The sequence below is a fragment of the Stenotrophomonas sp. CASM114 genome, assembly GCF_049384325.1.
Classification (GTDB): Bacteria; Pseudomonadota; Gammaproteobacteria; order Xanthomonadales; family Xanthomonadaceae; genus Stenotrophomonas; species Stenotrophomonas muris.
The window spans coordinates 1-57329 of record NZ_JBMRGJ010000026.1 but is presented as its reverse complement, the minus strand read 5'-3'; the positions used below and the strand labels follow the sequence as shown (position 1 = coordinate 57329).

48 protein-coding genes (1 of these 48 running past the window's edge) are annotated in these 57329 nt (G+C 67.0%); 22 read left to right on the top strand and 26 right to left on the bottom strand.

The features are described from left to right. The 7 genes from VG566_RS18435 to cmk form a co-directional block, all read right to left on the bottom strand. A protein-coding gene (locus VG566_RS18435) for a polysaccharide biosynthesis protein (RefSeq protein ID WP_014646852.1) crosses the window boundary here: on the bottom strand, window positions 1-928 show its start. It extends 986 nt beyond the left edge of the window; 928 of the gene's 1914 nt are visible here — the first part of the coding sequence; the start codon lies at window positions 926-928; its stop codon lies off the left edge, out of view. Between the two features lie 3 nt (window positions 929-931). Then, window positions 932-1921 (bottom strand): MraY family glycosyltransferase, encoded by a 990-nt coding sequence (locus VG566_RS18430; protein ID WP_046430191.1) that lies wholly within the window; start codon window positions 1919-1921, stop codon window positions 932-934. A 3-nt stretch (window positions 1922-1924) separates the two neighbouring features. Beyond that, window positions 1925-3103: a lipopolysaccharide assembly protein LapB gene (gene lapB, locus VG566_RS18425; RefSeq protein ID WP_014646850.1), complete on the bottom strand. Its 1179-nt coding sequence runs from the start codon at window positions 3101-3103 to the stop codon at window positions 1925-1927. 6 nt (window positions 3104-3109) lie between these two features. Continuing rightward, on the bottom strand, window positions 3110-3394 hold the full coding sequence (locus tag VG566_RS18420; protein WP_014646849.1) for a LapA family protein: 285 nt from the start codon (window positions 3392-3394) through the stop codon (window positions 3110-3112). A gap of 77 nt (window positions 3395-3471) precedes the next feature. Further along, window positions 3472-3777 (bottom strand): integration host factor subunit beta, encoded by a 306-nt coding sequence (locus tag VG566_RS18415; protein ID WP_005409286.1) that lies wholly within the window; start codon window positions 3775-3777, stop codon window positions 3472-3474. Window positions 3778-3864: 87 nt separating this feature from the next. Continuing rightward, window positions 3865-5550 (bottom strand): 30S ribosomal protein S1, encoded by a 1686-nt coding sequence (gene rpsA / locus VG566_RS18410; RefSeq protein ID WP_005416230.1) that lies wholly within the window; start codon window positions 5548-5550, stop codon window positions 3865-3867. A 198-nt stretch (window positions 5551-5748) separates the two neighbouring features. After that, window positions 5749-6426 (bottom strand): (d)CMP kinase, encoded by a 678-nt coding sequence (cmk, locus tag VG566_RS18405; RefSeq protein WP_014036894.1) that lies wholly within the window; start codon window positions 6424-6426, stop codon window positions 5749-5751. A gap of 197 nt (window positions 6427-6623) precedes the next feature. Between cmk and ykgO the strand changes: the two genes are divergently transcribed. The 6 genes from ykgO (at window position 6624) to VG566_RS18375 (ending at window position 11119) form a co-directional block, all read left to right on the top strand. Then, entirely contained in the window at window positions 6624-6749 is a 126-nt protein-coding gene (gene ykgO, locus VG566_RS18400; protein WP_005409283.1) for a type B 50S ribosomal protein L36, read from the top strand. A gap of 175 nt (window positions 6750-6924) precedes the next feature. Continuing rightward, complete coding sequence (locus tag VG566_RS18395; protein WP_227837998.1) at window positions 6925-7224, top strand: hypothetical protein; 300 nt, start codon at window positions 6925-6927, stop codon at window positions 7222-7224. 39 nt (window positions 7225-7263) lie between these two features. Continuing rightward, the gene (locus VG566_RS18390) at window positions 7264-8301 is read left to right on the top strand and encodes an agmatine deiminase family protein (protein ID WP_032960746.1); all 1038 of its coding nucleotides are present in this window, start codon (window positions 7264-7266) and stop codon (window positions 8299-8301) included. A 160-nt stretch (window positions 8302-8461) separates the two neighbouring features. Next, a complete protein-coding gene (locus VG566_RS18385) occupies window positions 8462-9349 on the top strand; it encodes a carbon-nitrogen hydrolase (protein WP_049419256.1) in 888 nt (295 codons plus the stop codon). Window positions 9350-9363: 14 nt separating this feature from the next. Next, entirely contained in the window at window positions 9364-9894 is a 531-nt protein-coding gene (locus tag VG566_RS18380; protein WP_049404550.1) for a GNAT family N-acetyltransferase, read from the top strand. Between the two features lie 4 nt (window positions 9895-9898). Next, on the top strand, window positions 9899-11119 hold the full coding sequence (locus VG566_RS18375) for a TraB/GumN family protein (protein WP_014646845.1): 1221 nt from the start codon (window positions 9899-9901) through the stop codon (window positions 11117-11119). Window positions 11120-11254: 135 nt separating this feature from the next. Here the strand turns inward: VG566_RS18375 and VG566_RS18370 are convergent, their stop codons facing one another. Genes VG566_RS18370 through VG566_RS18360 form a run of 3 tightly spaced genes read right to left on the bottom strand, consistent with a single transcriptional unit; the run spans window position 11255 to window position 19001 of the window. Beyond that, a complete protein-coding gene (locus tag VG566_RS18370; protein WP_241884831.1) occupies window positions 11255-14341 on the bottom strand; it encodes an efflux RND transporter permease subunit in 3087 nt (1028 codons plus the stop codon). Beyond that, a complete protein-coding gene (locus VG566_RS18365) occupies window positions 14338-17859 on the bottom strand; it encodes an efflux RND transporter permease subunit (RefSeq protein WP_423172678.1) in 3522 nt (1173 codons plus the stop codon). The genes VG566_RS18370 and VG566_RS18365 overlap by 4 nt, the downstream gene beginning before the upstream one ends. Continuing rightward, window positions 17856-19001 (bottom strand): efflux RND transporter periplasmic adaptor subunit, encoded by a 1146-nt coding sequence (locus tag VG566_RS18360; protein ID WP_014036886.1) that lies wholly within the window; start codon window positions 18999-19001, stop codon window positions 17856-17858. The genes VG566_RS18365 and VG566_RS18360 overlap by 4 nt, the downstream gene beginning before the upstream one ends. A 205-nt stretch (window positions 19002-19206) precedes the next feature. Between VG566_RS18360 and VG566_RS18355 the strand changes: the two genes are divergently transcribed. Together VG566_RS18355 and VG566_RS18350 are read left to right on the top strand one after the other, a co-directional pair. Continuing rightward, window positions 19207-19596, top strand: coding sequence for a c-type cytochrome (locus VG566_RS18355; RefSeq protein ID WP_014646842.1), 390 nt, complete (start codon window positions 19207-19209; stop codon window positions 19594-19596). 9 nt (window positions 19597-19605) lie between these two features. Then, complete coding sequence (locus VG566_RS18350) at window positions 19606-20067, top strand: c-type cytochrome (RefSeq protein ID WP_005416218.1); 462 nt, start codon at window positions 19606-19608, stop codon at window positions 20065-20067. 157 nt (window positions 20068-20224) lie between these two features. On the opposite strand, the gene VG566_RS18345 is transcribed toward VG566_RS18350, so the two are convergent. Both VG566_RS18345 and VG566_RS18340 read right to left on the bottom strand, forming a co-directional pair. Next, the gene (locus VG566_RS18345) at window positions 20225-22108 is read right to left on the bottom strand and encodes an ATP-binding cassette domain-containing protein (RefSeq protein WP_241884833.1); all 1884 of its coding nucleotides are present in this window, start codon (window positions 22106-22108) and stop codon (window positions 20225-20227) included. 356 nt (window positions 22109-22464) lie between these two features. After that, window positions 22465-23340 carry a LysR substrate-binding domain-containing protein gene (locus VG566_RS18340; protein WP_014646840.1) on the bottom strand — a complete coding sequence of 292 codons (876 nt, stop codon included), beginning with the start codon at window positions 23338-23340 and terminating at the stop codon, window positions 22465-22467. Between the two features lie 101 nt (window positions 23341-23441). Between VG566_RS18340 and VG566_RS18335 the strand changes: the two genes are divergently transcribed. Both VG566_RS18335 and dbpA read left to right on the top strand, forming a co-directional pair. Then, entirely contained in the window at window positions 23442-24521 is a 1080-nt protein-coding gene (locus VG566_RS18335; protein ID WP_241884834.1) for a YeiH family protein, read from the top strand. A 183-nt stretch (window positions 24522-24704) separates the two neighbouring features. After that, the gene (gene dbpA, locus VG566_RS18330) at window positions 24705-26081 is read left to right on the top strand and encodes an ATP-dependent RNA helicase DbpA (RefSeq protein ID WP_049405270.1); all 1377 of its coding nucleotides are present in this window, start codon (window positions 24705-24707) and stop codon (window positions 26079-26081) included. Between the two features lie 174 nt (window positions 26082-26255). On the opposite strand, the gene VG566_RS18325 is transcribed toward dbpA, so the two are convergent. The 4 genes from VG566_RS18325 to VG566_RS18310 all read right to left on the bottom strand — a co-directional run bounded on the left by VG566_RS18325 (window position 26256) and on the right by VG566_RS18310 (window position 30074). Continuing rightward, window positions 26256-26792: an adenine phosphoribosyltransferase gene (locus tag VG566_RS18325; protein ID WP_049405272.1), complete on the bottom strand. Its 537-nt coding sequence runs from the start codon at window positions 26790-26792 to the stop codon at window positions 26256-26258. Between the two features lie 596 nt (window positions 26793-27388). After that, a complete protein-coding gene (locus tag VG566_RS18320; protein WP_100449889.1) occupies window positions 27389-28954 on the bottom strand; it encodes a protein adenylyltransferase SelO in 1566 nt (521 codons plus the stop codon). Window positions 28955-28986: 32 nt separating this feature from the next. Next, window positions 28987-29676, bottom strand: coding sequence for a glutathione S-transferase family protein (locus VG566_RS18315; protein WP_014646835.1), 690 nt, complete (start codon window positions 29674-29676; stop codon window positions 28987-28989). A gap of 188 nt (window positions 29677-29864) precedes the next feature. After that, window positions 29865-30074: a cold-shock protein gene (locus VG566_RS18310; protein WP_005416210.1), complete on the bottom strand. Its 210-nt coding sequence runs from the start codon at window positions 30072-30074 to the stop codon at window positions 29865-29867. Between the two features lie 303 nt (window positions 30075-30377). Between VG566_RS18310 and VG566_RS18305 the strand changes: the two genes are divergently transcribed. Next, a complete protein-coding gene (locus VG566_RS18305; protein WP_049404194.1) occupies window positions 30378-30866 on the top strand; it encodes a YaiI/YqxD family protein in 489 nt (162 codons plus the stop codon). Between the two features lie 13 nt (window positions 30867-30879). Here the strand turns inward: VG566_RS18305 and VG566_RS18300 are convergent, their stop codons facing one another. Beyond that, a complete protein-coding gene (locus VG566_RS18300) occupies window positions 30880-31749 on the bottom strand; it encodes a pseudouridine synthase (protein WP_241884838.1) in 870 nt (289 codons plus the stop codon). 133 nt (window positions 31750-31882) lie between these two features. Here VG566_RS18300 and VG566_RS18295 point away from each other — a divergent pair, with 133 nt between their 5' ends. From VG566_RS18295 to VG566_RS18285, 3 genes are all read left to right on the top strand, one after another. Further along, on the top strand, window positions 31883-32431 hold the full coding sequence (locus tag VG566_RS18295) for a YaeQ family protein (protein WP_014646832.1): 549 nt from the start codon (window positions 31883-31885) through the stop codon (window positions 32429-32431). Beyond that, window positions 32428-33612 (top strand): NAD(P)/FAD-dependent oxidoreductase, encoded by a 1185-nt coding sequence (locus VG566_RS18290; protein ID WP_032960467.1) that lies wholly within the window; start codon window positions 32428-32430, stop codon window positions 33610-33612. Before VG566_RS18295 ends, VG566_RS18290 begins: the two co-directional genes overlap by 4 nt. A gap of 91 nt (window positions 33613-33703) precedes the next feature. Beyond that, window positions 33704-35773, top strand: coding sequence for an EAL domain-containing protein (locus tag VG566_RS18285; protein ID WP_164077976.1), 2070 nt, complete (start codon window positions 33704-33706; stop codon window positions 35771-35773). Between the two features lie 114 nt (window positions 35774-35887). Here VG566_RS18285 and fabV read toward each other — a convergent pair whose 3' ends face one another. Further along, window positions 35888-37147, bottom strand: coding sequence for an enoyl-ACP reductase FabV (gene fabV, locus VG566_RS18280; protein WP_041863324.1), 1260 nt, complete (start codon window positions 37145-37147; stop codon window positions 35888-35890). Between the two features lie 747 nt (window positions 37148-37894). On the opposite strand from fabV, the gene VG566_RS18275 reads away from it, so the two are divergent. Next, window positions 37895-38809, top strand: a complete 915-nt coding sequence (locus VG566_RS18275; protein ID WP_241884835.1) for an IS110 family transposase — start codon at window positions 37895-37897, stop codon at window positions 38807-38809. A gap of 279 nt (window positions 38810-39088) precedes the next feature. Here VG566_RS18275 and secF read toward each other — a convergent pair whose 3' ends face one another. The 5 genes from secF to queA all read right to left on the bottom strand — a co-directional run bounded on the left by secF (window position 39089) and on the right by queA (window position 44778). Next, window positions 39089-40069: a protein translocase subunit SecF gene (gene secF / locus VG566_RS18270; protein WP_014646828.1), complete on the bottom strand. Its 981-nt coding sequence runs from the start codon at window positions 40067-40069 to the stop codon at window positions 39089-39091. Window positions 40070-40085: 16 nt separating this feature from the next. Then, a complete protein-coding gene (gene secD, locus VG566_RS18265) occupies window positions 40086-41942 on the bottom strand; it encodes a protein translocase subunit SecD (protein ID WP_162292850.1) in 1857 nt (618 codons plus the stop codon). Window positions 41943-42003: 61 nt separating this feature from the next. Continuing rightward, a complete protein-coding gene (gene yajC / locus VG566_RS18260) occupies window positions 42004-42348 on the bottom strand; it encodes a preprotein translocase subunit YajC (RefSeq protein ID WP_014036867.1) in 345 nt (114 codons plus the stop codon). A gap of 133 nt (window positions 42349-42481) precedes the next feature. Then, window positions 42482-43612: a tRNA guanosine(34) transglycosylase Tgt gene (tgt, locus tag VG566_RS18255; protein WP_014646826.1), complete on the bottom strand. Its 1131-nt coding sequence runs from the start codon at window positions 43610-43612 to the stop codon at window positions 42482-42484. Between the two features lie 98 nt (window positions 43613-43710). Next, window positions 43711-44778, bottom strand: coding sequence for a tRNA preQ1(34) S-adenosylmethionine ribosyltransferase-isomerase QueA (gene queA, locus VG566_RS18250; protein WP_014646825.1), 1068 nt, complete (start codon window positions 44776-44778; stop codon window positions 43711-43713). A gap of 209 nt (window positions 44779-44987) precedes the next feature. On the opposite strand from queA, the gene VG566_RS18245 reads away from it, so the two are divergent. Beyond that, a complete protein-coding gene (locus tag VG566_RS18245; RefSeq protein ID WP_014646824.1) occupies window positions 44988-46484 on the top strand; it encodes an aminotransferase class III-fold pyridoxal phosphate-dependent enzyme in 1497 nt (498 codons plus the stop codon). A 193-nt stretch (window positions 46485-46677) separates the two neighbouring features. Further along, window positions 46678-47271, top strand: coding sequence for a TIGR00730 family Rossman fold protein (locus tag VG566_RS18240; RefSeq protein WP_014036864.1), 594 nt, complete (start codon window positions 46678-46680; stop codon window positions 47269-47271). Window positions 47272-47290: 19 nt separating this feature from the next. Here VG566_RS18240 and VG566_RS18235 read toward each other — a convergent pair whose 3' ends face one another. After that, on the bottom strand, window positions 47291-50131 hold the full coding sequence (locus VG566_RS18235; protein ID WP_100449884.1) for a bifunctional diguanylate cyclase/phosphodiesterase: 2841 nt from the start codon (window positions 50129-50131) through the stop codon (window positions 47291-47293). Window positions 50132-50378: 247 nt separating this feature from the next. On the opposite strand from VG566_RS18235, the gene VG566_RS18230 reads away from it, so the two are divergent. The 5 genes from VG566_RS18230 to VG566_RS18210 all read left to right on the top strand — a co-directional run bounded on the left by VG566_RS18230 (window position 50379) and on the right by VG566_RS18210 (window position 54559). After that, window positions 50379-50897: an RNA polymerase sigma factor gene (locus VG566_RS18230; protein ID WP_229653773.1), complete on the top strand. Its 519-nt coding sequence runs from the start codon at window positions 50379-50381 to the stop codon at window positions 50895-50897. Further along, entirely contained in the window at window positions 50894-51892 is a 999-nt protein-coding gene (locus VG566_RS18225) for a hypothetical protein (protein ID WP_241884836.1), read from the top strand. Before VG566_RS18230 ends, VG566_RS18225 begins: the two co-directional genes overlap by 4 nt. A 40-nt stretch (window positions 51893-51932) precedes the next feature. Then, on the top strand, window positions 51933-52529 hold the full coding sequence (locus tag VG566_RS18220) for an IMPACT family protein (RefSeq protein ID WP_032960562.1): 597 nt from the start codon (window positions 51933-51935) through the stop codon (window positions 52527-52529). After that, a complete protein-coding gene (locus VG566_RS18215; RefSeq protein WP_032960563.1) occupies window positions 52522-54294 on the top strand; it encodes an ABC transporter transmembrane domain-containing protein in 1773 nt (590 codons plus the stop codon). The genes VG566_RS18220 and VG566_RS18215 overlap by 8 nt, the downstream gene beginning before the upstream one ends. Window positions 54295-54364: 70 nt before the next feature. Further along, on the top strand, window positions 54365-54559 hold the full coding sequence (locus VG566_RS18210; RefSeq protein ID WP_014646818.1) for a hypothetical protein: 195 nt from the start codon (window positions 54365-54367) through the stop codon (window positions 54557-54559). Window positions 54560-54778: 219 nt separating this feature from the next. On the opposite strand, the gene VG566_RS18205 is transcribed toward VG566_RS18210, so the two are convergent. Together VG566_RS18205 and pdxY are read right to left on the bottom strand one after the other, a co-directional pair. Further along, window positions 54779-55903, bottom strand: a complete 1125-nt coding sequence (locus VG566_RS18205) for a prephenate dehydrogenase (protein WP_032960565.1) — start codon at window positions 55901-55903, stop codon at window positions 54779-54781. Next, window positions 55900-56808 (bottom strand): pyridoxal kinase, encoded by a 909-nt coding sequence (gene pdxY, locus VG566_RS18200; protein ID WP_014646816.1) that lies wholly within the window; start codon window positions 56806-56808, stop codon window positions 55900-55902. The genes VG566_RS18205 and pdxY overlap by 4 nt, the downstream gene beginning before the upstream one ends. Between the last annotated feature and the right edge of the window lie 521 nt (window positions 56809-57329).

Genomic DNA, 57329 nt, shown 5'->3' with positions numbered 1-57329 from the left:
CACCATGCCGCGCGCACTGGCGGCACAGCTCCGAGCCGATCGAACCACCGGCGCCGGTAACCATCACGGTGCGCCCACCCAACCAGCCGCGGATCAGGTTCCAGTCCGGCATGATCGGCTTGCGCCCCAGCAGGTCCTCGATCGCCACTTCCTTCAGCTGGCCCGGCAGCGACTGGCCCTGCAGGATGTCACTGAGCTTGGGCACGGTACGGAACGGCACGCCGGTGCTTTCGCAGATCGCGACGACGCGCTGCATGCCTGCGGCGTCCAGCGACGGCATGGCAATGACCAGCAGCTTGGCAGCGGTCTCGCGGACCACCGTCGGCGCGTCATCCAGCGTGCCCAGGATCGGCAGGCCCTGCAGCTTGGCGCCACGCAGGTGCGGTGCATCGTCGAGCAGGCCGACCGGCTCGAAGTTGCCGGAGCGGCGCAGGTCGCGCACCAGGGTCTCGGCCGCCTGGCCGGCGCCGAGGATCAGCACGCGGCGGGCGCTGGAATCGGACTGCAGTGCCTGGTAGTCCTTCCAGGCGCGGTACAGCAGGCGCGGCGCGCCGAGCAGTGCCGACAGCGCGAACGGGTAGATCACCAGCACCGACATGGGTACGCCGTCGAAGCGCTTCCACATCAGCACCAGGATGATGGCCACCATGCCGATGAAGCTGGCCTTGAAGATGTTCAGCAGGTCGCTGACGCTGGCAAACCGCCACAGGCCGCGGTACAGGCCCACGCGCCAGAACACCAGGCCCTGCAGCAGCAGGACCAGGGTGGTATCGACGTTCCACAGGGGCAGCGCCGGGGCGTTGGGCAGGATCGAGTAACGCCCTGCATGGAGCAGCTGCCAGCATGCCCAGACCATGAAGAGGTCGTGGCAGACGATGGCCGAACGCGGCATCAGGCCGAGGATTCTGTCCCGCCAGGGTGAAGCCATAATTCAGGTAATTCCTTGTCGGTGGCGCATTCCATTGCGCAGGAGGAGCCAGAGGACGCTCAGCGCGATGAACCACGCGATCGCCACGACAGCCTCCCACCTCGGCTGCAAATTGGAGCAGACATTGAACACTGTAATACTGAACAGACCCAAAGCAAAGTACATCCCTGTCACCTGCGGGTGACTGGCTCCTGCCTGCACCGCGCGCTGGTAGACATGCTGGGTATGGGGTTCCATCCAGCGTTGTCCGGAAATGATGCGCGCCAGCAGTGTGAAGCCCGCGTCCACGAGGAACGGCGAAACCGGTACCAGCAGCAGGATCCAGTTGATATCGGTACGCACGCTGGCGATCGCCAGCACCACTGCGACCGCATACCCCAGCGCGCCGCTTCCAACATCGCCCATGAAGATCCGGGCGCGAGGGAAGTTGAACGGCAGGAATCCAAGGCAGGCCAGGCCCAGCGCCACGGCGGCCAGTGAATAGGGCCACGGCAGTACCGGCGCCAGCCCCAGCATCGCCACAACGGCCTGGCTGGCGGCGATGCCATTGATGCCGTCCATGAAGTTCCAGATGTTGATCAGCGACGCGGTGAACAGCAGCACCAGCACCGCCAACAGCCAGCTGCCACCATTCACCTTGACCAGGCCGGCCAACAGCGCTGCGGCGATGAAATGCACCAGCAGGCGACGCATCGCCGGCAGGGGCTTGTGGTCGTCCCACCAGCCGATACCGGCCACCAGCACCAGCCCAAGGCTGGCCACCAGCACCGTCGGCGTGCTTTCGGGCCAGGCCCAGATGGCCACGCCGGCGGTCACCAGCAGGCTGATGACGATGGCGATGCCGCCACCGCGCGGGGTGGCAACGCTATGGCTGCGACGCTCGCCCGGCTGGTCCATCAACTGCTGGCGCAGTGCATAGCCCCGCGCAGCCCAGGTCAGCAACGCACTGAGCAGGGCGAGCCCCAGCAGCGCGCCCATCACAAGCCAGGGCATGGATCAGAGCACCGCGTAGTTCAGCAGCGGCTTGACCGTTCCCCACTCCTTGCAGCTCGGGCACTGCCAGTGGTGGGTACGCGCACCGAAGCCGCAGCGCGTGCAGCGATAGGCCGGGTTGCGCACCAGCAGCTGGTCGGTGATGTGCTTGAGGTCATGCAGGGTGGCGGTGGAATCGGCTCCCTCGGCGAGGGTCAGATCGATCAGCGCGGATTCGCCACGTACCGACGGGCGATCCTTGAGCTGGCGACCGAGGTAGGCACGGGCCGGCGCCACGCCTTCCTGCTCTTCCATCAACCGGGTCAGCGCCAGTACCGGGGCGATGCCGCGGTAGTGCTCGGTCATCTCCGACAGGAACGCGCGTGCACCTGCCAGATCGCCGACCCTGCGATAGTTCTGCATCAGTGCCGGCAGCAGTTCCGGCAGGTATTCGGGATCGTTGCGCGCGGCGCGCTCGAAGGCGCGCACGGCGGCCTCTGGATTGCCCGCGTCGGTTTCCAGACGGCCCTCGATGATGCCGGCGCGCACCGACATCGCGTCGGCCTGGTAGGCGCGGGCGATCGCTGCCCTCGCTTCTTCCAGCTTGCCGGCGCCACGGAAACGTTCGGCCAGTTCGCATTCGAACTGGCCGATCAGCTTGCCCATCGGCTCGCCGGTGACGTCCTCGAAACGGGTCGCGTTGTCGATCGCCTTTTCCCAGTCGCGCTCGGCCTGGTAGATGCCGATCAGGTGCTTGAGTGCCTGCGGTGCACGCTGATCCAGCTGCGCCAGCTCGGTGAACACGGTCTCGGCACGGTCCAGCAGGCCGGACTTCATGTAGTCCTCGCCCAGCGCCAGCAGGGCCTGCACGCGCTGTGCATCACTGAGGTCGTGGCGGTTGACCAGGCCCTGGTGCAGGCGGATGGCGCGGTCGACTTCGCCGCGGCGGCGGAACAGGTGGCCCAGCGCGACCTGGGTCTCGAAGGTTTCCTTGTCCAGCTCGGCGATGTGCAGGAACAGCTCGATGGCCTTGTCCGGCTGCTCGTTGAGCAGGTAGTTCAGGCCACGGAAATAGGTGCTCGACAGGCGGCTGACCTGGCTGTCACCGTGGCGTTGACCACCGCGCCGCCCGATCACCCACCCAGCCAGGGCGGCCAGCGGAACGAACAGGAAGAACCAGAACCACTCGGTGACGAAATCCATCTTCGATCAGCGTCCATCAAAAGATTGAGGGGAAGCAACCGGTGCCGGCGTGGCGGCAGCGGACTTGTTGGCGCGGCGCAGCTGGCTGTAGAGCGGAATGACCACGCTCACCAGCACCAGGCCAGCGCCAACGATGACGCCGATCAGCAACGCGGCAATGATGGCCACGCCGACCGAGGTCTTAAGCTGGGTGAACAGCAGGTTGATGGTCATCTCGTCCATGTTCATGGCACCGATGATCAACCCAAGAATGAGTACCGCCAGCAGGACCAGCAGACGAAAAACCTTCATGCGACAGCTCCAGTGGCAGGAGTCCGTAGCTTATCCGACTCGCGGCTGGATTCGCACGCGGTGGCGCGACGGAAGGCTCAGGCCGGATCGGCGTCCAGCGGCAGCACACTGCTGACCCGCTCGCGCAGTTCCTTGCCCGGCTTGAAATGGGGGACATGCTTGCCCGGCAGGGCAACCGATTCGCCGGTCTTCGGGTTGCGACCCAGGCGCGGCGGACGATAGTGCAGCGAGAAGCTGCCAAATCCACGGATTTCGATGCGATCCCCGGCGGACAGCGATCCGCCCATCATTTCCAGCAACGACTTCACCGCCAGATCGACATCATCGGCCTTCAGGTGCGCCTGGCGGCGCGCAAGGATTTCGATCAGTTCGGATTTGGTCATTACCGGCTCACATCAGGGGCATCTCAGCCTGAAACGGCCCGGGCAATGCCCGGGCCGTCCAGGAAACAACGAACAGCGTAAGGCCGATTACTCGGACTTGTTGCCGTTCAGCTGTGCACGCAGCAGCGCGCCCAGCTGGGTGGTGCCGCTGGAAGCCGAAGAGGACTGGTATTCCTCCAGCACTTCGCGCATTTCCGCGTCGTCCTTGGCCTTGATCGACAGCTGCAGGGTACGGCCCTTGCGGTCCATGCCCACGAACTTGGCTTCGACCTTGTCGCCGACCTTCAGGTGCTGGGTGGCGTCGTCAACGCGCTCGTTGGCGATGTCGCGGGCCGAGACGTAACCTTCGATGCCGTCAGCCAGCTCGATGATCGCGCCCTTGGCGTCGACTTCCTTCACCACGCCTTCGACCTTGGAGCCCTTCGGATTGGCAGCCATGTACTGGCCGAACGGATCCTGCTCCAGCTGCTTCACGCCCAGGGAGATGCGCTCGCGCTCCGGATCGACAGCCAGGACGACGGCGTCCAGGGTATCGCCCTTCTTGAAGTTGCGAACGACGTCTTCGCCGGTGGTGTTCCAGCTGATGTCGGACAGGTGGACCAGGCCGTCGATGCCGCCGTCCAGGCCGATGAAGATGCCGAAGTCGGTGATCGACTTGATCTGGCCCGACACCTTGTCACCCTTCTTGTGGGTGGCAGCGAAGGTTTCCCACGGATTGGCGGCAACCTGCTTCATGCCCAGCGAGATACGGCGACGCTCTTCATCGACGTCCAGCACCATCACTTCGACTTCATCACCAACCTGGACAACCTTGGACGGGTTGACGTTCTTGTTGGTCCAATCCATCTCCGAGACGTGCACCAGGCCTTCGACGCCCGGCTCGATCTCAACGAACGCACCGTAATCGGTGACGTTGGAGACCTTGCCGAAGACGCGGCTGTTGGCCGGGTAACGACGGCCGATGTTGTCCCACGGATCCTCGCCCAGCTGCTTCAGGCCCAGCGAAACGCGGTTGCGCTCGCGGTCGAACTTCAGCACGCGGACGTCCAGCTCGTCGCCGACGTTCACGACTTCCGACGGGTGACGCACGCGCTTCCACGCCATGTCGGTGATGTGCAGCAGGCCGTCGATACCGCCCAGGTCCACGAACGCGCCGTAATCGGTCAGGTTCTTGACGACACCCTTCAGGATCGCGCCTTCCTGCAGCTTGTCCATCAGCTGCTCGCGCTCTTCCGAGTGCTCGCTTTCGACGACAGCGCGGCGCGAGACCACGACGTTGTTACGCTTGCGGTCCAGCTTGATGAGCTTGAACTCGAGTTCCTTGCCTTCCAGGTAGGCCGGATCGCGCACCGGGCGCACATCGACCAGGGAACCCGGCAGGAAGGCGCGGACATCCTTGATGTCCACGGTGAAACCACCCTTGACCTTGCCGCTGATGCGGCCGGTGATGGTTTCGTTCTTTTCCAACGCTTCTTCCAGCTCGTCCCACACCATCGCGCGCTTGGCCTTCTCGCGCGACAGGACGGTTTCGCCGAAGCCGTTCTCGATCGAGTCGAGGGCGACCTTGACGATGTCGCCTTCGGCGACGTCGATTTCGCCAGCGTCGTTACGGAACTGTTCGATCGGCACGATGCCTTCGGACTTCAGGCCAGCGTTGATCACCACGACGTCGCCGCGGACTTCAACAACGGTACCGCTGACGATGGCGCCCGGCTTCAGCTTGGCCAGATTGGCCTGGCTGGCTTCAAACAGTTCGGCAAATGATTCGGTCATTAGATTTACTCTGTTGGACACATGGGTCGGTGGCGTCCCCTTCAGGGGAATGGCGACCGCCCGCCTGTTGGTCGACCCCGGAAACGCAGGTCGTGTGTAGTAGGAAAACCGCCACGCATCATTGCGCGACGGAGCTGGTACAGCACTGCTATGCGCGACCACCGCCGATGCTGCTGGCAGCGCTCCCGCGCGAACGGATCAGGCAGCCGGAACCGGAAGCAGATCCATCACTCTGGCAACGACATCATCGATGCCGATGCCTGTGGTGTCGATGAGGACAGCATCGTCTGCCGGCTTCAGGGGCGCCACGGTACGCTGGGCATCACGGGCGTCGCGGGCCATGATCTCGCGCAGGAGGTCATCAAAGTTAACAGAAACCCCCTTGTCTTTCAACTGCTTATGCCGGCGCTCGGCGCGCTCCTCGGCACTGGCGGTCAGGAAGACCTTGTAGGAGGCGTCCGGGAAGATCACCGTGCCCATGTCGCGGCCGTCGGCGACCAGGCCCGGCAGCTCCCTGAATGCGCGCTGGCGCTCCTTCAGGGCAGCGCGGACCTCGGGAATGGCGGCAATGGCCGAGGCCAGCGCACCGGTGGTCTCCAGGCGCAGCTCGTCGGTGGCATCGGTGCCGTTGACCATGACCCGCATGGCATCGCCCTGCTCGACAAACTGAACGTGGGTGTCGAAGGTGCAACGCACCAGCGCCGAGGCGTCGGAGGTATCGATGTCGGCCCAGCTTGCGGCCACGCCCACCGCCCGGTACAGCGCGCCCGAATCCAGGTAATGCCAGCCCATCCGGCGCGCGATGATGCGGCTGATGGTACCCTTGCCGGCCCCGGATGGGCCGTCGATGGTCAGGACGGGAGCGAGTGGATTCATGGGGGTCCCAGAGCGTGTGAAGAGGCCATTCTAGCCCCTGCCAGACGCCCCCAGCGGGATCTTTTGTGCAACCACTTGAAACCACGAGGAAAAGCCCGGTAGAATGGCGGGCTTGAACGAGCGTCAACTGCCGATTGTCTTTCGCATATCGCGGCCACGCTCCACCCGAACAACTACTGTTTACGCCGAGGTATGCCATGAAAGTCCTGTCCTCCCTGAAGTCGGCGAAGGCCCGTCACCGTGACTGCAAGGTCGTGCGTCGTCGTGGCAAGATCTTCGTCATCTGCAAGTCGAACCCGCGTTTCAAGGCGCGTCAGCGCTAAGCCTCACAGCCTTCCGGCTGCGGCTGGCCCTACGCGGGGCCGACCCGATGCAAGAAACCGCCTTCGGGCGGTTTTTTGTTTATGCGGCTTTTTCCTGCCGTTTTTGCTGTAATCGCCTTTCTTGACCACTGGGGAGTAGATCGAGATGAAGCGTTACCTGTCCGCCCTGGCCGTGATGGCCACCCTGGCCGCCGCCACACCGGCACTGGCCGATACCCTGCTTGTCGACCGCGCCCGCGAGAAGCCGGCCGGTGCCCTGCCCGTGCGCGGCCAGAGCATGCAGCAGGTGCAGGCGCAGTTCGGCGCGCCCAGCGAGCAGCTGCAGCCGCGTGGCGGGCAGAAACGGCAATGGCCGACCATCAACCGCTGGGTGTACCCGCAGTTCACCGTCTACTTCGAGAAGCAGAAGGTGATCGACGTGGTGGCCAACCAGGCGGACCCGAACGAAATCGGCCCGAAACCGCCGATCCGTTGATCCCATTACCCGCCGTGGGCGGGCCTGTGTAGCGAGACCATGAACCAGACCCTTCGTTTTCCTGCCGAGTGGGAAGCCCAGAGCGGCGTCCTGATTGCCTGGCCCACCGCCGATACCGACTGGGCTGACCGCCTGGGCCAGGTGGAAGAGACCTACATCGCCCTGGTCGCGGCCATCACCCGCTTCCAGCCGGTGCTGATCTGCGTGGCCGACGACGATGTGGAGACCTACGCCGAGATGCGACTGCGCTCCAACCGCATCGACATGGACAAGGTCCACTTCACCACGGCGGCCTACGACGATACCTGGCTGCGCGACTCCGGCCCGATCACCCTGCGCCGTGCCGACGGCGGCTTCCAGCTGCTGGATTTCCGCTTCACCGGCTGGGGCGGCAAGTTCGACGCCACCCTGGATGACCAGCTGGTGGGCGTGCTCGACCAAGCCGGCGTATTCAACGATGCGCCGGTCCGCAGCATTCCGTTCGCGCTGGAAGGCGGCGGCATCGAGACCGACGGTGAAGGCACCCTGCTGACCACCTGGAAGTGCCTGCACGAGCGCCACCCAGATCGCGACCGCGCCAGCCTGAGCGCCGACCTGGCCGACTGGCTGCAGCAGGACCGCGTGCTGTGGCTGGACCACGGCTACCTGGAAGGCGACGACACCGACGCGCACATCGATACCCTCGCCCGCTTCGCCTCCGCTGACAGCATCGTCTACCAGGCCTGCGACGACGAGAGCGACTCGCATTACGCCGAACTGCAGGCGATGGGGAATGAGCTGGCCGCGCTACGCACCAAGGATGGCCAGCCGTACCGCCTGTTCCCGCTGCCGTGGGCCCGGCCGGTGATCGACGAAGGCCGTCGCCTGGCTGCCTCGTACGCCAACTACCTGATCGTCAATGGCGCGGTGCTGATGCCGGCCTATGGCGACCCGGCCGATGACCTGGCCCGCGACGTGCTGGCACAGGCGCACCCGGGCCGAGAGATCGTGCAGGTGCCCTGCCGCTCGCTGATCTGGCAGAACGGCAGCCTGCACTGCATCACCATGCAGCTGCCGGCCGGGCTGTTGAAGGCGTAACGGTCGTGCCGGCCGCTGGCCGGCAACCCTGCAATGCCTGATGGATCCACGGGATTGCCGGCCAGCGGCCGGCACTACCCGCTGCGCCATTCAGCGCGCGACACGCCGTCGCCGCCCATCCGCGCTAACATGCTGGTTTTCCCCCGCAGGAACGCCCCGCATGAACTCGCGCAGCCCCCTTACCGTCGCCCTGATCCAGGAGCGCAACCACGGTGATGCCGCCGCCAACCTGGCGGTGATCGAAGCACGCGTGGCCGAGGCGGCTGCGCAGGGTGCCAAGCTGGTGCTGCTGCAGGAACTGCATAACGGCCCGTACTTCTGCCAGCACGAATCGGTGGACGAGTTCGACCTGGCCGAGCCGATTCCGGGCCCGAGCACCGAGCGCCTGGGCGCGCTGGCGAAGCAGCATGGCGTGGTGCTGGTCGGCTCGCTGTTCGAGCGCCGCGCTGCCGGGCTGTACCACAACACCGCCGTGGTGTTCGAGAAGGACGGTACGCTGCTCGGCAAGTACCGCAAGATGCATATCCCGGACGACCCGGGCTTCTACGAGAAGTTCTACTTCACCCCGGGCGACATCGGCTTCACGCCGATCGATACCTCGGTGGGCCGCCTGGGCGTGCTGGTGTGCTGGGACCAGTGGTACCCGGAAGCGGCGCGCCTGATGGCGCTGGCCGGCGCCGAGCTGCTGCTGTATCCGACTGCGATCGGCTGGGATCCGGACGACGTGCAGGACGAGAAGACCCGCCAGCGCGACGCCTGGGTGCTGAGCCATCGCGGCCATGCGGTGGCCAACGGCCTGCCGGTGCTGAGCTGCAACCGCGTCGGCCACGAGGCCTCGCCGCTGGGCGCGTCGGGCATCCAGTTCTGGGGCAACAGCCACGTGCTGGGCCCGCAGGGCGAGTTCCTGGCCGAGGCCGGCACCGAGGCCACCGTGCTGCTGTGCGACGTCGACCTGCAGCGCAGCGAGCATGTGCGCCGCATCTGGCCTTTCCTGCGTGATCGCCGCATCGATGCCTACGGCGACCTGCTCAAGCGCTACATCGACTGAGCCGGAGCCCGCGCATGGCCGTCCTCATCCGTGATGCCGGCCCGGCCGACATCGACGCGATCACCGCGATCTACGCGGTGGAAGTGACTGACTTCGTCAACACCTACGAGTACGACATTCCGGACGCGACCGAGATGCTGCGCCGCATGCGTGACATCGTCGATCGCGGCTTCCCCTACCTGGTCGCCGAGATCGACGGCCAGGTGGCCGGCTATGCCTACGCCAACACCTACCGCACCCGCGTCGCCTACCAGTGGACCGTTGAGAACTCGGTCTACGTCGATGCCGCGTTCCAGGGCAAGGGCGTCGGCACCGGCCTGCTGCAGGCGTTGATCGACGCCTGCGTGGCGCGTGGCTACCGGCAGATGGTGGCGGTGATCGGCGAACCGACCAATACCGCTTCAATCAAGCTGCACGAACGCTTCGGCTTCGAGCTGGTCGGCGTGTTCCGTGGCCTCGGCCGCAAGCATGGCCGCTGGCTGGATACCGTGCAGATGCAGCGCGCGCTCGGCGATGGCGCCGACACCGCACCTTCCAATGAATGAACCCATGACCGAAACCCTTCCCGAGACCGGTGACGACCTGTTCGCCGGCCAGCCGGTGCGCGTCGTCGAACGCGACGGCGTGCGCTACACCCTGCTGGGCACCGCCCACGTCTCCCGCGCCAGCGTCGAGGCGGTGGAGAAAGCCATCGACAGCGGTCGCTTCGACGCCGTGGCCGTTGAACTGGACCCGCAGCGCCTGCAGGCACTGAGCGACCCGGACACGCTGGCCAAGCTCGACCTGGTCGAGGTGATCCGCAAGGGCCGCGTCGCCCTGTTCGCCGCCAACCTGGCCCTGTCCGCCTACCAGCGCCGCCTGGCCGAACAGCTCGACATCGAGCCGGGCGCGGAACTGAAACGCGCGGTGGAACTGGCGCGCGAACGCGACCTGCCGGTGCACCTGATCGACCGCGAGGTCGGCCTGACCTTCCGCCGGGCGTCGCAGCGGCTTGGGTTCTTCGGCAAGCTGAAGCTGGTTGCCGGGCTGGGCGCTGGCCTGTTCTCGTCCGAGGAAGTGGGCGAGAACGAGATCGAAAAGCTCAAGCAGGGCGACATGCTGGAATCGAGCTTTGGTGAGTTCGCCAGCGAGAGCCCGGCGCTGTACGAGACCATCATCGGTGAGCGCGACCGTTACATGGCCACGCGCCTGCGCGAGGAGCACACCCCGCAGCAGCGTGAAGTGCTGGCGGTGGTCGGTGCCGGTCACCTGGCCGGGCTGGCGCGCTACCTGGAAACCGATACCGAGGCACCGGCGCCGCTGCGCGCCGAGCTGGAGGCGGTGCCGAAGAAGCGCAACATCCCGTGGTTCACGCTCGGCATCCTGGCGATCGTGGCGACCGGCATCGGTGTGGGCTTCTACCGCGGCGGCCTGGGCGTGGGCACCGAGCTGCTGGCGACCTGGGCAATGTATACCGGCGGCCTGGCGGGCCTGGGCTGCCTGCTGGCAGGCGGTCACCCGCTGAGCATTCTTACCGCGATCGCGGTGGCCCCGTTCAAGCCGTTCCGCCTGAGCATCCCGACCGGCGCATTCTCGGCGCTGGTGGAAGCGCGCCTGCGCAAGCCGGCCTACGAGGACTTCCTGAAGCTGCGCGACGATGCGCAGAGCCTGAAGGGCTGGTACCGCAATCGCGTTACCCGCGTGGTGCTGACCTTCATGCTGACCAACATCGGCAGCATGCTCGGCCTGTGGCTGACCACCTTCAAGGTGTGGGGCAAGGTGGCGGGGTAAGCCTCTCAACCGGCCACAGAATCTGTAGCGCCCGAGCCCATGCTCGGGCGACGCCGCGACGCGGCGAGCAGAAAAAAAGGGGGAGACCGCCCCACTACGACCGGCCTCCCCCACACCACAACACGTTGGCGCGCATTACAACCGGGCAGCGCCCGGCTCCATCCTCTCCAGCCCGCGTGCACGGCGGATCAACCGCGTCACGGCCGAGCGCAGGTCATCGAGCACCGCGTAGATGGTCGGCAGGAACAGCAGGCTGACCACCGTCGAGAACGCCAGCCCGCCCGCAATTGCACGCGCCATCGGCGAATACTCCGGGCCATTGCCGAACATCTGCGTATCGGTCAGCGAGATCGGGATCATCGCCAGGATCGCCGTGCCCATGGTCATCATGATCGGGCGCAGGCGTTCGCGTGAGCCTTCCACCAGCGCCTGGGTGCGGCCCATGCCGCTGCGCCGCAGGTTGTTGATGTGCTCGATCATCACGATGCCGTTGTTCACCACCACGCCCATCAGCACCAGGATGCCGATGAAGGACATGATCCCGAACGAGGTGCCGGTGATCCAGAACAGCCAGAACACGCCGAAGATCGAGAACAGCACGCCGCTCATGATCGCCGCCGGGAACAGCAGCGACTCGAACACCGCCGCCATCACCACGTAGATCATCACCAGTGCGATCAGCAGGTTGAACACCATCTGCTGCATGGCCTCGTCGTCGTTGCCGTAGTCGCCGCCGTCGAAAGTGAAGCCATAGCCGGCCGGGAAGTTCATCGGCTTGAGCACGGCTTCGATCGCCTTGCGCCCGTCCGGCGCGGTGACCTTCTCGGCCAGGTTGGCCTTGATGGTCAACGTGGTCTGGCGGTTGGTGCGGCCGATCTGGGTGGCCGACGAACCAACGTCCACGGTGACCAGGCTCAGCAGCGGCACGCTGCGGCCATCGCCGGTGCGCACGCTGAAACCGGCCAGGTCTTCCGGGCTGCTCTGCTCGGCGCCGGCAAAGCGCACCCACACCGGCACTTCGTTGTCACCGCGGCGGAACTCGCGCATCGGCGCGCCGCGCAGCGCCAGGCCGACGAAGCTGGCCACCTGCTCGGCATTGAAGCCGAACGCTGCGGCACGCTCGCGGTCGACGCGCACCTTCAGCTCGCCGCCCTTCTCGCCGTTGTCGATGCGCACGTCACGCAGCTCGGCACGCTGCGCCAGCAACGGCACCACTTCCTGGCCGATCTCCTGCAGCATCGAGCTGGAGTCGCCCACCAGCTGCACCTGCACGCCCTGGTTGCTGCCGCCACCGCCATCGCCGCCCTGGTTGCCGACGAAGTAATCGGTGCGGGCCGACTTCGGCAGGCCCTTGCGCAGTTCCTCCTGCAGCGACTTGATGTCCTTGGCGTACTCTTCGTCCAGGGTGACCACCGTGGAGCTGCCTTCCTGCTCGCTGTACCAGGAATACACCTGCTTCACGTGCAGGCGTTCGCGGTTCTGGTCGATCCAGTTCTCCACCCGCGCCACTTCCTCGGACATCTGGCGGTAGGTGTAGGCGCCCTTCCACATGTAGCCGATGAAGATGTCCTTGCCCCCCTCACCACCGAACATGTCGACCTTGGTCAGCTTCATCGGCACCAGGCTGACCAGCACCACCAGCAGGATGCCGAGCAGGCTCCAACCGCGGTGATGCAGTGACCAGTCCAGCAGCTGCGCATAGCGTCGCTGCAGGCGCGCGATCAGGCCGGTCTGCGAGTGCACCAGCTTGGGCGTGGCCATGCGCGCGGACAGCATCGGGATCAGGCTGACCGCCACCAGCCACGAGGCCAGCAGCGAGACCGAGATGGTGATCGCGATCTGCGCCATGAAGATGCTGATGTTGTTGGTCTCGCCGAACAGGTTCGGCACGAACACGATGCAGTGGCACAGCGTGCCGGCGCTGAGCGCGATGGCCACGTTGCGGGTGCCGATGATCGAGGCCAGCCGTGGCTGCCCCGGCATGCGCTCGCGCTCCTGGTAGATGCTCTCCACCACCACCACCGCATTGTCGACCAGCATGCCGACGGCCAGCAGCAGGCCCATCATGGTCAGGATGTTGAGTGTCACCCCGACGAAGTACATGAAGCCGAGGGTGATGGTGAAGCAGATCGGAATGGCCAGCGTCACCATCAGCGTCGACGGCCAATGGCGCAGGAAGAAGAACAGCACGGTGACCGACAGGATCAGGCCGACCGCGCCGGCCTCGGCCAGCTCCAGCAGCGAGGACGTCACTGCCTTGCCCTGGTTGTCGATCACCTTGATCTGCACGTCGCGCATCGACGGCTGCGCGCGGATCGCCTCGACTTCGGCCAGCGCCGCACGCGAAACGTCCACCAGGTTGGCGCTGCGTTCCTTGAAGATGTCCAGGCCCACCGCCGGGTTGCCGTCCAGGCGGCGCCCGTAGTTCATCCGCGCCGGCTTCAGGCGGACATCGGCGATATCACCCAGGCGCAGTCCCTTGGCGTTGATCACCAGGTCGCGCATCTCCTGAAGGTCGGTGATCTCGCCTACCGGCTGCACGCGCACGCGCTGGCCGTTGTCGTCGATCTGCCCGGCCGAGATCGAGAAGTTCAGCGTGCGCAGGCGCTCGCTCAGCTCGTTGATGCTCAACCCATGCGCGTTGAGCCGGTTCGGATCGATGGCGATCTCCACCTCGTTCGGCGGCGCACCGGTGATATCGACGCGGGCCACACCGGGAATACGCTCGATGCGCCGCTTGAACTCACGATCGAGCATGTCATAGGCGGTGGTCAGGTCGGTGGTGCTGGCCAGCCGCACCTTCAGCACGGGCTGGTCGCTGCTGGACCACTTGAACACGTTGTAGCGCTGCAGGTCGTCGGGCAGGTCGCTGCGGATCGCGTCGATACGCTCGCGCGCGTCCGACGCGGCAATGGCGATGTCGCGGTCCCAGTCGCTGAACTCGATGTAGATCAGCGCCGCCTCGGAGGTGGCCGACGAGCGCATGCGCTTGATGCCGGTCATCGTCGCCAGCGATTCCTCGACCGGACGGATGATGGTCCGTTCCACTTCTTCCGGGGTCGAGCCGGTGTAGGGAATCTGCACGAACAGGAACGGCGCGGAGATGTCCGGCAACGCCTCCAGCGGCAGCCGGAACGAAGCGATCAGGCCGATCACCACCAGCGACACGAAACACATGATGGTGGTGACCGGACGGCGGATGGAGAACTCGGCAACACTCATGCCGGTTCCTCCACACCCGCTGTGCCGCCCTCGTCGCCATGCAGGCCCTCACCGGCGTGCTTGCGGCCGCGCTCACGGTAGTAGGCGTCGCCGCGACGATCCATCAGGTCGTACACCACCGGGATCACCAGCAGCGTCAGCAGCGTCGACACCAGCAGGCCACCGATCACGGTGATCGCCATCGGTGCACGCACTTCGGCGCCCTCGCCCATCGCCACCGCCAGCGGCAGGAAGCCGAACAGCGTGCACAGCGTGGTCATGATGATCGGCCGCAGGCGCGAGCGCGCACCTTCCACCAGCGCCTCATGCTTGGCCACGCCGGCCTCGCGCAGCTGGTTGACCTTGTCGATCAGGATGATCGCGTTCTTGGTGACCAGGCCGACCAGCAGGATCAGGCCGATGAACACCACCACCGAGATGGGCTTTCCGGTCAGCATCAGCGCCAGGATCGCGCCGACCAGCGCCAGCGGGATGGTGAACAGGATCACGAACGGGTGCAGCAGGGATTCGAACTGCGAGGCCATCACCAGGTAGACCAGGAAGATCGCCAGGCCGAAGGCGAAGATCAGCGACTTCGCCGCCTGCGCCAGTTCCTCGCCCTGGCCGCCGATGTGCAGGCCGACACCCGCGCCCAGCGGCTGCTCGGCCACCATCTGCTGCACTTCGCCCATGGCGGCGCCGAGGTCGATGTCGCGCAGGTTGGCCGATACCACCGCGACCCGGGTCTGGTCGGCACGATGGATCTCGCTGGGGCCGGTGGTGGCGACCACGTCGGCCACCGCGTCCAGGGTCACCGGGCGGGTGCTGCCCGGATTGACGATCAGCCGGCGGATGCTCTCCACGCTGGCGCGGTCACCTTCCTGGGCGCGCACCAGCACGTCGATCTTGCGGTCACGGAAGCTGTAGCGGGTGGCGACGTCGCCACGCACCTTTTTCACCACCACGTCGGCGATCTGGCGGGTGGTCAGGCCCAGCGCACCGGCGCGCTCCTGGTCGAAGCGGATCTGGATTTCCGGGAAGCCCTCTTCCACCGTCGACTTCACGTCGGCGTAGTGGGCGTTGCCGCGCAGCATCGCCGCCAGGCGCTGGCCGGCCACTTCCAGGGTCGCCATGTCCTGCCCGCGCAGTTCGATTTCCAGCGGCGTGGAAAAGCTGAACAACGCCGGCCGCGCGAAGTCGACCTGGGCACCCGGGTGCTGGCTCATGGTGCCGCGCAGGCGCTCGGTGATGGCCGCTTCAGTGTGCGCATTGCCGCCACCTTTCATCACCACGGTCAGCTTGCCGATGTTCTCGCCGCTTTCGGTCGGGCTGGCATCCAGCCGGGTGCCGCTGCCACTGACGCCATACAGCGAGGCCACGCCTTCGCCCTTGCCATGCGCCAGCTGCAGCTCGCGCACCAGCGCATCGGTCTGCTTGAGCGGCGTGCCGGCCGGCAGCTTCACCGTCATTTCGAAACGGTCCTGCGCCAGCTGCGGGATCAGGTCGGCGCCAAGCATCGGCACCAGCGCCATGGTCGCCACGAAAATGATGGCTGCCACGCCCAGCACCTTGCCGGGATGCGCCAGCGCACTCGGCAGCAGGCGCAGGTAGCCTCGCTCGGCGCCTGCATAGGGCTTCATCGCCAGATCGCTGGCCTTGCGCATGACCGGGCCGACCACCGCGACCACGCCGCGCCACAGGCGCACCACGAGCCAGGCCAGCGCGTAGAAGCTCCAGCGCACGCTGGCGAGCACGCCACGGCGGCCCAGTGCAACCGGCTTCTGCCAACGCTTCTGCGGCTGCCATGCTGCGTTCGGCGCCTCTTCCGGGAACGCCAGCGGCGGCCGCCCCTTCAGCGAGCTCAGCATCGGGATCAGGGTCATCGACACCAGCAGCGAGATCGCGATGGCGATCGCCACGGTCAGCGCCTGGTCGCGGAACAGCTGCCCGGCGATGCCATCGACGAACACCAGCGGCAGGAACACCGCGATGGTGGTCAGGGTCGAGGCGACCACGGCCATGCTCACTTCACGGGTGCCGGCGATCGCCGCCTGCAGGATGCCCAGGCCACGCTCACGGGCCTTGGCGATGCTCTCCAGCACCACGATCGAGTCATCCACCACCAGGCCGGTGGCCAATGCCAGGCCACCCAGCGACATCACGTTCAAGCTCAGGCCGAGCTGGCCCATGAAGAAGAACGTGGCGATGATCGAGACCGGCAACGACAGGCTGATCACGAACGTACTCCAGCCATCGCGCAGGAACAGGAAGATGATCAGGATCGCCAGCAGGCCGCCGATCACGGCATCCTTCTTGACGTCGGCGATGGCGTGCTCGATGAAGCGCGACTGGTCCTCGATGGTGGTCAGCTCGACATCGGACGGGAACGTGCCCTTGATCTGCTCCAGGCGCTTGCGCAGCGCTTCAGCGGTGGACACGGTGTTGGCGTCGCCTTCCTTGTAGATGGCCAGCTCGACCGATTCCTTGCCGCCCAGGCGGATGATCGCTTCGCGCTCCTTGTAGCCCTGGCGCACGGTGGCCACGTCCTTCAGGCGCACCGGCACGCCGTTGGCAACCACGCTGGAGCCACCACCGGACGACGCGCTCTGTGCCGCCGACGCCGCCGCGATGGCGGCCGCCGAACCGGTCGACGCGGCGATGTTGAACATCTGCTGCAGCGCCGAGTCCGCGGCGCTGCCATTGGCGGCCTGGGTGGTCACCAGCAGGTTGCGGATCTCCTCCAGGTCGGCGAACTGGTTGACGGTACGCACCAGGAAGCGCTGCGAGCCCTCCTCCAGGCGGCCGCCGGAAATGTTGATGTTCTCGTCCTTCAGGCGCTTGATGACGGTGTCGATCGGCAGGTTCAGCTGGGCAAGCTTCTGCTGGTCGATGTCGACCTGGATCTCGTCCTCCAGGCCGCCGCCCACCTTCACTGCCGCCACACCGGTGACCGGCTCCAGCTTCTTCTTGAGGTCTTCATCGGCATAGCGGCGCAGGCCGGTCAGCTCGCGCACCGCATCGGCATCGCTGGTCGGCGCCGTCTTGTTCGACAGCACCAGGCGCATGATCGGCTCGGTTGACGGATTGAAGCGCAGCAGCACCGGGGCCTTGGCCTCCAGCGGCAGGTTCAGCGCTTCCATCTTGTCGCGCACCTCCAGGCTGGCCTGGTCCATGTTGGTGCCCCAGGCGAATTCCAGCACCACGTCGCTCTGGCCGGTGCGCGAGACCGACTTCAGCTTGCGCAGGTTCTTGACCACGCCGACCGCTTCTTCGACCGGCTGGGTGATCAGGGTTTCGATTTCAGTCGGCGCTGCACCGGTGTATTCGGTGCGCACGGTCAGCGTCGGGTAGCTCAGGTCGGGCAGCAGGTTGACCTTGAGATTGCCCAGCGCGATCAGGCCGAACAGCAGCAGCGTGACCGTGCACATGGCGATGGTCACACGGCGGCGGGTGGCAAACTCCACCAGGCCGCCGCGCATGCCGGCGGCGGCGCCGTCGCTCGCCGGCGAGGCACCGTGGTCGTGGCCCGGGGCGGTCATTGCTTGCTCCCGGCCTTGTCTGCGGGCTTGGCGGCCGCAGCGACCGTCTTCGCCTTCGGATCGGCAATCACCTGCACCGTGGTGCCGTCGCGCAGGGCGACCTTGCCGGCGGTGACCACCTGATCACCGGCCGCCAGGCCATCACGGATCTCCACCCACGGGCCCTCGGCGTAACCCAGCTTGACCGGAACGCGTGCGACCTTGCCTTCGCGCACGCGGAACACCGCCGGCTCACCGTCGTCGAGCAACGCCAGGCGCGGTACGACCAGCGCATCGGCACGCTGGTCGTAGTCGATGCGGATGCGACCGAACATGCCGGGCTGCAGCGCGTGTGCGGCGCCGTCGAAGGCGCTGACCACGCGAAACGTGCCGCTGCCCGAATCCACCACCGGCGCGATGCGATCAACGGTGCCGGTGAAGCTCTGCCCCGGCAGCGCGTCGGCCGCCAGCGTCACCGGCTGGCCGGCGCGCAGGGTGGCCAGTTCACGCTCGGGCACGTTGAGGGTCGCTTCCAGCCGCGAGTTGTCGACGATGCGGAAGATCGGCGTGTTGATCTGCACGAAGTTGCCGGTCTTGATCGAGCGCGATGCGATCACGCCGGAGATCGGCGCCACCACCGTGGTGTAGGACAGCTCCAGCGTGGCCAGCCGGTACTGCGCACGGACGTTTTCCAGGTCGTAGCGCAGCTGGTCGACATCGGCGGCGCTGACCATCTGCTGGCCGACCAGCTTCTGTGCGCGCTGGTAATTGTTTTCCAGCTTGCGCATCTGCGCTTCGCTCTGCGCAACGGCCAGCCGTGCACGATCCGGGTCCAGCCGCACCAGCGGTTGGCCGGCGGTGACCCGCTGCCCTTCCTCGACCAGCACCGCCAGCGCCACGCCGGAGGTCTTGGCGACCACCTGCGACTCGGCGCGTGGTTCCAGCGCGGCAGTGCCGGTGTAGCTGGCCGCGACGGCACGATGGCTGGCCACCGCCACTTCGACCGGGACTGCGTCGACCTTCTTCTCCTCCTTGGTCTCGGCAGCCTTGGCTTCGGAATTGGGCCCTGCGGCGCAACCGCCCAGCAGCAGGGAGGTGGAGATCAGCAGTGCGGCAGCGCAGATTCCGCTGCGACGGCCGGACAGGAAGGTTGGGTGCGACATCGTCGGGTCCCTGAAGGATGCGTGGACAGGTGTGGTAGCAAAGTAATGCACCACTTCACGGCAACACCATATCCCAAAGGTCATGGTGCCTTCACGCCGCCGGTCGGCCCGACCCCATTTCAGCTAGATGAAACCTGAGGCTATACTCGGGTCGTTCCGTACCCCACGCCGGAACGACCAGACCCGAATCCCCGGAAACGACACCATGCGCCCGCAGCCGCTCGCCGCTTGTCTCGCTCTGGCCGTCCTCCTGCCCCTTGGGGCCGCCGCACAGCCCGCTCCTGCTCCTGCCACACCCGCCCCGGCCCCGGCTCCCGCCGTTGCGCCAGCGCCCGCCGCACCCACCGGCAACTTCGACAATGGCCGCGTCCTGGCCTACACCTGCCAGGGCTGCCACGGGATCACCGGCTACAAGAACGCCTACCCCAGTTACCGGGTGCCGAAGATCGGCGGCCAGACCCAGCAGTACCTGGCCCAGGCCCTGACCGAGTACCGCCAGGGCAAGCGCCGGCATCCGACGATGCAGGCGCAGTCGATGAGTTTCAGCGAACAGGAGATCGCCGATCTCTCTGTTTACCTGTCCACCGTCAAGTAAGGCCCGCCCATGTCGAAAGCCGCGCATCCGATGCGTCACGCCATCGCCCTGTCCGTTGCCCTGCTGCTGGCCGCCTGCTCACAGTCGCAGGTGGAAAACAGCGAAAAATCGGCCGCCGACCCGGGCCATGCCAGCGGCGAGCACGGTTCATCGTCCTCCGCCGGCCTGCCGGCAGGTCGCGAGGCCGCCGGTGAGGCCCGCGCCAAGGTGAAGGGCAAAGCCACCAACCAGAGCTGCATCGACTGCCATGGGGCCGACGGCAATGCGCCGATCGATCCGACCTATCCGAAGCTGGGTGGGCAGTACGGTGACTACCTGGCGCACGCGCTGCAGGCCTACCGCGCCGGTGACCGCCAGCATGCGCTGATGACGCCGCAGGCGAAGGACCTGAGTGATCAGGACATCGCCGATCTGGCGGCGTACTTCGGCAGCCGGCCGAGCCAGCTGCGGGATCTGCACGGGGTCAAATGACGGCCGCCCCCCCCCCGGTCGGTGCGGACCGTCGCTTGGTAGGTGCGGACCGTTGGTCCGCACAGATTCCGGATATCCACGCATGGCGTGGATCTGCTGAGCCGAGCGTGGGCTCGGCTCTACATCAATCGGCGCGATCGCTGGCGCCGGTCAACGCTCAGCCTTCCAGCTCTTCCCAGCGCGCGTAAGCGGCATCCAGTTCGGCCTGCACCTTGGCCAGCTGCTGGGTGTGCGCCGTCACTTCAGCACTGCTGCGGGTGTAGAACGATGGGTCGTTCATCGCCGAGGTCAGCCCTTCGACATCGCCTTCCAGCTTCTCGATGGTCTTTGGCAGCTGCTCCAGCTCGCGCGCTTCCTTGTACGCCAGCTTGCGCTTGGGGGCTGCGGAAGTCGCGGCCGCAGCAGCGGCCGGTGCAGCAGTCGCCGGCTTGGCAGCCGGGGCCGCGGCAGGCGCAGCCACGCTGGCCGCATAGCGCTGCCAGTCGCTGTAGCCACCGACGTACTCGCCGATCACGCCGTCGCCTTCCATCACCAGCGTGGAGGTCACCACGTTGTCGATGAAGTCACGGTCGTGGCTGACCAGCAGCAGCGTACCGGTGTACTCGCCCAGCAGCTCTTCCAGCAGCTCCAGGGTTTCCACGTCGAGGTCGTTGGTCGGTTCGTCCATCACCAGCAGGTTGGACGGCTGCGCGAACAGCTTGGCCAGCAGCAGGCGGTTGCGCTCGCCACCGGACAGGCGGGTGATCGGCGCACGCGCGCGCTCGGGGGTGAACATGAAGTCCTGCAGGTAGGCATGCACGTGCTTGCGCTTGCCGTTGAACTCGAGGAAATCGCGGCCTTCGGCCACGTTCTCGATCGCGCTCCAGTCTTCGCGCAGCACCGCGCGGTACTGGTCGAAATAGGCGATCTGCAGGTTGGTGCCCGCATTGACCTCTCCCTTGGCCGGCTGCAGTTCACCCAGCAGCAGCTTCAGCAGCGTGGTCTTGCCGCTGCCGTTGGGGCCGATCAGGCCGATGCGGTCGCCACGCAGGATGGTGGTGGTGAAATCGCGGACCATGGTGCGCTCGCCGAAGGCGAACGAAATGTCCTTGACGTCGATGACCTTCTTGCCGGAGCTGACGCCCTGCGCGGCTTCCATCTTGACGTTACCGCTGAGGTCGCGGCGCTGCGAGCGTTCGGTGCGCATCGCCTTGAGGCGGCGCACGCGGCCCTCGTCGCGGGTACGACGGGCCTTGATGCCTTGGCGGATCCAGACTTCTTCCTGCGCCAGCAGCTTGTCGAAGCGGGCATTTTCCTGCGCCTGCGCATTGAGGCGTTCCTCGCGGCGGCGCTCGTAGTTGGCCCAGTCGCCCGGCCAGCTGGTGACCTGGCCGCGATCGATCTCGACGATGCGGGTGGCCAGCGCACGCAGGAAGCGGCGGTCATGGGTGACGAACACCACGCTGCCGCTCCAGCCCTTCAGGAACGCTTCGAGCCAGTCGATGGCTTCGATGTCCAGGTGGTTGGTCGGTTCGTCCAGCAGCAGCACGTCCGGGCTGGAGACCAGTGCACGGGCCAGCAGCACGCGGCGCTTCATGCCGCCGGACAGGCGGCCGAATTCGGCATCGCCGTCGAGGTCGAGCTTGGTCAGCGTTTCGCTGACGCGCTGGTCCAGGCCCCAGCCGTTGGCGGCGTCGATCTTGGCCTGCACGTTGCCGAGCGCTTCGCCATCGAAGACCTCGGCATGGCTGAGATGGTGGAACTCGGCCAGCCACTGGCCCAGTTCACCGAGACCATCGGCAACGACGTCGAACACCGAGCCGGCGGCGCCGTGTGGCACTTCCTGCTCCAGGCGGGTGACGCGCACGCCCTGCTGCACGCGGACTTCGCCGTCATCGGGCTTGTGGTCGCCGGACAGCAGCTTGAGCAGGGTGGATTTGCCGGCGCCGTTGCGGCCGATCAGGGCGATGCGTTCGCCCGGCTCGATCGACAGTTCGGCCTTTTCCAGCAACAACGGGCCGCCGACGCTGAAGTCGACGTTCTGCAGAGTAATCAGAGGCATCCGGATATTGTACGGGTTGGGGGCGTCGGCCGGGTTGCACCCGGCACCCGCGGTAGTGCCGGCCGCTGGCCGGCAACCTCAACGGCAACGTCAAAAGCTGGTTTCCTGTGGGATGGCGGGATGGGTCCGGTCGCGGGGGACGCCGTAAACCCGTCCCTGGGGGCTTGGCCGCGGCATCCATGCCGCGGACACCCCCGCCACCGGACCCATCCCGCCTTCGACAGATTCCTGCAATCTGTCGGAACTACATTCTGCTCTGGTGGGTGTCGACCTTGGTCGACACGGTAGATCCACGCGATGCGTGGATGAGCGCTACAAGAAGGGTCGATGGATGGAGTCGACTGGAAATCTGATGGCTACCCCACCTCCCCCAGCAACGCCTGCAACCCCGGCAGCCATTGCTTGCCGGGGTGGCGCACCAGCCACAGGGTGCGCTGCAGGGCCGGCAGCGGAGTCTCGAGCACGCGCAGGCGGCCCAGGGCCAGCGGCTCTTCCAGCGCGTGGCGCGACAGACAGGCCAGGCCGAGGCCGGCGATGGCGGCCTGCTTGATCGCTTCGGTATTGCCCAGCTGCAGGGTCTGCGCGAAGCCACGCAGGTGCGGCAGCAGGGCCTGTTCCACGGCTTCGCGGGTGCCGGAGCCAGGCTCACGCAGCAGCCAGCGTGCGCGGCGCAGTTCATCCAGCGACCAGCGTGCGCGGGCATCGGCGGCAGCCACGATCACCAGTGGGTCCTGCTGCCAGGCGGTCACCTGCAGGCCACGCTCATGGCACGGGCCTTCGATCAGGCCGGCGTCGACGTCCAGGCGCTGTACCGCGGCGACCACGCCGGCACTGTTGTCGATGCGCAGATCGACCTCGGCCTGCGGCGCCTGCCGCAGCAGTTCGGCGATGCGTGGCGGCAGCAGGTAGTTGCCGATGGTGGTACTGGCGGCCAGCACCAGCCGCAGCGGTGCGCCCTGCGACGGGTCGCCGCCGGCGGCCAGCTGCCGCTCCAGATCGGCGGCGTTGACCAGCAAGGTGCGCGCCGGCTCCAGCAGCGCGCGGCCGTGCCCGTTCAGGGCCAGGCGGCGGCCGATGCGGTCGAACAGCGGGGTGCCGAAGTGCGCCTCCAGCTCCTGCAGGGCGGCGCTGCTGGCCGACTGCGAGAGCGCGACGGCCTGGCCGGCGGCAGTGGTGGTGCCATGGTCGGCGATGGCGACGAACACCTGCAGCTGGCGCAAGGTCAGGCGCATCGAATGTACCCGCTTTATAGGTAGGTCTCACCCATATTATTCGTTTTACAGGTCAGTGACACAGGCGCACGCTTGGCCCATCACTCCAGTCCTGTCGCGCCATGAACGCCACCGCTCTCTCCTCCTGGTCCCTGCCCGCCCTGCGCCAACGCTGGCAGCCGCGCCTGCCCGGCCTGCTGCTGGTGGGCCTGATCGCGGCGGCGTCGCTGTACCTGGCCGAGCTTCCCTGGCTCCAGGCGCATGGCCTGAGCGCGCTGACCGTGGCCATCGTCGCCGGCATCGTGGTCGGCAACACCCTTTACCCGCGGCTGGCGCCGAGCAGCGCGGCCGGTGTCGGCTTCTCCAAGCACTGGCTGCTGCGCGCCGGCATCGTGCTGTACGGCCTGCGCCTGACCTTCCAGGACATCGGCCACGTCGGCGTGGCCGGCGTGCTGATGGACGTGCTGGTGGTCGCCAGCACCTTCGGGCTGGCCTGCTGGCTGGGCATGCGCGTGTTCAAGTTGGAGCGCGAAGCGGCGATGCTGATCGGCGCCGGCAGCGCGATCTGCGGCGCGGCGGCGGTGATGGCCGCCGAGCCGGTGGTGCGCGGCCGCGCTGCGCAGGTCACCGTCGCGGTCTCTACGGTGGTGGTGTTCGGCACGCTGGCGATGTTCCTTTACCCGGCGTTGTATGCACTGGTGCAGTCGCACGGCTGGCTGGCAATGGACGCGCGGCAGTACGGCCTGTTCACCGGTGCGACGGTGCATGAAGTGGCACAGGTGGTGGCGGCAGGCCGCGCGGTCAACGAAGCAGCGGCCGACACGGCGGTGATCACCAAGATGGTGCGGGTGATGCTGCTGGCGCCGTTCCTGGTCGCGCTGTCGCTGTGGCTGGCGCGTGGCGGCAAGGCCAGCGCCGACGGCAGCAAGGCGCGCATCGTGGTGCCGTGGTTCGCTTTTGGTTTCGTGGCGGTGGCCGGGTTCAACTCGCTGCATCTGCTGCCGGCGGGCCTGCAGGCGGGGCTGGTGCAGCTGGATACCGTGCTGCTGGCGATGGCGATGGCCGCGCTGGGCCTGACCACCCACGTCTCGGCGCTGCGCCAGGCCGGGCTGAAGCCGCTGCTGCTGGCGCTGATCCTGTTCGCCTGGCTGCTGTTCGGTGGCCTGGCGATCCATCAGGGTGTACTGGCGGTGCTTGGCTGAGCAGGAGCGTGCCGACCCAGGTCGGCATCCACCCGTAGATCCACGCCATGCGTGGATGCCCCCCGGTGTATTCACGCCCTGCGTGGATGACGACTCCGATGGGGTCAGAGCCCTTTCCTGCGGAAAGGGATTCGACCCCATCCGATCAGGCGGGACCGGCCGCGCAGGCAGGTACAATGCGCCATGACTGACTTCTCGACCCTGCCGCTGAGCCCGGCCCTGCAGCCCGGCCTGGATGCCCTCGGCTACACCACCCTCACCCCCGTGCAGGCGCAGAGCCTGCCGGCCATCCTCGATGGCCGTGATGTGATCGCACAGGCACCCACCGGCAGCGGCAAGACCGCCGCCTTCGGCCTTGGCCTGCTGCAGTCCATCGACCCCAGCCTGATCCGCGTGCAGGCGCTGGTGCTGTGCCCGACCCGCGAACTGGCCGACCAGGTCGGCAAGCAGATCCGCAAGCTGGCCACCGGCATCCCCAACCTGAAGCTGTTGCTGCTGGTGGGCGGCGTGCCGCTGGGCCCGCAGCTGGCGTCGCTTGAAGGCCACGATCCGCATGTGGTGGTCGGGACGCCCGGCCGCGTGCAGGAGCTGGCACGCAAGCGCGCGCTGAACCTGGGCGCGGTGCGCACGCTGGTGCTGGACGAGGCCGACCGCATGCTCGACATGGGCTTCGAGGAGCCGATCCGCGAGATCGCCGGCCGCACCCACAAGGATCGCCAGAGCCTGCTGTTCTCCGCCACCTTCCCCGACAGCATCCGCGCCATGGCGCGTGACCTGCTGCGCGACGCGGTGGAAGTGACCGTGGAAGGCGCCGACCAGGCCCCCGCCATCCGCCACCTGTTCTGCGAGGTGGAACCGGCGCACCGCCAGAAGGCGCTGGCCGGCCTGCTGCTCAAGTACACGCCGGAATCGGCGGTCGTGTTCTGCAACACCCGCAAGGACGTGGACGAAGTGGCCAACTCGCTGCAGCAGTTCGGCTTCTCCGCACTGGCCCTGCATGGCGACATGGAGCAGCGCGACCGCGAGGAAGTGCTGTTGCTGCTGGCCAACCGCAGCTGCAACGTGCTGGTCGCCAGCGACGTCGCCGCGCGCGGCCTGGACGTGGAAGAGCTGGCGGCGGTGATCAACTACGAACTGCCGACCGACGTGGAGAGCTACCAGCACCGCGTGGGCCGTACCGGGCGCGCCGGTGCCAGCGGCCTGGCGATCAGCCTGGTGGCCGGCCGCGAGAAGACCCGCGCCGACGCCATCGAAGCGCAGATGGGGCAGCCGCTGGACTGGCAGAAGACGCCGCTGGCAACCTCGCGCCCGGCCGAACTGCCGCAGGCCGCGATGCGCACGCTGCGCATCGACGGTGGCAAGACCGACAAGCTGCGCCCGGGCGACATCCTCGGTGCGCTGACCGGTGATGCCGGCCTGTCGAGCAAGTTCATCGGCAAGATCGCGATCTTCCCGACCCGCTCCTATGTGGCGATCGCGCGTGAGCAGGCCAACAAGGCCGTGGCCAAGCTGGAAGCCGGCAAGATCAAGGGCCGTCGTTTCCGCGTGCGGATGATGTGATTGAAGCAGCGTTGCCAACCACGGTTGGTAACGATCTGGCCTGGTAGCGGCCAACCTTGGTTGGCCCGTCCATGGCACCCGTCGCGAAAAGTGCTGCCAACCAAGGTTGGCAACGACCGGCTCCCGGCCATTCACGCTGGCAGGTGCCAACCCTGGTTGGCACCCACCCTTCGGTCAGAACACCAGTTCGGTGTGCAGCGGCAGGTCCGATTCCCAGCGGGCGCGACCTCCGAGGCCGTCCAGTTCGACCAGTACACCGGCGCCGACCACTTCAACGCCCAGGCGGCGCACCAGCGACAGCGCAGCGACCAGCGTGCCGCCGGTGGCCAGCACGTCGTCGATGATCACCACGCGGGCGCCAGCCGGCAGCGCATCGGCATGCACTTCGATGCAGTCGCTGCGGTATTCCAGCGTGTATTCTTCGCGCAGGACCTGGCCCGGCAGCTTGCCCGGCTTGCGCACCGGCACGAAGCCGACGCCCAGCTCCAGCGCCATCGCGGCACCGAGGATGAACCCACGCGATTCGATGCCGACCACTGCGTCCAGCTTCTGGTCGCGCCAACGGTCGGCCATCGCGGTGATCGCGCCGCGGAAATCCTCGCCATGGGCGAGCAGCGGCATGATGTCCTTGAACAGGATGCCGGGCTTGGGGAAGTCGGCGATGTCGCGCAGGCGGGAGGCCCACTGCGGAGCGACGATGGCGTCGGTCATGTCACATTGGCTATCTGATGGCGGCATAGGGTACCTGTTCCGGGCGCCGCCTGCCTGTTGGTGGTGTCCGGCCGGGCTGCGCCCGGCACCTGCGGTAGTGCCGGCCGCTGGCCGGCAACCTCAACAGCAACTGCAACTGCAACTGCCTGCATCCCGAGGGATGGCGGGGCGGGCCCGGTTGCGGGGGACGCCGTAGATACGTCCGCGTAGGCTCGGTCGCGCCATCCATGGCGTTCACGCCCCCGCAACCGGACCCACCCCGCCTTCGACAGATTCCTGCGACCTGTCGGAATTGCTCATGGGGTCAGATCCGTTTTACGAAGGAAAACGGATCTGACCCCGGAATTTCATTCGATATCTGACAGATGTGTCGACCAAGGTCGACACCTACCCACAGCCGCGGGAATCTGTCGGAGGTGGGGCGGTGTCGGAGTGCGGGGTGTCAGCCGCATGGATGCGGCTGCCAAGCTTACAGGGACGTACTTGCAGCGTCCCCGCACTCCGACACCGCCCCGCCAAACCACGGAATCCGCTTTTGCTCTGGCTGTTGATCTGGCCTCCGCAGGTGCAGGGCGCAGCCCTGCCGAAACCCACCCTCAGGAACTGCAGGACAGCATCGAGCAACCGGCGCGATTGTCGGCCCACGCCGGGCGCTTGCCAGCGAAGTGTTCCAGGCCGGCACGCTCGGTGTACGGGTCGCGCAGCACGTCCTGCAGTGCATGGACGCCGCCGAGATCCCCCTGCTCTGCGCGGTCGATCGCTTCCTGGGCCAGCCAGTTGCGCAGCACGTACAGCGGGTTGGCCGCTGCCATCTTCGCCTGGCGTTCGCTGGCCGCCAGCGGATCGCGGCGCAGGCGCGCTGCGTAGTCCTGCAGCCAGTGCTGCAGCGGTGCCTGCACTGCCTGTCGCCGCGCCTCGTCGTAGTACACCGCGTCAAGAACCGTCGCATCTGCTGCCGCCGGGTCGATGCGCATCAGTGCGCGCCATGCCAGGGTCATGTCCATTGCGCCCTCCTGCATCAGCTGTTGCCAGCGCTGGTAGAGCTGCAGGTCATCACCGTCGGCAGCAGCCAGCCCCAGCTTCGCTGCAGCATCGCGACGCGTGCAGGCCACGAACGTGGACTGGTAAGCCGCCAGGCCTGCCTGCAGCGGTGCGACATCGGCGAACAGCGGCGACAGCGCCTGCGCCAATCGGCCCAGGTTCCAGTACGCCACCTGCGGCTGGGTGCCGAAGCGGTAGCGGCGCCCCTGGGCGTCGGTGGTGTTCGGCGTCCAGTCCGGATCGAAGTCCTCGACCCAGCCATAGGGGCCGTAATCCAGCGTCACACCGAGCACGGACAGGTTGTCGGTGTTCATCACGCCGTGCACGAAGCCGACACGCATCCAGTGCGCGATCATCTCGGCCGTGCGCACCGCGATCTGCGCGAACCAGTCGCCGTACAGCGCCTCGCCCTGCCCTTGCAGTTCGGGGAAGTCGCGGGCGATGCAGGCATCCACCAGCTGCTGCAGCAGGGCGGTTTCACCGCGCGAGGCCGGCAGTTCGAACGAACCGAAGCGCAGGAACGACGGCGAGACCCGGCATACGATGGCGCCTGGCTCGGCACGCGGATGGCCGTCATAGAACATGTCGCGCACCACGTCCTCACCGGTGCCGACCAGTGACAACGCGCGCGTAGTCGGCACGCCAAGGTGATGCATCGCCTCGCTGCACAGGAATTCGCGGATCGATGAGCGCAGCACTGCCCGTCCATCGGCCCCCCGCGAGTACGGCGTTGGCCCGGCCCCCTTCAACTGCAGCTCCCAGTGCTGGCCACCCGGCGCAACCAGCTCACCCAGCGAAATCGCACGCCCGTCGCCGAGCTGGCCGGCCCAGTGGCCAAACTGATGGCCACCGTAGTTGGCTGCCCACGGTTGCATGCCGGCGTACAGCGCATTGCCGCCGAATACCTGCGCGAAACCTTCGCTTTCGACTTCAGCGGTATCGAAGCCAAGCATTTCGGCGACGTCCGGCGCCCAGGCCAACAGCGTGGGCGCCGTCACCGGGGTCGGCATCACGGGCGACCAGGCAGCGCCCAGCACTTCGCGCCTGCGCGGGCTGGATTCGGGGTCGCCCGGCAGGGTGTGCAGCAGGCGGTTGTCGAAACGGGGAGTGTCGGTATCCATGGTGCTGGAGATGAGGGCGACGGCCGCCTTCCTCAATTGCCGCCGAGCGCCTGCAGGTGGCCGCCGTGGGCCTCGGCACGCTGGTAGGCCGGGCGTTCACCGATACGCTTGAGGAAGCCACGCAGTGCCGGTTTGTCGTCCAGGCCACCACCGCGCGCGGCAGCGGCCTGGATCGGGAAGCTCATCTGGATGTCGGCCGCACTGAAACGCTCGCCGGCAAACCACGGGCTTTCGGCCAGGCGGCGCTCCATCCAGTCCAGGTGCAGGCGCCGCTGCGGGCCGATGAAGCCGCGCTCGGCCTTGTCGGCAATGCTGCGTGCGATCGGGCGCGCGAAGAACGGCATCGGCGCGTTGCGTATGCGGCCCATCACCAGGGTTAGCAGCAACGGTGGCATCGCCGAGCCTTCGGCGTAGTGCAGCCAGTAGCGGTAAGCGATGCGTTCGGCCCCGTCGGCCGGCATTGGTGACGGCGACAGCTGGCGTTGCGTGTCGTAACGGTCAGCGAGGTAGTCGAGGATCGCGCCGGACTCGGCCAGTACCAGCTCACCATCCTGCAGTACCGGAGACTTGCCGAGCGGATGCACGTTGCGCAGTTCCGGCGGCGCCAGCAGCGTCTTCGGATCGCGCGGATAGCGGCGCAGTTCGTAGTCCAACCCCAGCTCCTCCAGCATCCACAGCACGCGCAGCGAACGGGAGTTTTCCAGATGGTGGACGATGCGCATGGGGGTGATCCCTTGGGGAGACGCGCATCGTACCGCGCCGGCTGCATGTCCTTTGTAGAGTCGAGCCATGCTCGACTGTCTTTGGGCGCAGTCCAGCATGGCTCGACTCTACAAAAAAAAGGCGGGCAATAAAAAACGCCGGAAGCTTTCGCTTCCGGCGTTCTGGCTACCCAACGGTAGCAGACGGATTAGACCGCCTGCACCTGGTCAGCCTGCATGCCCTTCTGACCCTGGACGGCGATGAAGGTAACCTTCTGGCCTTCCTGCAGGGTCTTGAAGCCGGTGCCCTGGATCGCGCGGAAGTGCACGAACAGGTCCGGGCCGCTTTCCGGGGTGATGAAGCCGAAGCCCTTGGCGTCGTTGAACCACTTGACGGTACCGGTCTGACGTTCAGACATTTTTACTAACTCCTGAAACACATGTTGAAAAAAATCGCAGCCACCGGGTATCGGGGCCGAGACTGAGTTGCAGGCGTTGGTAAAGCGGATCGATGAGCGGATCGTGAGATCAACTGCACCAGGCCACGATTCACGGTGACCCTAGCAAACACAGTGGGTCGCACGATACGCGTGTTTTCTGCAAAAAGCGATAGCCCCGACGTTCATGGGAATACGTCACCCGCTAGGCGTGACAAGGGTTGGCAGCCTCTCGCGGCTAACTCCGAGTCCCCATTCAGGTTTTTCCTACCCTACACTGGGTAAATGACTGAAGCTGAAATCCCCGCTGAACACGCCTCTCCCCGCATCTGGGTGGATGCGGACGCCTGTCCGACCGTCATCCGCGACATCCTGTTCCGTGCGGCTGAACGGGTCGGGATCGAACTGACCCTGGTCGCCAACCAGTGGATCCGCACCCCGCCCTCGCGCTGGCTGCGCTCGATCCAGGTGCCGCAGGGGCTGGACGTGGCCGACAGCGCCATCGTCGAGCGGGTCGCCGCGGGGGACCTGGTGGTCACCCAGGACATCCCGCTGGCCGCGCTGGTGCTGGAGAAGCAGGCCGTCGCGCTGAACCCGCGCGGCCAGTTGTACACACCGAACAACATGGCCGAGCGACTGTCGATGCGCAATTTCATGGAGGAACTGCGCGGCGCCGGGGTCCAGACCGGCGGACCGCCGCCCCTGGGCCCCCGCGACCGGCAGCTGTTCGCCGCCGAGCTGGACCGCTGGCTGGCGCGACGCCCGGCCCGCTGAGCGCCTGGCCGCCCTAAGCCGGAAGGCTCAGGCTGCGGCCGCTGCTGAACATCCGTCGTGCACCACTCAACGGGTCATCGAAAGCCAGGGCCCGCGCCAGCAGCTGCAGCGGCGCCTCGGCTACGTCCGGTGCCCGTTGCCGAAGCTGCGGGTACAGGTCGTCACCCATGATCGGCGCCCCCAGCATGGCCATGTGCACGCGCAGCTGATGCTTGCGGCCGGTTTCCGGCAGCAGCCGGTAGCGCCAGATCGGCCCTTCGGCCTCGATCAGCTCGATCCGGCTGCGCGCATTGGCCTCGCCGGGCACTTCGGTTATGCGGAAGAACGGCTCGCCCGGCACCAGGCGGCTGCACCGCTGCAGCGGAAACTCCCGCCCCGGCAGCGCCGGTGCCAAGGCCTCATAGGTCTTTTCGATGCGCCGCTCACGGAACAGGCGCTGGTAAGCATCGCGCGACGCACGCTGGGTCGAGAACAGCACCAACCCGGCCGTCAGCCGATCCAGCCGGTGCAGCGGCACCAGATCGGCATTGCCGGTGCGGGCGACCAGTCGCGCCAGCAGCGTCTCGCGTACATGCCCGCCCGCCGGTGTCACCGGCAGGAAATGCGGCTTGTCGGCCACCAGCAGGTGCGCATCCAGATGGACGATGGTTTCGGTGAAGGGGATCACCGGTTCGTCGGCCACCTCGCGGAAGTACTGGATGTCCAGCCCGACCTGCCAGGGCATGTCCGCAGTGAGCGCCCTGCCCTGTGCGTCCAGCACGCGGCCGCGCGCGAAGCGATCCTGCCATTGCGCGCGCGCGATGCGCGGAAAACGTGCACACAGGCCATCCAGCAGGGTGGCCCAGGGGCCGGGCGGCAGCTGCAACCGGCTGGGCAAGCTCATCAAGCTCATGGCGTCCACTCCGGCCACGGGAAAGAGCGCAAGAGTGCCACCGTTGACGGTGCGCAGACAGTCCGGCCACGGACACCCCCGGAGCAAACCTCTATCATTGTCCTCTTTAGTCCACGGATCCCCCATGGCTCTTACCGCCACCATCCGCAAGGCCGAACTGCAGATCAGCGACATGGATCGCGGCTACTACGCGACCCACAACCTGACCCTGGCCCAGCATCCGTCCGAGACCGACGAGCGCCTGATGGTGCGCCTGCTCGCCTTCGCGCTGAACGCCGGCGATCGCCTGGAGTTCGGCCGCGGCCTGAGTACCGATGACGAGCCCGATCTGTGGGAACACGACTACACCGGCGACATCCTGCAGTGGATCGACCTGGGCCACCCGGACGAATCGCGCATCCGCAAGGCCAGCAATCGCAGCCGCCAGGTGCAGGTGGTCAACTACGGCGGCAACGCCTCGGAGATCTGGTGGAGCAAGCAGGGCAAGGGCCTGGCGCGCTTCGACAATCTTTCGGTGGTCGCTCTGGACGGCGAATTCGTCGAGCGCTGGGGCCAGCAGATCCAGCGTGCCATGCGTTGGAGCGTGCTGATCCAGGACGGCGAAGTGCAGCTGCTCAACGACCAGATCCAGCTCGACGTGATCCCGGACTGGCGCAAGCGCGCCAAGGCATGAGCACCATCCGTTGCGATGTGGTGGTCATCGGTGCCGGCGCAGCCGGGCTGATGACCGCGATCACTGCCGGCCAGCGCGGCCGCCAGGTGCAGGTGATCGACCATGCCAACAAGGTCGGCAAGAAGATCCTGATGTCCGGCGGTGGCCGCTGCAACTTCACCAACACCGGCACCACCCCGGCCAACTTCCTGTCGGCCAACCCGCACTTCTGCAAGTCGGCGCTGGCCCGCTACACGCCCTGGCATTTCATCGAGCTGGTGCACAAGCACGGCATCGCCTATCACGAAAAGGAACTGGGGCAGCTGTTCTGCGATATCTCGTCCAAGCAGATCGTGAAGATGCTGGTGGACGAGTGCCAGGCGGCCGGCGTACAGATCCGTACCGAGTGCAGCGTGCAGCGCATCGAGCACGGCAGCGATGGTTTCCGCGTGCACACCACCCAGGGCCTGTTCCATTGCGCCTCGCTGGTGGTTGCCACCGGTGGCCTGTCGATTCCCAGCATGGGGGCCAGCGGCTTTGGCTATGAGGTGGCCCGCCAGTTCGGCCACCAGGTACTGCCGACCCGCGCCGGGCTGGTGCCGCTGACCCTCAGCGGCAAGCACCAGGAGCGGCTGGCCGACCTCAGCGGCGTCGCACTGCCGATCGAGGCGCGCTGCAACGGAAAGAGTTTCCAGAACTTCATGCTGCTGACCCACCGTGGCGTAAGCGGCCCGGCCATCCTGCAGATTTCGTCGTTCTGGCAGCCCGGCGATGCGCTGGAGCTGGACCTGTTGCCGGGCCAGGATGCCGGCGAGTGGTTGCGCCAGATGAAGCGCGACCGCCCGGCCGCCGAGCTGCGCACGGTGCTGGGCGAGGTACTGCCGAAGCGGCTGGCGCAACGCCTGTGCGAGCACTGGCTGCCCGACCGGCCCGTGCGCCAGCTGGACGAGCCGGTGCTGCGCCAGGCCGCGCAGCTGCTGGGCGCATTCCCGCTGGTGGCCAGCGGCACCGAAGGCTACCGCACCGCCGAGGTCACCCTGGGCGGCGTGGACACCGCCGAAGTGTCATCCTCGACGATGGAATCCAAGCGCGTGCCCGGCCTGCACTTCGTTGGCGAGGTGCTGGACGTGACCGGCTGGCTGGGCGGCTACAACTTCCAATGGGCCTGGGCCAGCGGCCACGCAGCGGGCGGCGTGGTGTGAACCACTTCGCCGTTCGACGCGCGCCAGGGGTGCGCGCATGGACGGTTCGCCGCGCATCGTGTATCTAGATTCGCAGATTGGGGAGCAGTGCATGCAGAACGCGAACGACATCACCATCCGCCTGCTGATCGTCGATGACAGCGGCGAGAATGCCGAAGCCATCGTCAGCACCCTGCGCAACAGCGGCATCGCGGTACGCCCGTGGCGCCCGCAGGATGCGGCCGAGCTGGCCCAGGTGCTGACCAGCCAGGCCATCGACCTGGTGCTGGCCTCGCCTTCGCAGGGCATCCCGCTGCAGCTGGCGGCCCAGCACATCGCCGCCAGCGGCAAGGACATCCCGCTGGTGCTGCTGGCCGAGCGCATCGACGAGGACGAACTGGTGCAGGCCAGCAGCCATGGCATCCGCGCCCTCGCCCTGCGCCAGCGCCCCGAGCATCTGCTCGCCGTGGTCCGCGACCAGTGGGTCGACCTGCAGGCGCGTCGCGGCCTGCGCCGGATCGAGGCGCAGATGCGCGAGACCGAGCGCCGCTGCGACGCGCTGATCGCCTCCTCGCGCGACCCCATCGCCTATGTGCATGAAGGCATGCACATCCGCGCCAACGACGCCTATCTGGAGATGTTCGGCTACGAGCATTTCGAGGACATCGAAGGCATTTCGCTGCTGGACATGGTCGCCGCCCAGCACGTGGAGGGCTTCAAACAGCTGCTCAAAGGCCTCAGCCGTGGCGAGGCGCCGCCGCCGCAGTACCAGCTCGACGCGCGCCACGAGGACGGCAGCTCCTTCCCGGCGACGATGGAATTTGCCGCGGCCACCTACGAGGGCGAGTCCTGCCTGCAGGTGGTGCTCCGCCGCCGCATGGAGTTCGACCCCGAGCTGGCACGCGAGGTCGAGGACCTGCGCCAGCGCGACCAGGTCACCGGCCTGCTCAATCGCCCGACCTTCATGCTGCAGCTGGAAAGCGCGGTGGCCCAGGCCGGGCGCAGCGAGGGTCAGTTCGGCCTGCTGCTGATCGAGCCTGACCACTACGCGCGCCTGCTGCCGGATATCGGCTTGGCGTCGGCCGACATCCTGATCGGCGCTCTCGCCGCCCTGCTGGCCGAGGTGGTCGGCGAGGACGCGCAACTGGCCCGCTTCGGCGAACACAATTTCGCCGTGCTGCAGGCCGGGCCCTACGCGCAGACCGTGGCGCTGGCCGAGCGCATCCGCGAAGCCTATGCCGCACATGTCTTCAGCATCGGCGCACGCTCGGCCACGGTGACGGTCAGCATCGGTGGCGTGCAGGTGGGCGAGAAGATCGCCAGCATCGGCCAGGTGCTGGCGCGCGCCAGCGACTGCACCCAGGCCGCCGCCGAACTGGGCAACACCTGCCGCATCTTCGACCCGGCTGCCGCCGACCGTGTCGAGGAAGAACGCGTACAGCGCTGGGTTGCGCGCATCCGCGAGGCGCTGGCCGGCGACGGCTTCCAGCTGCACTACCAGCCGGTGCTGAACCTGCAGGGCGAGCCACTGGAGCTGTACGAGGCCTACCTGCGCCTGGAGAACAATGGCGAGCTGCTGAGCCCGACCGCGTTCCTGGGCATCGCCGAGGAACACGGCCTGCTGGCCGACATCAATCGCTGGGTGGTCTCGCAGGCCATCGCGGTGCTCGGCCAGCGCGCACGCGAAGGCAACGCCACCCAGGTGCTGGTGAAGGTGACGCCGGAATCGTTCGACGACCCGCAGATGATCGCCACGCTGCGCCGCGAACTGCAGGCACAGGGCGTGCCCGGCGAACGGCTGTGGCTGCATGCGCCGGAAGCGAAGGTTTTCACCCACCTGCGCAGTGCGCAGCAGTTCCTAGCCGAAGTGGCGCCGCTGGGCTGCCGCATCGGCCTGGAGCAGTTCGGTTCGGGGCTGGATTCATTCCAGCTGCTGGCCCACTTCCAGCCGCAGTTCCTCAAGCTGGACCGGGGCTTCACCAGCGACCTGGCCGCCACGCGCGAGAACATCGACCGCATCAGCCAGATCACCGCGCGCGCACAGGAAGCGGGTATCCGCACCATTGCCGAGTTCGTCAGCGATGCCAACTCGATGACGCTGCTGTTCAGTGCCGGCGTGGATTACGTGCAGGGCGACTTCGTCGGCCCGGCGCTGCCGGAGATGGGCTTCGAGTTCGGGTGACGCCTCTCTGTAGAGCCGAGCCACGCTCGGCTGCGGGACTCAAGCGAAGAGCAGCCGAGCATGGCTCGGCTCTACACAAACGAGAAGACCGGCGTTCGCCGGCCTTTTCGTTGATCAGGTCATGTCGACCAGATTTTCGATCTTCACGTCCGGATTGACGTCGGCCTCGTAGTCCACGCCCTCCACGCCGAAGCCGAACAGGCGCAGGAAGTCGGCCTTGTAGCCGGCCAGGTCGCTGATCTCGTACAGGTTCTCGTTGGTCACCTGCGGCCACAGCGCGACCACCCTGCCCTGCACATCTGCGGCCATTTCCTTGTAATCGGCGCGCAGGCGGCCTTCCTCATCGATCAGCGCAACGGTGCGGCCATCGCCATCGACCAGGTCGTGGCGCAGGCGATCGATCGCCACGCCGTCGGCCTTGCCGCCGTAGAGGATGTCGTACAGCACGTCCAGCTGTTCGATGCAGCCTTCGTGGGTGCCCTTTTCCTTCATCACCTTGAACAGCAGCGACAGGTACAGCGGCATGGTCGGAATGGCCGAGCTGGCCTGGGTCACCACCGCCTTCAGCACCGATACGCGTGCATCGCCACCGATCTTGGCCAGCTTCTCGCGCAGGCCCAGCACCTTGGTGTCCAGGTCCTTCTTGGCCGCACCGATCGAGCCATTCCAGTAGATCGCCTGGGTGATCTCTTCGCCCACGTAGGTGAAGGCGGTGGTGGTGCAGCCGTTGGCCAGCACGCCGGCATCGGCGAGCGCGTCGATCCACATCTGCCAGTCTTCACCGCCCATCACCGCGACGGTACCGGCGATCTCTTCCGGGGTAGCCGGCTGCAGGTGGGTCTCGGTCAGCACTTCCTTGTCGGTATCCAGGCCACGCAGGGTGATCGGCTCGCCGATCGGCTTCAGCGAGGAGCTGATGATCTCGCCGGTCTTCGGATGCTTGCGGCGCGGCGCCGCCAGGCTGTAGACAACCTGGTCGACCTGGCCGAGATCGGCCTTGATCATTTCGATAGTCTTCGCCTTCACTTCATCGGAGAAGGCATCGCCGTTGATGCTCTTGGCATACAGGCCGGCTTCGTCGGCGTACTTGTGGAACGCAGCCGAGTTGTACCAGCCCGCCGTGCCCGGCTTGGTCTCGCTGCCCGGCCGTTCGAAGAAGATGCCGAGGGTGGCGGCGCCACTGCCAAAGGCAGCGGTGATGCGCGCGGCCAGGCCGTAGCCGGTCGACGCACCGATCACCAGCACCCGCTTGGGACCGTTCTGGATCGGTGGGCGCGCGCGGATGTAGTCGATCTGCTGCTTGACCGCGGCCTCGCAGCCGGTCGGGTGGGTGGTGACGCAGATGAAGCCGCGGACGCGCGGTTTGATGACCATGGATACCTCGGGTTGGCAGATGCGGCGCACGGGGCGCTCAGCAGGAATACGGGCGCGCGCCTGCGCGCGCGAACCGCAGGATCGTAGTGCGCGGGGGACGATTGCACAACCGACGCTGGCGTAGGGTGGGGTTTCTCTTTGCAGGGCTGCACCCTGCACACGCGGTAGTGCCGGCCGCTGGCCGGCAACCTCAACAGCAGCGTCAAAAGCGGGGTTCCTGTGGGTTGGCGGGGTGGATCCGGTTGCGGGGGGCGCTGCAAGTACGTCCATGTAAGCTCGGTCGCCGCATCCATGCGGCTCACGCCCCCGCAACCGGACCCACCCCGCCTTCGACAGATTTCCGCGACCTGTCGGGACAGCATTCTTCTCTGGTGGGTGTCGACCTTGGTCGACACGGTAGATCTGATTCCAGTTTGATTATCGATATCTGACAGATGTGTCGACCAAGGTCGACACCTACCAACAGCCGCAGGAATCTGTCAGAGGCGGGGCGGTGTCGGAGTGCGGGGTGTCAGCCGCATGGATGCGGCTGCCAAGCCTTATCTGATCGGAATCTGGCAGCGTAGGTGTCGAGAGCCGGCGTGGGCCGCCGTGTAAGCCTGGATCTCGACGATCGCCATGTAGCTTGGCGCCCACGCCGGAATCTCCCTTGATCCGCCCGAACAGTTGCTGGAGCTGACACTCGCAGTGATAAGACTGGGCAAGCGGGGGAGCTCTCGACCCTTCCAGACTATACGGAGTCCGGTGATGAACGGGATCGGGATTGATGTCAGCAAGCGCCAACTGGATGTCGGTACGACGGATGGAGAGACCCTGCAGGTCTGGAACAACCGCTCCGGCTTTTCTGAATTGGATGTTTGGCTGAAGAAGCGTCCGGTCAGCCAGATCGTGCTGGAAGCCACCGGCGGTTACGAGCGGCCGGTGCTGGATTTTCTGCACGCAGCGGGCCATCCGGTGGTCCGCGCCAATGCCCTGCGGGCCCGCAGGCTGGCCCAGGGGATGGGCCAGATGGCCAAGACCGACCGGTTGGATGCCTGTGCATTGGCGCAGATGGCGGCCTTGGTGAAACTTCCCGCCTACCAGCCGCTGGAGCCTTGGCAGCAGAAAATGCGGGAATTCGTGCGGGCACGTCGACAGGCGATGCACGCGCTGACCATCGCGCGGCAGCAGCAGGAAATGGTCGGTGATCGTGAATTGCGCCGGCTACTGCAGGCCAACATCACCCGCTTGCAGACGCTGGTTGAACGTCTGGGAAAGCAAATTGCCGAGCAGGTTGCCCAGCAGCCTCAACTGGCTGTCCTGAAGTCGATGAAGGGCGTTGGCCCTGGCCTGCAGGCGGTATTGGCAAGCTATCTTCCCGAACTGGGGAGGATCAGTGGTAAGGCCATCGCCAGCCTGGTCGGTGTGGCCCCCATGTCCCACGACAGCGGAACCATGCGCGGCAAACGAAGCATCCATGGCGGCAGGGCCGAGATCCGCCAGGTGCTTTACATGGCCAGCATGTCGGCCATGCGGCATGAGCCTCGACTGCGCGATTTCTACCAGTCGCTGCGAGCCCGGGGCAAAGAAGGAAAAGTAGCCATCGTGGCGGTGATGCGGAAAATGCTGGTGATTCTCAACGCCCGGGTGCGCGACGCTGAAAACGGGCTGGTCCCTGCCTAAGGCCAGCCAGGGCGCAGACCAAAGGCTGCCGGCCAGCGGCCGGCACTACCGTGCCCGTCTCCAGGAGGGGCCAAGCCCCTCCATCAACACAGTTGCTACACGGACGTACTTGCGGCGTCCCCGCACTCCGACACCGTCCCGCCCAACCACGGAATGCACTCTGTTGCTGTTGCTGTTGCCGGCCAGCGGCCGGCACTACCGTGGGTGCAGGGCTGCAAGCCCTGCACACAAAAAACCCCGCTTGCGCGGGGTTCTCTGTGTGCCGCATGCAGCAGATGCTTACGGGCGACGGGCCAGGGCCTCGACGTCCTTCGCCTTCGGCAGCAGGTCCTGCTTGCTGACGCGCAGGAAGCCGATCGTCAGCATCGGCACCGCGACCAGGATCGAGGACAGCACCACGATCACCGCACCGATCATGTGCGTCTCGGCCAGGCCTTCCATCGACGCACCGCCGTACAGGTACAGGGCAAGCGCCGACAGGAAGAACATCACCGCGGTGATCACCGTACGCGACAGCGTCTGGTTGATCGAACGGTTCAGCACCTCCATCGAGTCCACGCGCAGGCTGCGGAAGTTCTCGCGGACGCGGTCGAACACCACGATGATGTCGTTGATCGCAAAGCCCATCACCGACAGCAGGCCGGCCAGCACGGTCAGGTCGAACTCACGGCCCAGCAGGGACACGTAGGCGACCGTCACGATCAGGTCGAACATCGCCACGATGCTGGCGGTGACCGCGAACTTCCATTCGAAGCGCACCGCGATGTAGATCAGGAAGCCGGCCAGCATGAAGATGGTGGCGTACAGGCCGTTCTTCGCCAGGTCCTTGCCGATCTGCGGGCCGACGAATGCGGTACTCATCACCGTGGCCTGGTTGTCGGCGCTGGACAGCACCTTCACCACGGCCGCGGCGGTGGCCTTGTCCTCGGCAGCGGCATCACCGGTGCCCGGCGCATGCTCGCCGTGCGGCGCCAGGCGGATCAGCAGGTCGGTATTGCCACCGACGCTCTGCACCTGGGCACCGTCGAAGCCGTTCTGCTCCAGCTTGGCGCGGACCTGCTCGACGTCCACGGCCTTCTCGAAACGCGTTTCGATCAGAGTGCCGCCGGTGAAGTCCAGTGCGTAGTTGAAGCCCTTGATGCCGATGATGGCGACCGAGGCCAGGAACACCACGATGGTGACTGCCATGGCGACATGGCGCCAGCGCATGAAGTCGATCTTGGTGTCGTTCGGGAGGATGTGCAGCGGAAACAGTTTCATTGTGCGTGTCGTCCCGTCAGATGGCCACGTTCTGGAGCTTCTTGCGACGGCCGTAGATCAGCGTCGCCAGCGCACGCGACACGGTGATCGCAGTGAACATGGAGGCGAAAATACCGATGATCATGGTCAGCGCGAAGCCCTTCAGCGGACCGGTACCGAATGCGAACAGCGCCACGCCGACGATCAGGCCGGTCAGGTTGGCGTCGAGGATGGTGCCCGAGGCACGCTCGTAACCGGTCACGATCGCGGTCTTGCCCGGCACGCCGGCGCGCAGTTCTTCACGGATACGCTCGTTGATCAGCACGTTGGCGTCCACCGACAGGCCCACCGACAACGCCAGGCCGGCGAAGCCCGGCAGGGTCATGGTGGCGCCGAACAGCGACATCACCGCCACCACGATCAGCAGGTTGAACAGCATCGCCGCCGAGGTGATCACACCGAACATGCGGTAGTAGATGCTGAAGAACACCAGGGTGAACAGGAACGCGAACACCACCGCGCGCATGCCGTTCTTGACGTTCTCGGCGCCCAGGCTCGGGCCGACCACGCGCTCTTCGACGAAGTCCATCGGCGCGGCCAGCGAGCCGGACTTCAGCAGCTTGGCCAGGTCCTCGGCTTCCTTCTTCTGCAGGCCGGTGGTCTGGAAGTTCTTGCCGAACACGCCGTTGATGTTGGCCACCGAGATCACTTCCTCGTTGACCTTGAAGCCACGCACTTCCTGGCCGTCGACGACGGTCACGGTCGGCACGCGTTCGGTGTAGACCACCGCCATCGGCTTGTTCACGTTGGCGCTGGTGAAGTCGAACATGCGCTGGCCGCCGACATTGTTCAGCGTCACGCTGACGGCCGGGGAGCCACTGTTCGAATCGGTCACCGCCTGCGCGCCGACCATCTGGTCACCGGTGACGATCACGCGCTTGTTCAGCAGGATCGGGCCGCGGCCATCACGCTGCTGGTAGACCTTCGCTTCCGGCGGGATGCGGCCGGAATTGATGGCGTCCTGCGCATTGCCCTCGACCACCGCGCGGTACTCCAGGGTGGCGGTGGCGCCGATCATGCGCTTGGCTTCGGCGGTGTCCTGCACGCCCGGCAGCTGCACGACCACACGGTCGGCACCCTGGCGCTGGATGATCGGCTCGGCCACGCCGAGCTGGTTCACGCGGTTGCGCAGGGTGTTGATGTTCTGCTCGATGGCGCCGTTGGCGATCTGCGTGATCTCGGTCTCCGGCACGGTGACCGTGATGCGGTTGCCGCTGACGTCGTAGCCGAGGGTCGGCTGCGCCTTGACCAGGGCGGTACGGGCACGCTGCGCGGCGTCATCGCCGGCGGACGGGCTCAGGTTGGCCACGATGCTGTTGTCCGCGCGGCGTTCCACCGACTGGTAGGCGATGCGCGCGTCACGCAGAGTGCTGCGCACGTCTTCGGTGTAGGCATCCAGGCGCTTGTCGAGGGCGGCCTTCTGGTCGACCTGCAGCACGAAGTGCACGCCACCCTGAAGGTCCAGGCCGAGCACCATCGGGCGACCGCCCAGCCGGGCCAGCCAGTCCGGCACGGTCGAGGCCAGGTTCAGGGCCACCGTGTACTTCTCGCCGACGGTGTCGCGCAGGGCATCGCTGGCCGCAGACTGCGACTTCAGGTCCGGCAGACGGACGATCAGGCTTTCCCCTTCCTTTTCGGCACCGATGGCAGTGACCCCGGCCTTCTTCAGGTCGGCCAGCACACGGTCGCGCAGCGCATCGTCGATCTGCCCGCCACGGTTGGCGGTGATCTGGATGGCCGGGTCCTTCTGGTAGATGTTGGGCAGCGCGTACAGCGCACTGAGCGCCAGTACGATCAGGATGACGACGTACTTCCAGCGTGGAAATTCGAGCATTGCTTGGGTCCCGCGCGGCGCCATCCCCGGCGCCGCGGTTGTGCTTCGGAAAGGGAGTGGCTTACTTGGCCGAATCCAGGGTGCCGGTCGGCAGCACGCTGCCGACAGCGCCCTTCTGCACGCGGATGCGCACGTTCTCGGCCACTTCGATGGTGATGAAGTTGTCGCCGATGTCGGTGACCTTGCCGGCGATGCCGCCGTTGGTCAGCACTTCGTCGCCGCGCTTGATCTTTTCCAGCATGGACTTGTGTTCCTTCTGCCGCTTCATCTGCGGGCGGATCATCAGGAAGTACATGATGGCGATCAGGATGATCGGGAACAGCAGCGTGGTCAGGCCCATGCCCTGCGGTTGGCCGCCGGCGGCCTGGGCGTGGGCGGCGGGAATCAGGAAAGCAAGCAGGTTCATCGTTGGTCCTTTGGTTGGGCGGCGCTCCCGTCCCTTCAGGGACGGGGGTGTCGACCGCGGATCTGGGTCAGCCTTGAAGTATGCCACGGCCCCGGGCGTTCGTCCTTGGGCCGTTTGGCAGGGGGCGTTCGGGTTACAGCGGCGGGGCCACCGCCCCGCGTGCCGCGTAGAAGGACTCACGGAAGGCCAGGAAGGTTCCCGCCTCGATCGCCGCGCGGATGTCGGCCATCAGCTTTTCGTAGTAGAACAGATTGTGCAGGGTGCCCAGCATCGGCGCCAGCATCTCGTTGCAGCGGTCCAGGTGGCGCAGGTAGGAACGGGTGTAGCCGCCGGTGCAGGCCACGCAGCCGCAACCCGGCTCGATCGGGTCCATGTCGCGCGCGTACTGGGAGTTGCGGATGCGGACGGTGCCGAACGAGGTGAAATAGTGGCCGTTGCGGGCGTTGCGGGTCGGCATCACGCAATCGAACATGTCCACGCCACGTGCGACACCCTCGACCAGGTCCTCCGGCCGGCCCACGCCCATCAGGTAGCGCGGGCGGTCGCCCGGCAGCTCCGGGTCCAGGTGGTCGAGCATGGCGTTGCGCTCGTGCTCCGGCTCGCCCACGGCCAGGCCGCCGATGGCGTAGCCGTCGAAGCCGATCGCCTGCAGGGCATCGGCCGAGCGGCTGCGCAGGTCGGTATGCACGCCGCCCTGGACGATGCCGAACAGGGCCGCGTCGTTGCCCAGTTCGTCATGCGCGTTGCGGCTGCGCTGCGCCCAGCGCAGGCTCAACTCCATCGAACGGCGGGCAACGTCCTCGGTGGCCGGGTACGGGGTGCATTCGTCGAAGATCATCACGATGTCCGAATCGAGCACCTTCTGGATCTTCATGCTCTCCTCGGGACCGAGGAAGACCCGTGCGCCGTCGGTCGGCGAGGCGAAGGTCACGCCCTGCTCGGTGATCTTGCGGCGGTGCGCCAGCGAGAACACCTGGAAGCCGCCGGAGTCGGTCAGGATCGGGCCATCCCAGCGGCAGAAGCCGTGCAGGCCGCCGTGGTCGGCGATGATGTCCAGGCCCGGGCGCAGGTACAGGTGGAAGGTATTGCCGAGGATGATCTCGGCGCCCAGCGCGCGCACCTGGTCCGGCAGGATGCCCTTGACCGAGCCATAGGTCCCCACCGGCATGAAGGCCGGCGTTTCCACCGTGCCACGCGGGAAGGTCAGGCGGCCACGGCGGGCACGGCCGTCGCGGGTCTGGAGCTGGAACTGCAATCGGGACATGGAGCGGTCATTGGGGCAAATAGTTGCCTATTGTCTCCCAAGAAGGCGTGCGCACCAAGGTGCGCACCCACATGGGGCCCCTGCCCTCCCGGGGCGCGCTACCCCGCCTGCGGGAACAGCAGCATCGCGTCGCCGTAGCTGAAGAAGCGGTAGCGCTGCTCGATCGCGTGCTGGTAGGCCTCGAACACGCGCTCCTTGCCGGCAAACGCGGAGATCATCATCAGCAGCGTGCTTTCCGGCAGGTGGAAGTTGGTCACCATCGCGTCCACGCTGCGGATGCGGTAGCCGGGGGTGATGAAGATCTGCGTCTCGCCGGCGAACGGCAGCAGCTCGCCATCGCGCATCGCGCTTTCCAGCGCGCGCACCACGGTGGTGCCGACGCCGATCACGCGGCCGCCGGCGGCGCGCGTGCGCCGCACCTGCTGCACCAGTTCTGCACCGACATTCAGCCACTCGCGGTGCATCACGTGGTCCTTCAGGTCTTCGGCACGCACCGGCTGGAAGGTGCCCGCGCCCACGTGCAGGGTGACGTGGCCGAACTCCACGCCCTTTTCCTTCAGTGCGGCCAGCAACGGTTCGTCGAAATGCAGGCCCGCGGTCGGTGCCGCCACCGCGCCCACTTCACGCGCGAACACGGTCTGGTAGCGCTCGCGGTCGTCCACGCCCGGCTCGCGCTGGATGTACGGCGGCAGCGGCAGGCGGCCGGCATGCAGCAGCCATTGTTCCAGCGATTCCGGCACATGGAACTGCAGCACGTAGAACTCGCCATCGCGGCCCAGCACCTCGGCTTCGCCACCGGCATCCAGCGCGATGCGGCTGCCGGCCTTCGGCGACTTGCTGGCGCCCACCTGGGCACGGGCCTGCTGGCCGCCGAGCAGGCGCTCGATCAGGATCTCCACGCGGCCACCGCTGGCCTTCTGCCCGAACAGACGCGCCGGGATCACCCGGGTGTCGTTGAACACCAGCAGGTCGCCCGGCTGCAGCAGCGATGGCAGGTCGCGCACCTGCAGGTCGGTGAACGCGGCGGGGGCTTGCGGCACCAGCAGCAGGCGGCTGGCGGAACGCTCGGCCAGGGGCGCCTGCGCGATCAGTTCGGCCGGCAGGTCGTAGTTGAAATCGGACTTCTTCAAGGCAGTGGGCGGCAACAGGTCGACAATGGCGCGCATTGTACGTCCAGCGTCTGCGAGCCGGCGTGCTTCGCGGCGAACGTCGCGCAAAATGCTGCTATGCAGCAGGTTTTTGCGGGGTTATCGCGCAAAAAAACAAGTGCTAGCATCGAGTCGGAAGTCCGCTGCACGAGCCTGCCCCCAAGCGCGCGTTGACGCGCGTTTTGCTTTTGAAGGCCCGTGCGACCCATCGTTTCAGGAGATCTGCAATGAGCTTCATCGAACGCCTCGCCCCCCTGCGCACCCAGCCCGGCACCCGCCTCACCACCGGCCTGGACGACGCCACCCTGACCGCCCTGTCCGTCCGCCACCCGCAGCTGATCGCCGCAGTGGATGCCGCCGCCGAGGAGTTCGCGCGCGTGCAGGCCGACCTGGGGCCGCTGCTGGCGCAGGACGAACAGGCGCAGATCGACGCGATGCAGGACGGCTTCGTCAATTTCTACGCCGATGATGCAGTGACCCCGTACGTGGCGCTGGCCGCGCGTGGCCCCTGGGTGGTCACCCTGAAGGGCGCGGTGCTGTACGACGCCGGCGGCTACGGCATGCTCGGCTTCGGGCACACCCCGGATGCCGTGCTGGAGGCGATGGCACGCCCACAGGTGATGGCCAACATCATGACCCCCAGCCTGTCGCAGCAGCGCTTCATCACGGCCCTGCGCGCTGAGATCGGCCACCGCCGTGGCGGCTGCCCGTTCGCGCGCTTCATGTGCCTGAATTCCGGCTCCGAGGCGGTTGGCCTGGCAGCGCGCATCGCCGACGTCAACGCCAAGCTGCAGACCGACCCGGGCGCGCGCCACGCCGGCGCCACGATCAAGCGCGTGGTGGTCAAGGGCAGCTTCCATGGCCGTACCGACCGCCCTGCCCTGTATTCCGACTCCAGCCGCAAGAGCTACATGCAGCACCTGGCCAGCTACCGCGGCGAGGATTCGGTGATCACCGTGGCGCCGTACGACGAGGCCGGCCTGCGCAAGGTGTTCGAGGACGCCGCACGCAACCAGTGGTTCATCGAGGCGGTGTTCCTGGAACCGGTAATGGGCGAAGGCGACCCGGGCCGTTCGGTGCCGCCGGCGTTCTATGCCGTGGCCCGTGAGCTGACCCGTGCGCACGGCAGCCTGCTGCTGCTGGACTCGATCCAGGCTGGTCTGCGCGCGCATGGCGTGCTGTCGGTGGTCGATTACCCGGGCTTCGAAGGCCTGGATCCGCCGGACATGGAGACCTACTCCAAGGCGCTCAACGCCGCGCAGTACCCGCTGTCGGTGCTGGCGGTGACCGAGCACGCCGCGCAGCTGTACCGCAAGGGCATCTACGGCAACACCATGACCAGCAACCCACGCGCGCTGGACGTGGCCTGTGCCACCCTGGCGCAGCTGACCCCGCAGGTGCGTGCCAACATCGCCGAACGCGGTGCCGAGGCCGTGCGCAAGCTGGAACAGCTCAAGAGCGAACTGGGTGGCCTGATCACCAAGGTGCAGGGCACCGGCCTGCTGTTCTCCTGCGAGCTGGCCCCGCAGTTCAAGTGCTACGGCGCCAATTCCACCGAGGAATGGCTGCGCCAGCACGGCATCAACGTGATCCACGGCGGCGAGAATTCGCTGCGCTTCACCCCGCACTTCGGCATGGACAGCGATGAGCTGGACCTGCTGGTCGGCATGGTGGGCCGCGCCCTGCGTGAAGGCCCGCGTCGCGAACAGGCGGCTGCCGCGTAAGCCTGCTTGGCGTTTGTAGAGTCGAGCCATGCTCGACTCAGCCTTTGCCGCGATCTGAACGAAGCGCAGCCGAGCGTGGCTCGGCTCTACAGAAGGCCTGTCAAGGCCTCATAATCCACCGACACCCCGTCCCTGACCGCCCTGCGGTTGGCGACGGGGCGTTTTCGTTTCCGGCCAAGAGACAGGAAGATCCATGAAATCGATCTGTGTGTACTGTGGTTCCAACGCTGGCAGCAAGCCGGCCTACACCGAACGCGCCATTGCCCTGGGTGATCGCATCGCCCGTGACGGCCTGCGCCTGGTGTATGGCGGCGGCAACGTCGGCCTGATGGGAACCGTGGCCAATGCCGTGCTCGCCGCCGGCGGGGAGGTGACCGGCGTGATCCCGCGCCAGCTGGCCGACTGGGAAGTGGCCCACCGCGGCCTGACCGAACTGGAGATCGTCGGTTCGATGCATGAGCGCAAGTCGCGCATGTTCGACCTCGCCGATGGCTTCGTCGCCCTGCCCGGCGGCTTCGGCACCATGGAAGAGATCTTCGAGATGCTGACCTGGCGCCAGCTGGGCATCGGCAACAAGCCATGCGCCTTTCTCGACGTCGAAGGCTTCTACGCCCCGCTGATCGGCATGATCGATCGCATGGTGGAAGAGCGCTTCCTGCATCCGGACCAGCGCCAGGACCTGTGGTACGGCTCGGACATCGAGGAAATGCTGGAGTGGATGCAGAACTACCAGCCGGCCCAGGCTTCCAAGTGGATCGACGAGAAGCGTCGCTCCGCCCTGCGCTGAGGTGACCCGGCGCGGTGGCTCAGGCCACCGCGCCGTCCCACGGCGCCGGGCGGCCCAGCAGGTAGCCCTGGCCGTAGTCGCAACCAAGTTCGCGCAGCGTCTGCCGCTGCGCTTCGGTCTCGATGCCTTCGCCGATGGTTTCGATGCCCAAGGTGCGGGCCAGTGACAGCACGCCCTCGACCAGCGCGCGTGTGCTCTGCACTTCCGGCCCATGCAGGCCGGCGATGAAGCTCTGGTCGATCTTCAACGTGCTGATCGGGAAGCGGTGCAGGTAGGACAGTGCCGAGAAGCCGGTACCGAAATCGTCCAGCTGTACCTGGATGCCACGCTCGCGCAGGCCCTGCAGGATGCGCAGCGTGTGCGGGCCATCATCCAGCAGCGCCACCTCGGTAATCTCCAGGCGCAGCCGGCGCGGGTCGGCACCGCATGCATCGAGCAGGCCGAACAGGCGGCCACTGAACTCGGCCGAGCGGAAATGGCGTGGCGATACGTTCACCGAGACATAGCCGTGGCCGCCTTCGGCCAGTCCCGCGATGACCTGTTCGTAGATCAGCCAGTCGACCTGCTCGATCAGGCCGCTTTCCTCGCCCAGCTCCAGGAACGCCCCGGGCAGCAACAGGCCACGGCGCTCGTGCTGCCAGCGCAGCAAGGCCTCGTGCCCCACCACTTCGCCATCGGACAGGCGCACGATCGGCTGGTAGAACGGCACGAAGTCGCGGTTGTTGATCGCACGCCGCAGATCCGCTTCCAGGTCCAGGCTGCGCATCGCTTCTTCGCGCATGTCTTCGTCGAAGATCGCGCAGCGGTCATGACCCTGCGCCTTGGCCCGGTACATCGCCGCGTCTGCGTCGCGCAGCAGTTCTTCACCGGTCCGGTAGCGCGGGTTCCACAAGGCGATGCCCAGGCTGCCGGACGGGAACAGTTCGCGCCCGGCGATCCACATCGATTCCTGCAGTGCCAGCAACAGCCGCTGGCCGAACTCCAGCGCCTGTGCCAGCCCCTGCGGACACTGCAGCAGCACCGCGAACTCATCGCCGCCCAGCCTCGCCACCACGTCATCGGTGCCGGCCATCGATACGATGCGCTTGGCCACCTCCACCAGCATGCGATCGCCGGCAGCGTGGCCGATGCTGTCGTTGACCAGCTTGAAGCGGTCCAGGTCGAGGAACAGCACGGCGAACACCGGCCCACCCTCGCGTTTGGCCAGCGCCAGCGCATCCTGCAGGCGATCGAGCAGGTGCAGGCGGTTGGGCAGGCCGGTCAGCGCATCGTGCATGGCCTGATGGGTCAGGCGCTGCTCGGCACGCAGGCGCTCGCCGATCTGCCCGAGCAGCTTCTCGTTGACCTCGGCCAGCTCGCGGGTACGTTCCTCCACGCGCTTTTCCAGCTCGGCATGCGCCGAACGCAGCTGCTGCTGGTCGCGCTGGCGCGCCAGCCCGGTTCCGATGTTCTGTGCGACGAAGGTCAACAAGCGCTGATCGTGCACGCTGAACGTGCTGTTCTCGCTGTAGCTCTGCACCACGATCGCGCCGACCACCTCGTCATCGCGCAGCAGCGGCACGCCCAGCCAGCAATGCGAACGTGCGCCCGATTCGCGCACTTCGCCGCTGGCCAGCAGTGCGTCGATCTGCTGCCGCGAAGCCAGCAACGGACGCCGGTTGCGCACCACGTACTCGGTCAGGCCGCGGCTGAACGGGCGTGGCGCACGGCTGGCGTTGTGCTCGTCCACCGAGTAGACGAAGTCCAGGCCGCTGCCGGCCCCGTTCACCAGCGCGATGTAGAAATTGCGCGCGTCAAGCAGGCGCCCGACCACGCCATGCACCTGCCCGTAGAACTGGGCCAGGCTGTCGGCCGACATCGCCATCTCGGCGATGTTGTACAGCGCGGTCTGCAGCTGCTCTGCGCGGCGGCGCTCGGCCACTTCATCCTGCAGGCTGTGGTTGGCACGCTGCAGCTCCAGCGTGCGCCGCTCCACCTGCTGTTCCAGCCGGACCTGCGCCTGGCGCCGGTCCATCGCGGTCTGCACGTGCTGCGCGACAAAACCCAGCAGCGCCCGCTCGGCCTCGCCATAACGGGCCGCCAGCTCATAGCTCTGCACCACGATGGCGCCGCATACCCGGCCATCGCGCAGCATCGGCACGCCCAGCCAGTCGAGGCTCTCCGGTCCACGCTGCGGGTCGTGCTCCTGCTCGACCACGCGCGCCAGCAACTCGCGCGAGGGGCCGCTGAGCGGCTTGCCGTGGCGCAGCAACGCCACGGTCAGGCTGCGCGGCATCTCGTCGGCGTCATGGCTCTGCGACGGATCGGCGACGAAGTCATCGACCTGGTCGGCGAAGTACAGGAAGCGGATCTGGTCGCGGACATCGTCGTACTCGACGATGTAGCAGTTTTCCGCGTACATCAGTGTGCCAAGCACGCCGTGCACGTGACGCAGCATCTCCGACATCTCCAGGTCGGCGCCAGCCAGATCGGCGATCTGGAACAGCGCCTGCTGCAGCCGTTCAGCTTCTTCCAGCGCCTTGATCTGCCCGGCCTGGCGACCGCGCTGCAGCGCCAGCTCCATGGCCTGCCGGGCCAGCCCCCACCACGCCGCTGAAGGCACGGCGCCTTCGACCGACAACTGCAGGCGGGCACCGTCATATTCCCAGCCATGGCAACCGTTGCCCACGCCGGGCACCGTCAACGCGTCGGCCGCCGCGACAGCCGGCCAGCCGCCCTGTCCGCGGCCCAGCTGCGGGTCATCCCAGCCAACGCGGACCACGGCCGAGTCCGGCAGCAGCGCATGCAATGCGCGCACCAGCGCCGTGCTCAGCACGGCCTCGTGTGGTGGCTCTTCCGCCGGTTCAACGTGCGTGGACAAATGACAATCTCTCGGCGCCGTCTGTGCGTCGCCTCCCCTGAGCCGCCGAGCATAGCGCGCCACCCGGGGGGCAATGGAAGCCCGTAAACCCCGAATCGTGCGCCCGTACGTTTTTCCTCCTGCCCGTAGCCGCTTCCACGCCATGAACCTCGCCCTGCCCGCCCCCGTCACCGGCTATGCGCCACCGCCTGCAGGCCTTACCCTGTACGGCGTGGAAGCCAGCGCACTGCCAACCGATGAAGCCTTGATGCTGGCCTGGGCCGGTGGCGACCTGCGCGCGTTCGAAAGCCTGTATGCACGCCATCGCAAGCGCCTGTTCGGCTTCCTGCTGCGGCAACTGCGCGACAACGCGTTGGCCGAGGAGATCTTCCAGGATGTCTGGCAGCGGGTGATCAGCGCGCGCGCGGGCTGGCAGCCTGACGCTGCATTCAGCACCTGGCTGTTCCGCATCGCCCACAACCGCCTGAACGACCACTGGCGGGCCGCTCGCCATCGCCCTGCCGCACCGGCCGACGCCGACCTGCGCCTGGCCGCGATCGAGGACGGGCAGACCCCGGAAGCCGAGCTTTCCGAATTCGAACAACGTCGCCGCATCCAGCTGGCGATGGAGCAACTGCCGCCCGAGCAGCGCGAAGTGCTGCAGCTGCGGCTGGATCAGGAACTGAGCCTGGAGGAGATCGGCCAGATCACCGGCGTAGGCCGGGAAACCGTGAAATCGCGGCTGCGCTATGCGATGGACAAGCTGCGTGCGGGATTGAACGCATGAACCGAGACGAACCGCTGACGCCGGAAGAACGCGAGCTGGCCCGGCTGCTCGGCCGTCGCGCCGAGCAGGCTCCGCCCGCCGCACTGGACGCTGCCATCCTGGCCGCGGCCCGCGCTGCCGTGGACGCGCCGGCGGCCGATGCTGCTGTCTCCGCCGAGGGGCCGCGCAGGCAGCGCACACGTCCGCGTTGGCCGGCGGTGTTCGGCATCGCCGCCTCGATGGTGTTCGCCATCGGCATCGCCTGGCAGCTGCGCCCGGAACCGCCGCCGGTTCCGGCAGGCGAGGCCGCTGTTGCCGCGGCGCCCGCTGCGGCAGACGTCGCGGCCGCCGATCAAGCCGCTGGGAGCAGTCCAGCCGACAGCGCGGTTGCCGCATCGGAAACGGCCACCGAACCTGCAGCACCCGAGGCGGCCCCTGTTGCCGCTCCCCCGGCGCCGTCCGTCGCGCGGGTAGCCAAGCCTGCGCCGACCGAGACTGCTGAAGCTCCGGCCCAGGCTGCACGATCGATGGCGGCGGATGCGGCCGCCGATACGTCCTTTGCGGCGCTCCCGCCTGCTCCGGCCACCGCACCGGCAGCGGCACCGCCCGCGCCTCCCGCACCGGCTGCCTACTCAGCACCTGCACCGGCATTGGCGCCGGCCCCGGCAGGGGCGCTGAAAGCACGCACCGCCGAGGCGCCAATGGCCAACGCTGCCGATGCGGAACGGGCGCAGGCACTGGATCGGGTAGAGATCACCTCGATGAAGCGGCAGTCCCCGAGCCGCTCCGCGCCCGGCGTCATGCGCCGCGGCGCCGACGCGCGGCTCAGTGCGGATGCCGTGCAGGCCGAGGTGGACGCCGATGCACAGCTGCCGCGACGGCAGTGGCTGCAGAAGATCCGCGCGCGCCGCGATGACGGCCAGCGCGACCTGGCCCGCGCCAGCCTGGAGCGCTATGTGCAGCAGTATCCGGAAGCGCGCCTGCCGCGCGACCTGCGCCCGCTGCTGGACGACTGAAGCGGGCAGTGACCTCCGGCGACCCCGTAGAATGGCGGGAATGCCCGATACCCTCGCCCAGCCGGTAAGCCACACGCTGGAAGTCAAACACAGCCGCTTCATTGCCCATGCCGCGCCGATCGATGGCGCCGCGGCAGCATTGGCGTTCCTGCAACAGGTGGCCGTAGCCGACGCAACCCACAACTGCTGGGCCTACCGGCACGGCCAGGACTACCGCTCCAGTGACGATGGCGAGCCCGCCGGCACCGCTGGGCGGCCGATCCTGGCTGCGATCGACGGCCAGGGCTTCGACCGGGTGATGGTGGTCGTGACGCGCTGGTTCGGCGGTATCAAGCTGGGCGCCGGTGGACTGGTGCGCGCCTACGGTGGCGCCGCCGCCGAATGCCTGCGTACCGCCCCGCGCTTGCCGCTGGTGGCGATGGCCCGGCTGCAGCTGTTGGCCGGCTTCGAGGATCTGGGCACCCTGCATGCCACCCTTCCCAGCTTCGGCGCCGTGAAGCGCGATGAACAGTTCGATGCCAACGGCGTGTGCCTGCGGGTCGAATTGCCGGCCGATCAGGTCGATGCATTGAAAATCCGCCTGCGCGACGCCACCCGTGACCGTATCCGCATACAAGACGACGACCAGGATGACTGACAAGGACGACGCCCCCGCCTCGGCCCCACCGCTGCGCCGCCTCGGCAGCCTGCGGACGCTGTGGCCGTTCGTGCGCCGCCACAGCGGGCTGTTCACCGCCTGGCTGCTGGCCCTGGCGGTCTCTTCGGCCGCCACGCTGAGCCTGCCCCCCGCCGTGAAGCAGATGATCGACCACGGCTTCACCAGCGGTGGCCAGATCAACCGTGCCTTCGCCCTGCTGATGCTGGTGGCGGTGGTGCTGGCACTGGCAACGGCCGCACGGTTCTTCTTCGTGTCGCTGCTGGGCGAAAAAGTCGTGGCCGACCTGCGCAGCCGCCTGTACGCACACCTGATCCAGCTCGGTGCCGGTTTCCATGACCGCAGCCGCAGCGGCGAACTGGTCTCGCGCCTGACCGCTGACAGCGAACTGCTGCGCAGCGTGGTCGGCTCGACCATGTCGGTCGCCCTGCGCAGCAGCGTCACCGTGGTCGGCAGCCTGGCCATGCTGTTCGTCACCAGCCCCAGGCTGGCGGCATGGTCGCTGCTCGGCATCCCACTGGCGGTACTGCCGATCATCATCGGCGCGCGCAAGCTGCGCACGGTTGCACGCAGCAGCCAGGACCGCATCGCCGATGCCAACAGCCTGGCCAGCGAGACGCTGGGCGCCGTGCGCACGGTGCAGGCACATGCACGCGAGCCTTACGAGCGCGGACGCTTCGACAAGGCACTGGGCGATGCCATCGGCGCCGCGCGCCGACGCATCGGTGCGCAGTCGCTGGTCACCGCCAGCGCCATCCTGCTGGTGTTCGGCGCCATCGTTGGCGTGCTGTGGCTGGGCGCGCACGATGTCATCGACGGGCGCCTCAGTGCCGGCACGCTGGGCCAGTTCGTGCTGTACGCGCTGATCGGCGGCGGCTCGGTGGGCGCGCTGGCCGAAGTGTGGAACGAACTGCAGCGTGCAGCCGGTGGCATGGGCCGCATTGGCGAGCTGCTGCAGGAAGACATCGAGATCCGTGCGCCGGCGCAGCCGCACGTTCTGCCGCAACCATTGCGCGGCGAAATCCAGTTCGACGACGTGGTGTTCCACTACCCGCAACGTCCGGACCAGGCCGCGCTGGACCACTTCAACCTGCATGTCCGCCCGGGCGAGACGGTGGCCCTGGTCGGCCCGTCGGGCGCGGGCAAGAGCACGGTGCTGTCGATGCTGCTGCGCTTCCACGATCCGGCCAGCGGCCGCATCTGCGTGGATGGCATCGACGTACGCCAGGTCGATCCGGCCGAGCTGCGCGCGCAGCTGGCGCTGGTGCCGCAGCAGCCGACGCTGTTTGCGGCCAGTGCGCGCGACAACATCCGCTATGGCCGCCTGCAGGCCAGTGACGCCGAGGTCGAAGCTGCCGCGCGTGCGGCCGAGGCCGATGGCTTCCTGCGCGCGTTGCCGCAGGGCTACGACAGTGAGCTGGGCGAACGCGGTGCGCGCCTGTCCGGTGGCCAGCAGCAGCGCGTGGCGATTGCCCGCGCACTGCTGAAGGACGCGCCGATCCTGCTGCTCGATGAAGCCACCAGCGCGCTGGACGCACAGAGCGAGCACAGCGTGCAGCAGGCGCTGGAGCGGCTGATGGCCGGTCGCACCACGCTGGTCATCGCCCACCGCCTGGCCACCGTGCTCAAGGCCGACCGCATCGTGGTGATGGACCAAGGCCGCATCGTCGCCGAAGGTACCCATGCCCAGCTTCTGGCCGAAGGCGGACTGTACGCTGAACTGGCACGACTGCAGTTCATCGATTGATGACGGCCGGCTAACATCGGCCGGACCAAGCTGGCCTCGCATCAGCAGCATCCGCTGAAGGAGGTACGCGATGTCGTTCCGTCAGTTCCCTGCAGTCGACAGCAATGGCGAAAGCCACATCATCATCGAGTTCAAGCCCGAGGCGAATGGCAGCGGGCATCACTCTGAATCCACGCCGCGTTACGAGCTGGATGACGGGCGTCATCTGGTTCGCAATGGCCGCGAATTCACCACCAGCGGTGGCGAACTGCGGTTGATGATCTAGCGCTGCCCACCTTGGTGGGCACTGGCCGTGTCGCCCTGCTCTGGTAGGTGTCGACCTCGGTCGACACGCGCTTTGCCAAGGGCAGTCGAGCACGGCTCGACTCCACAAGAAGGCGTGATCAATTTTTCACCAAGCATCTTGACAGCCTTGCCTGACAAGGGCTGCGCAGGGTTATCCACACGTTTGCTCAGAAACCATCCACACCGCCTGTGGATGAATTCAGCCCAGCACCCGTCCGATGCCGCTGGCGTCCACGTCGGCCGCGGCCCGGGTGATCGCCGCCGGATCGCTGCCGGCCACGAATCCGATGCGGAAGTGCACTTCACCGCCGGGCGTGCGCGAGGAATGGATCGAAGCCAGGCTGATGCCATGCTGCTCGAACACGTTCAACAGCTCGCGCAGCGAGCCAGGCCGGTCCTCCGGCAGGTGCACCGACAGCGCGTTGCGCTCGGTCAGATCGGCCAGCAGATACCCCACGCGTTCGAACGTGTAGTTGCCATCCGCCAGGGCCTGCTCGCCGAAGGCACTGCGATTGGCTGACAGCAGCTGCTCACGGAATGCAGCCCGTGCGCCGTCGTCGCCCTGTCCGACCTGCACCTGCAGGGCCTGCAGCTGCCCCACCAGCCGCTCCAGCATCGGCGCCACGTACGGGTTGCCGAACTGGATGTCTTCGTAGATCGCCGGATTCAGCGACAGGATGCGCGAGATGATCGCCGTATCCAGCTCGAACGACGCCGAACGGTACGGCATCATCGCGGCCAGATCGCCCAGCTGCGGCTGGTACTGGCGCAGCACGCCTGCCTGCGCCAGGTGGGTGGCATGCACCATCGCCTGCACCAGCGCCATCATCTGGTCGTGGTGCTGCGGCGTCGCGCGCACGCACTCGGCCTGCAGCGCGGTGCACAGCGTATCGACCCATGCCCGCCAGTGCTGCAGCCGCGCTTCGCAGACCACCATCACCCGCCCCTTCAGGGTCGGCGCCTTGGGTGGCGCGGTCATCGGGTGCAGTCCGACCACTTCGGCCTGCGAGGCCAGCATCGCCTGCACCGGTGCCTCCTTTACCGAGGTCACATCCAGCCACAGCCTGCCCTGCTCGCGGCCCGCCGATTGCCGCACGTACTCGGCGATCAACGCCGGCGTGTGCCGGATCGGTGCCGAGAACACCAGTACATCGGCCTGCGCCAGCAGGTGTTCCGGCGTGTGCGAGTCCGGGTCGGCCGGGTCATGGCCGATCACCTGCAGCTGCAGGTGCTGCTGGAAGAAGCGGCACAGCCAGCGCCCATAGGCACCAGCACTGCCGACGATGCCAACCGTGCGCGGCGTGCGTGGATCCAGGCCGCTCATGCCACGCGTTCAGCGCGGAAGCGCGTTCCTTCGGCCAGCGCCGCCGGCGCGGCAGCGATCACGTCGAACTCCTCGAAGCCGTTGTCCAGGGTCGCCTCCAGCGCCGCATGGGTGCCGGCAATCGCGCGCGAAATCGCCTGCTGCATCGACTCACCGCGCAGCAGGAACGACACCACCAGCGACATCAGCACGTCACCGGTACCGGCCACGTCCACCGGCAGCAGCGGTGAGGTCCAGCGCCAGGTTTCCTCGTGCCCGACCGCCAGGGTGACCAGCTCACCCGGGTTGCCGCCTACGCTGTGCGCGATCACCCAGTGCGGGCCACGATCCAGCAGCGTGCGCGCGGCGGCGATGGCATCGGCCTCGGCCAGTGCCGGCATGCCGGTCAGGCGATTCAGTTCGAAGGCATTGGGCGTCACCAGCCAGGCGTGCGGCAGCAGGCGCTCGGCGAAGATCGCTTCCAGGCCCGGTTCCACGTAGGGTCCGGTATGGGTATCACCGATCACCGGGTCCAGGCAGTAACGCAGCTGTGGGCAGGCCGGCAGGATGTTGTCCAGCCAGTCGGCGAAGGCCGCACCGTTGGCGGTGCTGCCGAAGTAACCGGACACCAGCATCTTCGCCCGCTGCGGCAGGCCACGCTCGTGGGTACCCAGCAGCAGGTCGGCAAACCAGTCGGCGGGCAGCACGCGGCCCCGCGTAGTGTCGTAGAACGGCGCATTGCTCAGCAGCACGGTCGGGATTTCGGCGACGCGCACGCCCAGTGCGCGCATCGGCGGGACGGCGGCACTGTTGCCGGCGTGGCCGTACACAAGTTGCGACTGGACCGAGATGACATCGATCGGCGACGGCCCATCCGGCCGCTGGCGGCGGCCGTGGACCAGGTGGTTATCAAGGGATTCGCTCATGGCCGCATTCTACGCCCAAGGGAGTTTTCGGCAGGGCTTGCAGCCCTGCACCTGCCGAAGGCGAAGCCGAAGCAATATCAAGAGCCGCATTCCGTGGGATGGCGGGGCGGTGTGGGTGGTCAGGACACGCCGTAAACCCCCCTCCGGGGTCCGGCCCAGCCGCTGGCGGCTGTGCGTTCGGGCGCTTGCGAAGCAGTGCTTCGCAGGCGAAGCGCCCTCACCCATGGGGGCTCGATGGCGCCATCCATGGCGCCAACGGTCCTGCCCACCCACACCGCCCCGCCTCTGACAGATTCCCGCGACTGTTGGTGGGTGCCGACCGTTGGTCGGCACATCTGTGGGATACCGAAATAAATCGGGGTCAGATCCGTTTTCCTTCGGAAAACGGATCTGACCCCAAGAGCCGTTCCGACGGATCGCAGGAAACTGTCGAAGGCGGGGTGGGTCCGGTTGAGGGGGCGTGAGCCGCATGGATGCGGCGACCGAGCTTACATGGACGTACTTGCAGCGTCTCCCGCAGC

Bases quoted from the DNA above. Each gene is read 5' to 3' on its own strand.
- VG566_RS18430 (WP_046430191.1), bottom strand. From the start codon at position 1,921: ATGCCCTGGCTTGTGATGGGCGCGCTGCTGGGGCTCGCCCTGCTCAGT.
- lapB (WP_014646850.1), bottom strand. From the start codon at position 3,103: ATGGATTTCGTCACCGAGTGGTTCTGGTTCTTCCTGTTCGTTCCGCTG.
- VG566_RS18420 (WP_014646849.1), bottom strand. From the start codon at position 3,394: ATGAAGGTTTTTCGTCTGCTGGTCCTGCTGGCGGTACTCATTCTTGGG.
- VG566_RS18415 (WP_005409286.1), bottom strand. From the start codon at position 3,777: ATGACCAAATCCGAACTGATCGAAATCCTTGCGCGCCGCCAGGCGCAC.
- rpsA (WP_005416230.1), bottom strand. From the start codon at position 5,550: ATGACCGAATCATTTGCCGAACTGTTTGAAGCCAGCCAGGCCAATCTG.
- cmk (WP_014036894.1), bottom strand. From the start codon at position 6,426: ATGAATCCACTCGCTCCCGTCCTGACCATCGACGGCCCATCCGGGGCC.
- ykgO (WP_005409283.1), top strand. From the start codon at position 6,624: ATGAAAGTCCTGTCCTCCCTGAAGTCGGCGAAGGCCCGTCACCGTGAC.
- VG566_RS18395 (WP_227837998.1), top strand. From the start codon at position 6,925: ATGGCCACCCTGGCCGCCGCCACACCGGCACTGGCCGATACCCTGCTT.
- VG566_RS18390 (WP_032960746.1), top strand. From the start codon at position 7,264: ATGAACCAGACCCTTCGTTTTCCTGCCGAGTGGGAAGCCCAGAGCGGC.
- VG566_RS18385 (WP_049419256.1), top strand. From the start codon at position 8,462: ATGAACTCGCGCAGCCCCCTTACCGTCGCCCTGATCCAGGAGCGCAAC.
- VG566_RS18380 (WP_049404550.1), top strand. From the start codon at position 9,364: ATGGCCGTCCTCATCCGTGATGCCGGCCCGGCCGACATCGACGCGATC.
- VG566_RS18375 (WP_014646845.1), top strand. From the start codon at position 9,899: ATGACCGAAACCCTTCCCGAGACCGGTGACGACCTGTTCGCCGGCCAG.
- VG566_RS18370 (WP_241884831.1), bottom strand. From the start codon at position 14,341: ATGAGTGTTGCCGAGTTCTCCATCCGCCGTCCGGTCACCACCATCATG.
- VG566_RS18365 (WP_423172678.1), bottom strand. From the start codon at position 17,859: ATGACCGCCCCGGGCCACGACCACGGTGCCTCGCCGGCGAGCGACGGC.
- VG566_RS18360 (WP_014036886.1), bottom strand. From the start codon at position 19,001: ATGTCGCACCCAACCTTCCTGTCCGGCCGTCGCAGCGGAATCTGCGCT.
- VG566_RS18355 (WP_014646842.1), top strand. From the start codon at position 19,207: ATGCGCCCGCAGCCGCTCGCCGCTTGTCTCGCTCTGGCCGTCCTCCTG.
- VG566_RS18350 (WP_005416218.1), top strand. From the start codon at position 19,606: ATGTCGAAAGCCGCGCATCCGATGCGTCACGCCATCGCCCTGTCCGTT.
- VG566_RS18345 (WP_241884833.1), bottom strand. From the start codon at position 22,108: ATGCCTCTGATTACTCTGCAGAACGTCGACTTCAGCGTCGGCGGCCCG.
- VG566_RS18340 (WP_014646840.1), bottom strand. From the start codon at position 23,340: ATGCGCCTGACCTTGCGCCAGCTGCAGGTGTTCGTCGCCATCGCCGAC.
- VG566_RS18335 (WP_241884834.1), top strand. From the start codon at position 23,442: ATGAACGCCACCGCTCTCTCCTCCTGGTCCCTGCCCGCCCTGCGCCAA.
- dbpA (WP_049405270.1), top strand. From the start codon at position 24,705: ATGACTGACTTCTCGACCCTGCCGCTGAGCCCGGCCCTGCAGCCCGGC.
- VG566_RS18325 (WP_049405272.1), bottom strand. From the start codon at position 26,792: ATGACCGACGCCATCGTCGCTCCGCAGTGGGCCTCCCGCCTGCGCGAC.
- VG566_RS18320 (WP_100449889.1), bottom strand. From the start codon at position 28,954: ATGGATACCGACACTCCCCGTTTCGACAACCGCCTGCTGCACACCCTG.
- VG566_RS18315 (WP_014646835.1), bottom strand. From the start codon at position 29,676: ATGCGCATCGTCCACCATCTGGAAAACTCCCGTTCGCTGCGCGTGCTG.
- VG566_RS18310 (WP_005416210.1), bottom strand. From the start codon at position 30,074: ATGTCTGAACGTCAGACCGGTACCGTCAAGTGGTTCAACGACGCCAAG.
- VG566_RS18305 (WP_049404194.1), top strand. From the start codon at position 30,378: ATGACTGAAGCTGAAATCCCCGCTGAACACGCCTCTCCCCGCATCTGG.
- VG566_RS18300 (WP_241884838.1), bottom strand. From the start codon at position 31,749: ATGAGCTTGCCCAGCCGGTTGCAGCTGCCGCCCGGCCCCTGGGCCACC.
- VG566_RS18295 (WP_014646832.1), top strand. From the start codon at position 31,883: ATGGCTCTTACCGCCACCATCCGCAAGGCCGAACTGCAGATCAGCGAC.
- VG566_RS18290 (WP_032960467.1), top strand. From the start codon at position 32,428: ATGAGCACCATCCGTTGCGATGTGGTGGTCATCGGTGCCGGCGCAGCC.
- VG566_RS18285 (WP_164077976.1), top strand. From the start codon at position 33,704: ATGCAGAACGCGAACGACATCACCATCCGCCTGCTGATCGTCGATGAC.
- fabV (WP_041863324.1), bottom strand. From the start codon at position 37,147: ATGGTCATCAAACCGCGCGTCCGCGGCTTCATCTGCGTCACCACCCAC.
- VG566_RS18275 (WP_241884835.1), top strand. From the start codon at position 37,895: ATGAACGGGATCGGGATTGATGTCAGCAAGCGCCAACTGGATGTCGGT.
- secF (WP_014646828.1), bottom strand. From the start codon at position 40,069: ATGAAACTGTTTCCGCTGCACATCCTCCCGAACGACACCAAGATCGAC.
- secD (WP_162292850.1), bottom strand. From the start codon at position 41,942: ATGCTCGAATTTCCACGCTGGAAGTACGTCGTCATCCTGATCGTACTG.
- yajC (WP_014036867.1), bottom strand. From the start codon at position 42,348: ATGAACCTGCTTGCTTTCCTGATTCCCGCCGCCCACGCCCAGGCCGCC.
- tgt (WP_014646826.1), bottom strand. From the start codon at position 43,612: ATGTCCCGATTGCAGTTCCAGCTCCAGACCCGCGACGGCCGTGCCCGC.
- queA (WP_014646825.1), bottom strand. From the start codon at position 44,778: ATGCGCGCCATTGTCGACCTGTTGCCGCCCACTGCCTTGAAGAAGTCC.
- VG566_RS18245 (WP_014646824.1), top strand. From the start codon at position 44,988: ATGAGCTTCATCGAACGCCTCGCCCCCCTGCGCACCCAGCCCGGCACC.
- VG566_RS18240 (WP_014036864.1), top strand. From the start codon at position 46,678: ATGAAATCGATCTGTGTGTACTGTGGTTCCAACGCTGGCAGCAAGCCG.
- VG566_RS18230 (WP_229653773.1), top strand. From the start codon at position 50,379: ATGCTGGCCTGGGCCGGTGGCGACCTGCGCGCGTTCGAAAGCCTGTAT.
- VG566_RS18225 (WP_241884836.1), top strand. From the start codon at position 50,894: ATGAACCGAGACGAACCGCTGACGCCGGAAGAACGCGAGCTGGCCCGG.
- VG566_RS18220 (WP_032960562.1), top strand. From the start codon at position 51,933: ATGCCCGATACCCTCGCCCAGCCGGTAAGCCACACGCTGGAAGTCAAA.
- VG566_RS18215 (WP_032960563.1), top strand. From the start codon at position 52,522: ATGACTGACAAGGACGACGCCCCCGCCTCGGCCCCACCGCTGCGCCGC.
- VG566_RS18210 (WP_014646818.1), top strand. From the start codon at position 54,365: ATGTCGTTCCGTCAGTTCCCTGCAGTCGACAGCAATGGCGAAAGCCAC.
- VG566_RS18205 (WP_032960565.1), bottom strand. From the start codon at position 55,903: ATGAGCGGCCTGGATCCACGCACGCCGCGCACGGTTGGCATCGTCGGC.
- pdxY (WP_014646816.1), bottom strand. From the start codon at position 56,808: ATGAGCGAATCCCTTGATAACCACCTGGTCCACGGCCGCCGCCAGCGG.